This is a genomic window from Mucilaginibacter sp. 21P (assembly GCF_019331605.1).
Classification (GTDB): Bacteria; Bacteroidota; Bacteroidia; order Sphingobacteriales; family Sphingobacteriaceae; genus Mucilaginibacter; species Mucilaginibacter achroorhodeus.
In genome coordinates, this window is record NZ_CP063061.1 from 1,095,298 (window position 1) to 1,152,968 (window position 57,671).

General features: G+C 44.2%; 48 protein-coding genes and 1 tRNA gene (2 of these 49 only partly in view). 26 read left to right on the forward strand and 23 right to left on the reverse strand.

The features are described 5' to 3' along the window. A protein-coding gene (locus INP83_RS04790; protein ID WP_219126502.1) for a hypothetical protein crosses the window boundary here: on the reverse strand, nt 1-359 show its 5' portion. Its footprint begins 85 nt before the window's first position; the window shows 359 of its 444 coding nt (coding positions 1-359); its start codon is at nt 357-359; its stop codon lies beyond the left edge, outside the window. Nucleotides 360-857: 498 nt separating this feature from the next. Further along, nucleotides 858-931: transfer RNA gene (locus tag INP83_RS04795), tRNA-Met, on the reverse strand. Between the two features lie 157 nt (nt 932-1,088). Between INP83_RS04795 and INP83_RS04800 the strand changes: the two genes are divergently transcribed. From INP83_RS04800 to INP83_RS04810, 3 genes are all read left to right on the forward strand, one after another. After that, nucleotides 1,089-1,469 carry an START-like domain-containing protein gene (locus INP83_RS04800; protein WP_146269270.1) on the forward strand — a complete coding sequence of 127 codons (381 nt, stop codon included), beginning with the start codon at nt 1,089-1,091 and terminating at the stop codon, nt 1,467-1,469. 86 nt (nt 1,470-1,555) lie between these two features. After that, nucleotides 1,556-2,983 carry an LptF/LptG family permease gene (locus INP83_RS04805; protein WP_219126503.1) on the forward strand — a complete coding sequence of 476 codons (1,428 nt, stop codon included), beginning with the start codon at nt 1,556-1,558 and terminating at the stop codon, nt 2,981-2,983. Between the two features lie 90 nt (nt 2,984-3,073). Next, entirely contained in the window at nt 3,074-4,279 is a 1,206-nt protein-coding gene (locus INP83_RS04810; RefSeq protein WP_186458679.1) for a bifunctional 3,4-dihydroxy-2-butanone-4-phosphate synthase/GTP cyclohydrolase II, read from the forward strand. Here the strand turns inward: INP83_RS04810 and INP83_RS04815 are convergent, their stop codons facing one another. Continuing rightward, the gene (locus tag INP83_RS04815) at nt 4,280-8,848 is read right to left on the reverse strand and encodes a translocation/assembly module TamB domain-containing protein (RefSeq protein WP_219126504.1); all 4,569 of its coding nucleotides are present in this window, start codon (nt 8,846-8,848) and stop codon (nt 4,280-4,282) included. Nucleotides 8,849-8,953: 105 nt separating this feature from the next. On the opposite strand from INP83_RS04815, the gene tsaD reads away from it, so the two are divergent. Both tsaD and INP83_RS04825 read left to right on the forward strand, forming a co-directional pair. Continuing rightward, nucleotides 8,954-9,955: a tRNA (adenosine(37)-N6)-threonylcarbamoyltransferase complex transferase subunit TsaD gene (gene tsaD / locus INP83_RS04820; RefSeq protein WP_219126505.1), complete on the forward strand. Its 1,002-nt coding sequence runs from the start codon at nt 8,954-8,956 to the stop codon at nt 9,953-9,955. Nucleotides 9,956-10,082: 127 nt separating this feature from the next. Beyond that, complete coding sequence (locus INP83_RS04825; RefSeq protein WP_219126506.1) at nt 10,083-10,253, forward strand: hypothetical protein; 171 nt, start codon at nt 10,083-10,085, stop codon at nt 10,251-10,253. 114 nt (nt 10,254-10,367) lie between these two features. On the opposite strand, the gene INP83_RS04830 is transcribed toward INP83_RS04825, so the two are convergent. Then, nucleotides 10,368-11,552 carry a heparan-alpha-glucosaminide N-acetyltransferase domain-containing protein gene (locus INP83_RS04830; protein ID WP_219126507.1) on the reverse strand — a complete coding sequence of 395 codons (1,185 nt, stop codon included), beginning with the start codon at nt 11,550-11,552 and terminating at the stop codon, nt 10,368-10,370. 79 nt (nt 11,553-11,631) lie between these two features. Further along, nucleotides 11,632-12,687, reverse strand: coding sequence for a 4-hydroxythreonine-4-phosphate dehydrogenase PdxA (pdxA, locus tag INP83_RS04835; protein WP_219126508.1), 1,056 nt, complete (start codon nt 12,685-12,687; stop codon nt 11,632-11,634). A 183-nt stretch (nt 12,688-12,870) separates the two neighbouring features. On the opposite strand from pdxA, the gene rsmA reads away from it, so the two are divergent. Beyond that, nucleotides 12,871-13,650 carry a 16S rRNA (adenine(1518)-N(6)/adenine(1519)-N(6))-dimethyltransferase RsmA gene (gene rsmA / locus INP83_RS04840; RefSeq protein ID WP_219126509.1) on the forward strand — a complete coding sequence of 260 codons (780 nt, stop codon included), beginning with the start codon at nt 12,871-12,873 and terminating at the stop codon, nt 13,648-13,650. On the opposite strand, the gene INP83_RS04845 is transcribed toward rsmA, so the two are convergent. Further along, nucleotides 13,647-14,228, reverse strand: a complete 582-nt coding sequence (locus tag INP83_RS04845) for a hypothetical protein (protein WP_146269262.1) — start codon at nt 14,226-14,228, stop codon at nt 13,647-13,649. The two genes, rsmA and INP83_RS04845, sit on opposite strands and share 4 nt — an antisense overlap. Before the next feature lie 96 nt (nt 14,229-14,324). Between INP83_RS04845 and INP83_RS04850 the strand changes: the two genes are divergently transcribed. The 3 genes from INP83_RS04850 to INP83_RS04860 all read left to right on the forward strand — a co-directional run bounded on the left by INP83_RS04850 (nt 14,325) and on the right by INP83_RS04860 (nt 16,428). Then, complete coding sequence (locus INP83_RS04850; RefSeq protein ID WP_219126510.1) at nt 14,325-15,257, forward strand: 2-hydroxyacid dehydrogenase; 933 nt, start codon at nt 14,325-14,327, stop codon at nt 15,255-15,257. 205 nt (nt 15,258-15,462) lie between these two features. Beyond that, nucleotides 15,463-15,936: a transcription elongation factor GreA gene (greA, locus tag INP83_RS04855; protein WP_219126511.1), complete on the forward strand. Its 474-nt coding sequence runs from the start codon at nt 15,463-15,465 to the stop codon at nt 15,934-15,936. Between the two features lie 78 nt (nt 15,937-16,014). Beyond that, nucleotides 16,015-16,428, forward strand: a complete 414-nt coding sequence (locus INP83_RS04860; protein ID WP_219126512.1) for an HIT family protein — start codon at nt 16,015-16,017, stop codon at nt 16,426-16,428. A gap of 90 nt (nt 16,429-16,518) precedes the next feature. Here the strand turns inward: INP83_RS04860 and INP83_RS04865 are convergent, their stop codons facing one another. Next, entirely contained in the window at nt 16,519-17,454 is a 936-nt protein-coding gene (locus tag INP83_RS04865; protein ID WP_219126513.1) for a hydrogen peroxide-inducible genes activator, read from the reverse strand. A gap of 304 nt (nt 17,455-17,758) precedes the next feature. Beyond that, nucleotides 17,759-19,297: a Do family serine endopeptidase gene (locus tag INP83_RS04870; RefSeq protein ID WP_219126514.1), complete on the reverse strand. Its 1,539-nt coding sequence runs from the start codon at nt 19,295-19,297 to the stop codon at nt 17,759-17,761. Nucleotides 19,298-19,485: 188 nt separating this feature from the next. On the opposite strand from INP83_RS04870, the gene dapF reads away from it, so the two are divergent. The 4 genes from dapF to INP83_RS04890 all read left to right on the forward strand — a co-directional run bounded on the left by dapF (nt 19,486) and on the right by INP83_RS04890 (nt 25,007). Continuing rightward, a complete protein-coding gene (dapF, locus tag INP83_RS04875; protein WP_219126515.1) occupies nt 19,486-20,271 on the forward strand; it encodes a diaminopimelate epimerase in 786 nt (261 codons plus the stop codon). Between the two features lie 43 nt (nt 20,272-20,314). Next, nucleotides 20,315-20,989 carry an NAD-dependent epimerase/dehydratase family protein gene (locus INP83_RS04880; RefSeq protein ID WP_219126516.1) on the forward strand — a complete coding sequence of 225 codons (675 nt, stop codon included), beginning with the start codon at nt 20,315-20,317 and terminating at the stop codon, nt 20,987-20,989. Between the two features lie 298 nt (nt 20,990-21,287). After that, nucleotides 21,288-24,182 carry a DEAD/DEAH box helicase gene (locus tag INP83_RS04885; protein WP_219126517.1) on the forward strand — a complete coding sequence of 965 codons (2,895 nt, stop codon included), beginning with the start codon at nt 21,288-21,290 and terminating at the stop codon, nt 24,180-24,182. A 255-nt stretch (nt 24,183-24,437) separates the two neighbouring features. Next, nucleotides 24,438-25,007, forward strand: a complete 570-nt coding sequence (locus tag INP83_RS04890; RefSeq protein WP_219126518.1) for an RNA polymerase sigma factor — start codon at nt 24,438-24,440, stop codon at nt 25,005-25,007. 242 nt (nt 25,008-25,249) lie between these two features. Here the strand turns inward: INP83_RS04890 and INP83_RS04895 are convergent, their stop codons facing one another. Beyond that, entirely contained in the window at nt 25,250-27,538 is a 2,289-nt protein-coding gene (locus tag INP83_RS04895) for a GH92 family glycosyl hydrolase (RefSeq protein ID WP_219126519.1), read from the reverse strand. Nucleotides 27,539-27,735: 197 nt separating this feature from the next. Between INP83_RS04895 and INP83_RS04900 the strand changes: the two genes are divergently transcribed. The 4 genes from INP83_RS04900 to INP83_RS04915 all read left to right on the forward strand — a co-directional run bounded on the left by INP83_RS04900 (nt 27,736) and on the right by INP83_RS04915 (nt 30,323). Next, nucleotides 27,736-28,314, forward strand: coding sequence for a LemA family protein (locus INP83_RS04900; RefSeq protein ID WP_146269251.1), 579 nt, complete (start codon nt 27,736-27,738; stop codon nt 28,312-28,314). A gap of 102 nt (nt 28,315-28,416) precedes the next feature. Then, nucleotides 28,417-28,851, forward strand: coding sequence for a TPM domain-containing protein (locus tag INP83_RS04905; protein ID WP_146269250.1), 435 nt, complete (start codon nt 28,417-28,419; stop codon nt 28,849-28,851). A 10-nt stretch (nt 28,852-28,861) separates the two neighbouring features. Next, nucleotides 28,862-29,674: a YgcG family protein gene (locus INP83_RS04910; RefSeq protein ID WP_219126520.1), complete on the forward strand. Its 813-nt coding sequence runs from the start codon at nt 28,862-28,864 to the stop codon at nt 29,672-29,674. Nucleotides 29,675-29,771: 97 nt separating this feature from the next. Then, nucleotides 29,772-30,323, forward strand: coding sequence for an NUDIX hydrolase (locus tag INP83_RS04915; protein ID WP_219126521.1), 552 nt, complete (start codon nt 29,772-29,774; stop codon nt 30,321-30,323). Between the two features lie 64 nt (nt 30,324-30,387). On the opposite strand, the gene INP83_RS04920 is transcribed toward INP83_RS04915, so the two are convergent. The 4 genes from INP83_RS04920 to INP83_RS04935 all read right to left on the reverse strand — a co-directional run bounded on the left by INP83_RS04920 (nt 30,388) and on the right by INP83_RS04935 (nt 32,091). Next, the gene (locus tag INP83_RS04920; protein WP_219126522.1) at nt 30,388-30,645 is read right to left on the reverse strand and encodes a hypothetical protein; all 258 of its coding nucleotides are present in this window, start codon (nt 30,643-30,645) and stop codon (nt 30,388-30,390) included. A gap of 45 nt (nt 30,646-30,690) precedes the next feature. Further along, nucleotides 30,691-31,077, reverse strand: coding sequence for a hypothetical protein (locus INP83_RS04925; protein WP_219126523.1), 387 nt, complete (start codon nt 31,075-31,077; stop codon nt 30,691-30,693). Nucleotides 31,078-31,093: 16 nt separating this feature from the next. After that, nucleotides 31,094-31,657, reverse strand: coding sequence for a thioredoxin family protein (locus INP83_RS04930; protein WP_219126524.1), 564 nt, complete (start codon nt 31,655-31,657; stop codon nt 31,094-31,096). Between the two features lie 107 nt (nt 31,658-31,764). Further along, nucleotides 31,765-32,091: a nucleotide pyrophosphohydrolase gene (locus tag INP83_RS04935; RefSeq protein WP_219126525.1), complete on the reverse strand. Its 327-nt coding sequence runs from the start codon at nt 32,089-32,091 to the stop codon at nt 31,765-31,767. 137 nt (nt 32,092-32,228) lie between these two features. Here INP83_RS04935 and pdeM point away from each other — a divergent pair, with 137 nt between their 5' ends. From pdeM to INP83_RS04950, 3 genes are all read left to right on the forward strand, one after another. Then, the gene (gene pdeM, locus INP83_RS04940; RefSeq protein WP_219126526.1) at nt 32,229-32,894 is read left to right on the forward strand and encodes a ligase-associated DNA damage response endonuclease PdeM; all 666 of its coding nucleotides are present in this window, start codon (nt 32,229-32,231) and stop codon (nt 32,892-32,894) included. 69 nt (nt 32,895-32,963) lie between these two features. Beyond that, nucleotides 32,964-33,395 (forward strand): CBS domain-containing protein, encoded by a 432-nt coding sequence (locus INP83_RS04945; RefSeq protein ID WP_146269243.1) that lies wholly within the window; start codon nt 32,964-32,966, stop codon nt 33,393-33,395. A 70-nt stretch (nt 33,396-33,465) separates the two neighbouring features. After that, on the forward strand, nt 33,466-35,424 hold the full coding sequence (locus INP83_RS04950; RefSeq protein ID WP_219126527.1) for a beta-galactosidase trimerization domain-containing protein: 1,959 nt from the start codon (nt 33,466-33,468) through the stop codon (nt 35,422-35,424). Here the strand turns inward: INP83_RS04950 and INP83_RS04955 are convergent. Next, on the reverse strand, nt 35,421-35,819 hold the full coding sequence (locus INP83_RS04955) for an iron chaperone (protein WP_219126528.1): 399 nt from the start codon (nt 35,817-35,819) through the stop codon (nt 35,421-35,423). The genes INP83_RS04950 and INP83_RS04955 overlap by 4 nt on opposite strands. A gap of 166 nt (nt 35,820-35,985) precedes the next feature. Here INP83_RS04955 and INP83_RS04960 point away from each other — a divergent pair, with 166 nt between their 5' ends. Next, nucleotides 35,986-38,205 (forward strand): ATP-binding protein, encoded by a 2,220-nt coding sequence (locus tag INP83_RS04960; RefSeq protein WP_219126529.1) that lies wholly within the window; start codon nt 35,986-35,988, stop codon nt 38,203-38,205. Here the strand turns inward: INP83_RS04960 and INP83_RS04965 are convergent. Then, nucleotides 38,202-38,774, reverse strand: coding sequence for a biliverdin-producing heme oxygenase (locus tag INP83_RS04965; protein ID WP_219126530.1), 573 nt, complete (start codon nt 38,772-38,774; stop codon nt 38,202-38,204). The two genes, INP83_RS04960 and INP83_RS04965, sit on opposite strands and share 4 nt — an antisense overlap. 141 nt (nt 38,775-38,915) lie before the next feature. On the opposite strand from INP83_RS04965, the gene INP83_RS04970 reads away from it, so the two are divergent. From INP83_RS04970 to INP83_RS04985, 4 genes are all read left to right on the forward strand, one after another. Further along, on the forward strand, nt 38,916-41,246 hold the full coding sequence (locus tag INP83_RS04970; RefSeq protein ID WP_219126531.1) for a glycoside hydrolase family 3 N-terminal domain-containing protein: 2,331 nt from the start codon (nt 38,916-38,918) through the stop codon (nt 41,244-41,246). A gap of 70 nt (nt 41,247-41,316) precedes the next feature. Continuing rightward, nucleotides 41,317-42,852, forward strand: coding sequence for a carboxylesterase/lipase family protein (locus INP83_RS04975; protein ID WP_219126532.1), 1,536 nt, complete (start codon nt 41,317-41,319; stop codon nt 42,850-42,852). 112 nt (nt 42,853-42,964) lie between these two features. Further along, nucleotides 42,965-44,515, forward strand: a complete 1,551-nt coding sequence (locus INP83_RS04980; protein ID WP_219126533.1) for an NAD(P)/FAD-dependent oxidoreductase — start codon at nt 42,965-42,967, stop codon at nt 44,513-44,515. Nucleotides 44,516-44,560: 45 nt separating this feature from the next. Next, nucleotides 44,561-47,734 (forward strand): ATP-dependent DNA helicase, encoded by a 3,174-nt coding sequence (locus tag INP83_RS04985; RefSeq protein ID WP_219126534.1) that lies wholly within the window; start codon nt 44,561-44,563, stop codon nt 47,732-47,734. 271 nt (nt 47,735-48,005) lie between these two features. Here INP83_RS04985 and pgl read toward each other — a convergent pair whose 3' ends face one another. From pgl to INP83_RS05025, 8 genes are all read right to left on the reverse strand, one after another. Further along, complete coding sequence (gene pgl, locus INP83_RS04990; RefSeq protein WP_219126535.1) at nt 48,006-48,725, reverse strand: 6-phosphogluconolactonase; 720 nt, start codon at nt 48,723-48,725, stop codon at nt 48,006-48,008. Between the two features lie 90 nt (nt 48,726-48,815). Then, entirely contained in the window at nt 48,816-50,333 is a 1,518-nt protein-coding gene (gene zwf / locus INP83_RS04995) for a glucose-6-phosphate dehydrogenase (protein WP_219126536.1), read from the reverse strand. 86 nt (nt 50,334-50,419) lie between these two features. Beyond that, nucleotides 50,420-51,844 (reverse strand): NADP-dependent phosphogluconate dehydrogenase, encoded by a 1,425-nt coding sequence (gndA, locus tag INP83_RS05000; RefSeq protein WP_219126537.1) that lies wholly within the window; start codon nt 51,842-51,844, stop codon nt 50,420-50,422. Next, nucleotides 51,828-52,472 (reverse strand): HAD family hydrolase, encoded by a 645-nt coding sequence (locus INP83_RS05005; protein WP_219126538.1) that lies wholly within the window; start codon nt 52,470-52,472, stop codon nt 51,828-51,830. Before INP83_RS05005 ends, gndA begins: the two co-directional genes overlap by 17 nt. A 4-nt stretch (nt 52,473-52,476) precedes the next feature. Continuing rightward, nucleotides 52,477-53,571 (reverse strand): transaldolase, encoded by a 1,095-nt coding sequence (gene tal, locus INP83_RS05010; RefSeq protein ID WP_219126539.1) that lies wholly within the window; start codon nt 53,569-53,571, stop codon nt 52,477-52,479. A 143-nt stretch (nt 53,572-53,714) separates the two neighbouring features. Then, complete coding sequence (gene rpiA / locus INP83_RS05015) at nt 53,715-54,404, reverse strand: ribose 5-phosphate isomerase A (protein ID WP_219126540.1); 690 nt, start codon at nt 54,402-54,404, stop codon at nt 53,715-53,717. A 149-nt stretch (nt 54,405-54,553) separates the two neighbouring features. Continuing rightward, entirely contained in the window at nt 54,554-56,563 is a 2,010-nt protein-coding gene (tkt, locus tag INP83_RS05020; RefSeq protein WP_219126541.1) for a transketolase, read from the reverse strand. 26 nt (nt 56,564-56,589) lie between these two features. After that, entirely contained in the window at nt 56,590-57,345 is a 756-nt protein-coding gene (locus INP83_RS05025; RefSeq protein WP_219126542.1) for an ROK family protein, read from the reverse strand. Nucleotides 57,346-57,588: 243 nt separating this feature from the next. On the opposite strand from INP83_RS05025, the gene INP83_RS05030 reads away from it, so the two are divergent. Then, nucleotides 57,589-57,671, forward strand: partial view of a hypothetical protein gene (locus tag INP83_RS05030; protein WP_219126543.1) — the start only. 202 nt of this gene lie beyond the right edge of the window; only the first 83 of its 285 coding nucleotides appear in the window; the start codon lies at nt 57,589-57,591; its stop codon lies off the right edge, out of view.

The window sequence follows — 57,671 nt, forward strand, 5'->3', positions numbered from 1 at the left end:
AATTTTTTTGATTGTTTTGATAGCCAAAATGCTTGATGTTCCTTCGTTAAATCTTTAAGATATCTTAAATAAACAACTGCCAAACGTTGCTGATTTTTTGTAAAACCTAAACCGAATGTTTTTAAAAAGATTTCATCTTCTTCACTGACCAATGGTTTTTCGTTTTCATCATAATGACAATGTATTGAGCCGGAGTAGTCTTGCCAATCAAATCTATAGCGTGGATCAAGATAATATCTCTCCAAGACATCAATGTCGAAGAATAAAGGCGACATTTGTGGGTTGCCTAAAGCTAAAAGCTTATCAAATGGATATTCTGAATACGCAGATAAGTCTCTTTCTCGACTTAAAAGCGACATGGATGGATATAAACAAATTGGAAAGTCAGTGTCTGGCGAGAACAATAGTGACGTCGCCAAATTTCATTTTATTAAGTTTTATATTCCTGGAATTATCCAGTATATAAACTTGCATATCAATCGGGTAATGTCGGTTATAAATTATATGTGGGTTTGTACTTGATTGTATAGATACTTCTTCCAATTCTATCAGTGGAATAAGAACATCTATCAAATCAGAAGTTGTTTTCCCGCAAGAGTCTGCTAAATCCCATAGTGTAATTCCATTGAAATCATTTGAGTTAACAAAGAAGTCAAAAATTTTTTTTGTTACATCTTTTGAAGTGACGTTCATGAATCTTACGATGATTGTATCTTATGTATTTACTATCTTTTAATATTGCCGATAGGGATTACGGCGTTCGTTATTTGGCTTTATACAATGGCCGCTGAGTATGAACACTGTGTGGCCAAAAAACAAAAGCAGTTACATTTTACTGTAACTGCCTCATCTTCAAGTAGCGGGGAGCAGGATCGAACTGCCGACCTTAGGGTTATGAATCCTACGCTCTAACCATCTGAGCTACCCCGCCGTATTTAAAATAAATGCTAAATTGACTTTAGCTTGCTTTTATAGTCTTACCCTTAGAGGGTGGCTAAAAAAGGTTTGCAAATATAGCAGATTTTAGTTTTCTTTAGAAAAAAAGTTAACTTTTAACCCCCTGATTAATTTGTAACAGTTTTACCCCTATGTCTGAGAAGAAGAAGTTTAATCTTGAATATGAGATAAAATCCTCACCAAGAATACTATATAGTTTCCTTAATGAAGCAAACGGCCTTACCCAATGGTTTGCTGACGATGTATCTGTACGCGATCAGGTGTATACTTTTACCTGGGATGATGAAACCCAGCGCGCTAAGTTGATAACTATTAAAGAAAACAAACTTGTACGTTTTAAATGGCTTGATGATGAGCCGCAATGCTACCTGGAAATGGAAATTGTACAGGACGAACTTACCAACGATGTTGCCCTTGCCATTACTGATTTTGCTACTGATGAAACCGTTGATGACCGCAAGCTGATATGGGATAACCAGATAGATTATCTTATCAGTACGTTGGGCGCTTAACCCTTAAATTTCTGTATTTTTGCCCGTTACCTGCCATGCAATTATTTGCGTGATCGGGCGTTTTCTGCATATCCGGGAATTGTTTAATGAAGAAAATACATCTTTTACTGCTCAAGTCGTTCATCAGGCCGTTCATTGTAACGCTGCTTATAGTGATGTTTGTGCTGTTGATGTTGTTCCTTTTCAAATATATCGACGATCTGATAGGGAAAGGGTTTGCCTGGTATATCATCCTTGAGCTGATGATGTATAACTCGGCAACCAATGTGGCCATGGCTTTACCACTATCGGTATTACTTTCATCCATCATGACGTATGGTGCCCTGGGCGAGAACTATGAGCTGGTGGCTATTAAATCGGCGGGGGTATCACTGCGCAGGGCAATGTACCCCATGCTTGTTGTTATAGTAGTAATAAGCATAGCTGCTTTTGCTTTCTCTGATTATATGCTGCCGGTTGCTAACCTCAAATACTATTCGCTGCTTTATGACGCCCGCAAACAAAAATCGGCCGATCTGATACCGGAAAATATCTTTAGTAACCGTTTTCCTGGTTATACCATCCGCGTTAAGCACAAAGACCCTGATGGACAAACACTGCATGATATCATGATCTATGAGGCCGGCGGCGGCAATGCTGCCGGTAGCCAAACCGTAACCTTTGCCAAAACAGGCCTGATGTACCGCACAAAGGATGATCTTTACCTGGTTCTTAAACTCAAAGATGGCATCCGCTACCAGGAGGCTGCAGGTGATAAGGGCGGTATGCCCCGCCAGCAATTAACACGTTTCAGATTTGAAGAAACTGAGCAGAAGTTTGATCTCTCCGGCCTTAAGATGACGCGTACTAACGAGAGCGAATTCAGGCAGGCCTCACAAATGATGAATCTGCGCCAGCTTGACCATTTTGTTGATTCGGCTAAAAGGAATATCGATAGCACGCGATTCCAAAATTACAGGCTTTTGAGCGCTTACCTGCGTTATTATATGGTGCCCAAAAAGTCGGATAAGGTTAAGAAAACTATTTCTGCAGATAGTATAGTGCTTAAAGATCAATCTGCAAAGGTGAACGCCATAAACAATGCGTTAAGCGAGGTACACCAGATACAGGATGCCCTGCGCAACCGCGTAGACCAGCACGAAGAGGCCAATAGGAACGTGCGACGATACATCCTCGAATACCAAAAGAAATTTACGCTGAGTGCGGCGTGTATCGTGTTATTTCTGATAGGTGCGCCGTTGGGGGCAATTATCAGGAAAGGTGGTTTGGGGCTTCCGGTGGTGGTATCAATCATCTTTTTCCTTATCTATTACATTATTGGCACTATCGGCGAAAAATCTGCTAAGGAAGGGGAATGGTCGCCGGTTACCGGTGCATGGATAGGTATCGTGATCCTGCTACCAATCGGGTTGTTTCTCACCTACAAGGCAGCTACCGACTCCAGCTTATTTGATATTGAGATATACCGGCGTTTTATTGGCCGTATAAGGTTTTGGAAGCGCAACCGCGACTGATATTCTTTTACACAATCCCGACGCTATTGGTTTAAATATAACCTACCTTTGTTTTGCTAATGCAGCAATGCTGCATTTAATATTGATACAATGCTTAACACCATACCTGAAGCTATTGAGGCTATTAAAGCCGGTAAAACTATAATTGTTGTTGATGACGAAGACCGCGAGAACGAAGGCGACTTTTTAACCGCGGCGCGTAACGCAACACCAGAGACCATCAACTTTATGGTTAAACATGGCCGAGGCCTTGTTTGTGCACCTATTACCAAAGACCGCGCTCGTGAGCTTGACCTGGAGCCAATGGTTAGCAATAACACTACATCGCACGAAACTAACTTTACCGTTTCTGTTGACCTGCTGGGCCATGGCTGTACAACAGGTATTTCAGCGTCTGACCGCTCTAAGACCACCTTGGCACTTATTGATCCGGCAACAAAGCCATCAGACCTTGGCCGCCCCGGGCATATCTTTCCGTTGATAGCTAAAGATGGCGGTGTATTGCGTAGATCAGGCCATACCGAGGCCGCTATTGACCTTGCTGTTTTGGCCGGTATGGAGCCTGCAGGCGTTATCTGCGAGATAATGCGCGAGGATGGTGAAATGGCCCGCCTGCCAGAGTTGCTTGAAATGGCGAAAGAACTTGATCTCAAAATAGTATCGATCAAAGATCTCATCGCATACCGCTTAAATACCGAATCGATGGTACATAAGGAAGTATCTGTAAAGATGCCTACCGAGTGGGGCGACTTTGATATGGTTGCTTATACCCAAATTGATACAGGTGAAAACCATTTGGCCCTTATTAAAGGTGAATGGGAGCCCGGCGAACCAATAATGGTGCGCGTACACAGCTCATGCGTCACCGGCGATATCTTTGGCTCATGCCGTTGCGATTGCGGCCCTCAGCTGCATAAGGCAATGGAAATGATCAGCAAAGAGGGTAAGGGCGTTATCGTGTATATGAACCAGGAGGGCCGGGGTATCGGGCTTGTCAATAAATTAAAAGCTTACCATTTGCAGGAGAATGGCCTGGATACTGTTGAAGCCAACATCAAATTGGGCTTTAAAATGGATCAGCGCGATTACGGCATCGGTGCGCAAATTTTACGCAGCCTGGGCATATCAAAAATGCGCCTGCTTACCAATAACCCTAAGAAACGCGCAGGCTTAATTGGTTACGGACTTGAAGTTATCGAGAACATCCCAATTGAGATAGCTGCCAATCCACATAACGAAGCTTACCTGCGTACCAAGCGTGATAAAATGGACCACGCTATCATGCGCGATCATTAATTATTGATCATCATTACCGTCGCTGTCTTCGCCGCTGTTATCATCTGATGGTTTGGTGGTAGGCGTTGGCGTGTCAATTGTAGTTTTTGGTATTGGTGACGGTGTAACCGGTTGCCTGTTGCGGCGGCTCTGCCTGAATATATTTCGGAAGAACTCTCCAAACGTATCAAAATCGCGCTGGTAAATTAAACCTACGCCGTTTACATATTGCGGTAAAAGCTGATCGTTAAGGGTATTAAGCGTGGTGTTGTTTAGCGCTCGGTAAGAATATTTTGCACGCAGGTTACCATCTTTGCGTATCAGGTATTGTATCTCAAAGTCTTTTGTTAACTGCCTGAAATCGGTATTAAAGAAACTTTGCCTTGCATTGAAAAGATCGTTAGAGCCCGAAGTTGAATAAAGGTTACCGTTTAACAACACCCTATCGTTCCACAGCCTGAAGGTTGCACTCGCATCTGTTAACGAACGGATGTTTAAGTCAAAATTTTTGATGTTTGATTGGGAGATAAAGCTGTTGAGTTTATTAAACGCAAACTCGCTTACCGCTTGTTGCGCAGTACCCACTACCTGGTCGCTCAGGTTACTGCCCGTACCCGATGCAAAGCTGCGGCGTACAATAACGCTTAGCGCCTGCTGGCTGCGGTTGGCATTATCAGACAGGTAAGTGGCAAGGTCATCCTTTATCGATGGGTCTACAGGGAAGGTAAAGTCAAAGTCGATATTTGGCTGCAAGAGCGTTTTGGTCAATATTAACTCCGCCTGTACCAATACCTGTTTGTTACCGTAAGGCGGTGTTAAACCAGCCGCAGAATAAAGCGGACCAATTGCAGTACGCACCTCATAAATGGCCCTTAGGTTGATCTCCGCGTTTGATGGATTACCCGTCCAGTGGATGGTACCCCCCTGGTTTACCGTAAAGTTTTTGCTGATGAAATCCTTGGCTGTAAATTCAAACTTACCGGTTGTTATCAGGAAGTCGCCAAACATCTCAAAGTCGCCAAGGCTGTTGATGTTCAGTTTGAGGTTACGCGCCTGGCCTGATCCTTCTAACACGCCATAATCTGTTGAAATACGTACTACTGTGCTTTCATCAACGGTAAGGTCAAAGTTCAGTGTCACGCCATTGAAAGGGTTCACCTTTTCCACATTTTTCTGCAACGTATCGTTATGATTAACGTAGCGGATAAAATCGTACTGACTGGCCGTCATGGATGTATTGAGCGGAATGTTAAATACCGTACCCGCCTGCGTACTGGCCTTAATATCGATCTTCATGTTATCGATAGGCCCTGTGAACTTGAAAGTGCCGCTGCCGAATGCAGTACCATAATACAAGTGGTTATCCTTAAAAGTGGTGTTTAATGCCTGCAGGTTATTTGCCTCCAAAGTAACATCAAGCGTAGGGTTTGATATGTTGTTCAGGTCAACTTTACCGTTTACCTCTCCTTTGCCACCACGGGTATCTTTAAGCACCAGCTTGTCGATGGTTATCAAACTGTTGCTAACAGTTACTTTATCATTAATAATGTAAGGCGTTTTTAAATAGTTAACCGTAAGGCCGGTGTTGTTGAACCTTATATCTCCGTTAAGTTGCGGCTTAGATGGCGCCCCCGTCATTTTTACATCGGCAGAGAGCGTCCCTTTAATATCCGTAACCAGGTTTTTGATGAACGGCTCAAAAATGATGGCCTCGGTATGGTCCATGTTGATATCAAAATCAAGCTGGTCTTCTGCACCTTTCTGGCCAATCAGGTAGGCGCCATCAATATTCATGGTTTTTTTGCCGCCATTTGTGATGTCGAGTTTCACGTTGGCGCGACTATTAGCATTGTCCAGATCAGATGCGATCTTCACATCACCCACCAATGTCTTATTCATCGTAAGCGAATCAATACCCAACTTGGCGTCTACACCGGGCTGTTTGGTTAACCAGCTTAGCAGCACATCGCCGTTAAGTGCGCCCTTTAACAACACGCCCGATGGTTTTGTAAGCTGGTTTAGTGTAGCCATGCTAAACTGCTCAAAGGTTACCTTCAGCTTATCTGCAGGGTTATCAGATATGAAACCGTTTATCAAAACTTTTTGCGGGCCGTTTGAGAGCTCAAAGTTCTCTACCTTGGTTTTGCCGTCAAGCAGGCGTATGCGCACTTGTTCCTGTATCTTCCAGTTCTGGCGTTCCAGTATCACATCAGAAGGCAGCAGCTTCAGCTTGGCGGTGGTGTCGCGCCCAAACTCAACCAAGCCGTAAAGGTCTAACTGGTTGGTAGCATTTTTATCAGAAAGCTTAACGTTGAAATTAAGGCTGTCTTTTTTAAGGAAGTTTGTTACCGTAATGTTCTTGATGTAAAGGCTGTCTGTAAGATCTATCCTGTTTAACGAAAGGTTGAGGCCAAGGAAATCATCCGTTGTACTTTCATCAATAATAAAATCATGGAAAACTATTTTGCCGAGTTTGATGGTTTTGATGTAACCGTTAAGCGTGGCTGTTTTATCATTAGAGTTAAACTTACCCACAAATGAGCCCTGGTCTGGTATTTTCAGGCTCGGCATAAACATGGCCGTAACCGGGTCCATGTTTTTTAGGTTAAGCGTAAAATCAAAGTTTTGCGGCTTAGGCGGCGTTATATCCGTTTTTAATGATGGGATATATTTTTTTGCGATGGTTTTATAGTACGATGGAAGCGTTGCCAAGTCATAACTTCCTTTAATGCTGCCATCAGCCACGTCAGATCTTAACGAGATAACACGCTCTGCACCCTTCCCGGTCGCCGAAAGGTTTACGGTATCGATCACGTAACTATTGCGTGGATCGTCCATTCTTATCTTGGTAAGCAGAATGCTGCCGTCAAGATTATCCAGGTTATTGCCCGAGAAATTAGTATTAAGACTGGTGGTGAAAGTAATGGTGTCTTTTAATAGCTTAAGCTGGTGCAGGCGGGCATTGGTTACATTGCCAGCAATATTGTAAACAGGCAGCTTAGGGTTTAGGTTGATGTTACCGGTGAGGTCAAACTTAATGTTACGGTCGTTTATACTTACCTTACCGTTTGCTACTTTATTTCTGAACGTACCGCTTGTTACCAGGTTGTTGTAGGTGTAACCTTTAAATTGCAAATAGGCAACTTTAGCATCGCCGCGTATGTTAAGATTTTTAATGGCATCGCCGCTACCTATGATGTTACCCGTAAATGAGGTACGGCCAAGGGTTTTATCATCTAACAAGGCGCCGGCATCAAAATTGGTAGCCATTAGTTTTCCGCTGTAGCTTGGTATGCCGGCCTTGCTAATTTTAAGATTAATGTCAGGGTCTAAGCGGCCAAGTTTGGTTTTAAATGTTCCAAACGCTACAAAATCATTCTGCAAACCGGTAAACCTGCCGGTAAAGTTCACATTGCCAAACTTGCCTACAATATCCGGCACTTTGGCTGTAGGCTTACCTGTAAAGTGACTGTACAAGTAATCAAGGTCTTTCTTGTTGGTGGCAATCTGGTCAAAACGTAATTGCAGGAAAGTATTCTCCCAATCTGGCAGGCCGGTAAGATGAAAATCGCCTTTTATAAAGGTAGCCTGTGCGGCGGTGACAGTTAAACCGGTTGCCCTGATGTTATTTACCAGGCCACGCACGCGGCCATCAACGCCTAACTCAAATGTGGTATTCACTTTTGCCAGGGCATCAGTAAAATAGCTGATATCCTTTGATGACAGGTGCGATGAGTGAAATTCGGCATCCATATTCACCTTGTTCTCAAAATCCTCCATATCGGTAAACGATTTAAACCGCATCCTGAAATAGTTTTTCAGGTTTGAATTTGGCGTTTGGATAAAAAGGTTTTGCAACAATATCAGGTTGGTATCTATAGTAGCATTGGCGTTAAAGTTTTTAACATAAAAACCACTTTTCTCCTTCAACGTCATGCCGGTTACACGTGCCTTAAATAAGTGATTTATAAGGTCCATGTTATGGATGGTAGTGCTAAAGTGGTTTACGTCGACATCGTTAAAATTCACCCCTTTTACGAACTCGTTACGGAGGTAATTTTTGTATCTGAAATGAAAATTGTAAACAGCTATTTTATCGAAATTAAGCGTCCAGGGCTGGCTTTTTTTCTTGGTTGTATCGCCTGAGTTAAAGTAATCGATAATAAACTTTAGATTGGTGGTGCTGTCCTTTAGTTTTTTTAAATAAAACGAACCATTATCAAGCTGTATCGATTCAAAGTGCAGCTTTTTTCGTTTAATGCTGTTGAAGATCGAAAAACCCTTTAACTCAACTGAAAGCTTCGGCGTGCTCAATAAAGTATCGCGCTGTTTATCCAGAATGTACAAACCCTCTAATACAACCGAAGAAAAGGGCTTAATATAAAGGCTCTTTATATCAACGGTAGTGTTAAGCTCTTTTGAAAGGTACTTTGTTGCTTTTTTTGCCGCCCACGTTTGCACCGGCTTATACTGGAAAGAGATAAGCACAATGCTGACAAGCAGCAGGATGATGAGCACAATGCTTAACGCTATTTTGAGTACTTTTTTAATAACTTTGCGCTTAATTAAAAATTCAAAAGTAAAATTCAAAAAAGCCTTAACTGTTTTACTTTTTGAATTTATTTATCACTCTGTTCAAAAGCCACCAGCCAATTTTTTTTTGACTTTTAACTTTTGACTTTTAACTTGATAACAGTGCCTGCAATTTTAGCCATAGAATCCTCTTGCGATGAAACCTCAGCTTCGGTTTGTGTTGATGGTGCAATACTAAGTAATGTTATTGCAAATCAGACCATTCACGAAGCTTATGGAGGTGTAGTCCCCGAGCTTGCCTCAAGGGTACATCAGCAAAATATAGTTCCTGCGGTGCAGCAAGCGTTATTTAACGCAAAAGTAAGCAAAAATGATATTGATGCAGTAGCTTTTACTCGCGGACCGGGTCTTTTAGGTTCGCTTTTGGTTGGCGTATCGTTTGCCAAGGCCTTTGCACTTGCAAGGCAGATACCGCTAATAGAGGTAAATCATATGCAGGCCCACATCCTGGCGCATTTTATTGCCGAGAAAAAGCCATCTTTCCCTTTCATTTGTTTAACCGTATCCGGCGGCCATACCCAAATAGTTTTGGTGAAAGACTATTTTGATATGGAGGTAATAGGCCAAACGCTTGATGATGCTGCCGGTGAAGCTATGGACAAAACAAGTAAAATACTCGGGTTGCCTTATCCGGGCGGGCCGCTTATTGATAAAAATGCGCGCAGCGGAAATCCGGATGCCTACAAGTTCCCGGAGCCGCAGATACCTGGATTTGATTTTAGCTTTAGCGGACTGAAGACTTCTATCCTGTATTTTATCAGGGATAACGTAGCCGCAAACCCGAATTTCATACGGGAGAACATGAACGATATTTGTGCCTCTGTTGAAAGACGAATAGCTACCATACTGATCAATAAACTAAAAAAAGCAGCCGATGAATATGGTATAAAGGATGTAGCTTTAGCGGGCGGTGTATCGGCAAACACCGGCTTGCGTAACCTGCTTACCGAAACCGGTGAGAAGAACGGATGGAACGTTTTTATACCTAAGTTTGAATATTGTACCGATAACGCAGCCATGATTGCTATTGCCGGTTACCATAAATATTTAAAAGGCGAATTTATTGGGCAGGATGTTGCCCCGCTGGCAAGGATGCCATTTTAACTTAATGACTGAATTATTGAAGGAGTGATTTGGTGAATAGCCTCTATTCGTTTCTTCATTTACTTAATCACAATTCGATAATTCACTAATTCAATAACTCACTCATTCACTCATTCACTCATTATACATGAACGCACCATCTCTAATTTTCTGGATCATATTTGTAGTGCCGCTGGTTGCCTTTTTAATATGGGTAATGCGCCAGGACAAACGCAAAGGCAAGGCCGGCCTGGTAGTTTTAATTATCACAGTGGTGGTTTGCATTGCCTACATGTACTGGAAAACCGGTGGTAAATAATTTTTTTGCCTGAAAAGAAGCTTGGATAAGTCCTGACAAGATCCTGTCAGCGTTCACGGTGTTCACGAGTGTTCACCGGCGTTCATGCCGTGAACGTGAACACTTGCATTTACTTTATATTTTCAGCCTTACATTTATTTTCTGCAGCAGCCCTGTGAGCCATACTATCACAAAGGAGAACAGTAGGCAGCGTATTAGCCCACCTGTACCCTGGTCGAGATATTGCGGATAACCAAGGTCTGTCATCTGGTATAATGGGTAAAACAGATAGGGCAGCAGGTATGCCGTAAAAGTACTGGTACCGGCAGGTTCTATTATTTTAAACCAATGGTACTTGTGCCTGAAATCTACAATGTAAATGAAGATGGCGTATACTACCAGGCTTATCCCGGTGCATATCAACACCCAAGATGGGGTGTCCCGAGCCTTTGAAATACCGCCACTAAAATAGCGTACAATAAAGCCCAGGTTAAAGAGGATAATTGCCATCATGATCATGGCTCCCCACAACATTTTTATCTCCTTGTTTTTGTTAAGGCGCATGTATAGTACTGATACAAACACGCCGGCCATGGTAAAGGCCTGCATGGCGCCGTTCCCGGCTATCCACATATACTTTTGAATGCCGCTCAAAAAATCAAGCATGCCAAAGTGGAAATCGATATTGAAGAACATAAAGAAAAGCCATGCCGCAGCCTGTATCCACAGGTAGCCATTACTGTAGTAGTAGATAAGCCCGCATACCAGGTACGACCAGCCTATCAACCCCAATATTCCCCACCAGGTAAGATGCAGCCAGGGATGTGCGGGATCGGTACTGCGGTAGATGATACACATGGCTATGAGCAAGGCCCAGCCAAACCCCTGAAACATGAATCTCCGTATTTTGGAAGTGGTTTTGTTATAATCTAAAAAAATGAAAAAGAAACTGAATGTAGCCAGGCTGTCCCAAACAGGCTTGGGCAGGATGGTAGCACTTTCATTATAAGTTTCGCTATTGGCATGGAAAAAGCCGATGAATATCAAAGCCAATGAACGGGTGATAATGCGATAGGGTACGTGCGCTTCCTGGTTATGCAGGCGTTTTGCAAAGGCATACGGAATGGATAACCCTACAATAAACAGGAAGGCAGGAAAAATGGTATCGGCAAGTCCTAAAGCGTCTTCGCTTATCGCAGCATGTTTAAGCCATTCTGGGGTATTGGGCACTCCGTCAAGATCGTTAACAAAGATCATCAGGAACATGGTAACCGCACGAAACGCATCAATAGACCTGATGCGGTTTATTAAATTACTCATTAAACAGGCAAATGTATTTCAGAGATAAATGTTTTAAATAAACGATAACAAATTTAAAACAGTATCTGCTTAGGTACTATTAATCCCGGTCGCGGCTTAGTTTACTAAACAACAGTGGGTTTTCATTTAGCTCGGCAGTTTCGCGCCTATGCTTAATTATATGTAAAGCTGTAAATAAAGCCTCACGGAATGATACTTCTGATGCCAGGTTCTTGCCGGCGATATCATAAGCCGTCCCATGATCCGGCGAGGTGCGTACAAAACTTAAACCAGCGGTGTAATTAACGCCGGTTTCAAAAGCTATCTGCTTAAATGGTATCAAGCCCTGGTCGTGATACATAGCTAACACAGCATCAAATTGCAAATAGGTTCCATTGGCAAAAAAGCCGTCGGCAGAGTAGGGGCCAAAGGCCAGTACATCATGGGTACGCGCTTCTTCAATAGCAGGGATGATGATCTCTTGTTCTTCAGAACCTATCAGGCCGTTGTCGCCGGCGTGAGGGTTAAGGCCCAAAACGGCAATTTTCGGCTTACGGATCCAGAAATCATTTTTTAAGCTTGTGTTCATCAACTGCAGTTTCTTTACAATTTTATCTGCAGTAATAGTTTGTGCAATTTTAGCAACTGGTATATGGCCGGTAACTACGCCAACACGTAACGAGTCGCTTACCAAAAACATCAGCGATTCATCTTTGCTGTCGCGATGCTGTAAATATTCCGTATGGCCGGCAAACGCAAAATCTTCGTTCTGGATGTTGTCCTTATTTATTGGGGCGGTAACCAGGCCATCGATGTGGCCGCTTAACAGATCATCAGTAGCGCGTTGTAAAGAAGCAAATGCATATTTTCCGCCTTCGGCTGTGGATTGTCCCATATCAATACGCACATCCTCTTCCCAACAATTGATCATGTTGGGTTTACGATTATGCGCTTCCTGGGCATTATCAACTACAGTAAAATTAAAGTCGTTAAGATGGGTGGCTTTGCGGTGAAACGATGCAACTTTGGTATGACCGTAAACTACCGGTGTGCAGTAATCATAAATACGTGAGTCGGACAGGGTTTTGATGATGATCTCAAGCCCGATGCCGTTTATATCTCCTATGCTGATGCCAATTTTAGGTTTGTCGCTCATTTTTGTATCGTCCCGTTTACTTCTCCAAAGTTATGCGGCAGGTTAGGCCGATGTTTGAGAAATGCTATTTGCTTTGGTTTTTAGGTCCTTAGCTTTTGCTTAAAGTGCAAATTAAAAGATTTTCAAGTTATTATTCCTGATAAAAGCACAATATGCCGTAATTTGTATGATTAATTTAGGCAAATGAGCTTAGTACGGGCAAAAAAACATCTTGGGCAGCACTTCTTAACCGATAAAAATATCGCTTCAAAAATTGTTGAGAGCTTACGGCCAGATAACGGTTACAAGCAGGTGCTTGAGGTTGGCCCAGGCATGGGCATTCTGTCCGACTTCCTCCTGCAAAAACCGGATTACGAAGTTTTCCTGATCGATATCGACACCGAGTCATATAATTTCTTACAAAAAAAATACCCGCAATTGGGCAGCAAGCTTATCAATGCCGATTTCCTTGAACTTGATTTTAAAGCATCATTTGATGAAAAAACGGCGGTAATAGGAAATTTTCCCTATAACATCTCTTCGCAGATACTTTTCAAGATATTGGATAACCGCGACCAGGTAATTGAGGTTGTGGGCATGTTCCAGAAAGAAGTTGCCGAACGTTGTAACGCCAAAGCAGGCAGTAAGGAATATGGCATCCTGAGCGTTTTTCTGCAGGCTTATTATAAGGTAGAGTACCTGTTCACCGTAAAAGCAGGTGTATTTAATCCACCGCCTAAAGTATTATCTGCCGTAATTCGATTAACGCGAAATCAAACCGCTGCCTTAAATTGCGATGAAAAGCTTTTCTGGCAGGTGGTAAAGGCCGGCTTCAACCAGCGTCGGAAAACATTGCGTAATGCATTGTCATCACTCATCAATAAAGAAAAGCTGGCCGACAATACAACGCTTGATCTTCGGGCGGAGCGGTTAACGGTGGATGATTTTGTGAAGTTGACCAACGAGATAGCGGCAAATCGCTAATCTATCTTGATGATCATCTTCGGATCAGGATACTGCTCTTTTACTTTATTGGCCATACGCTTTACAAACAGATAGTTGGCTGTACCACCAATGGCTGCACCAATAACAGGCACCAGGCGTTCTGCTGTGCGTACACCAAAGGCAAGCAATATTTTCTCGGCCACGTTTTCCATCATTGTTTTGCTTACGGCTACGCCTGTTTCAATCTTGAATGAAGTAGCAACTAAAGACATAAATTCGTCAAACCCTATTTTATAGCTGCCGCGATTAGCGTACATCACGGCCATGGTAACCCTGAATTGCTGGGTTATCAGGTTTACAAAATCGATCGGCATTCCTATCAGCATCGTAAAAAAACCGCCGGTACCTGCAACCGCACCCGATCCTGCTGCCATTAAGGCACATTGATTGATAAATTTATCAAGCCCCATCGTATCTACGCCTCTTTTAACGCTCAGCTGGTCAATACGGTCAAATATGCTTCTGAAACCGCCTTCAGATAGCTTTTCTGAGAAGTGTTTAATTTGCTTGCGGGTATTTTTAAAAGGTATAATGCTCATGGTGAGCAATATTGCCATTTACGTGCCAGTTTTTAGCTTTACACCAGTCATCTCTAAAGCGGTAGCAGGTAAGTTTGTAAGCACTTTTGTACTTTTACCGCAAAACATAAAGCTTTGAAAAATCACATCCTTATTGTAGACGATCTGCACCCCGCTTTTATGGAGCAGGCGCGGGCCCTGGGCTATACCATAGATTACCGGCCTGACATGAAACTTGAAGGTGCCGCTGAGATCATCAATAATTACGATGGGTTGGTTATCAGATCTAAGTTTCAGGTGGATAAAGCATTTTTAGACCTGGCTACTAACCTGCGCTTTATTTGCCGGGCGGGTGCGGGTATGGATAATATTGATGAAGACTACGCCATTTCTAAAGGCCTTATCCTGATCAATGCACCCGAGGGCAACCGCGATGCTGTTGGTGAGCACGCAATGGGTATGTTGCTATCATTAATGAATAACTTTAACCGCGCTGATGCCGAGGTAAGGGATGGCAAATGGCTGCGCGAAGAAAATCGCGGCTATGAACTTAAAGGCCGTACAGTTGGTATCATCGGCTATGGCAATATGGGGCAGGCTTTTGCTAAACGCCTGTCGGGCTTTGATGTTGAGGTAATTGCCTTTGATAAGTACAAGACCGGCTTTAGCGACAGGTATGCACGTGAGGTTAGCATGGAACAGATTGTAAAGCACAGCGATGTGCTAAGCCTGCACGTACCACTTACGCGCGAAACCAACGGAATGGTTGATGACGAGTATTTTTTCCACTTCAGGAAACCGATATTCTTTTTAAATCTTGCCCGGGGTAAGGTAGTTAAAACGCAGGCAGTGCTTAATGCCATAAAACAGGGCAAAGTGCTTGGTGCGGGGTTGGATGTGCTTGAAGTAGAGAAATTTCCTGCATTAGCCGAGCAGCCATGGTTTGATGAATTGCGCGCAAATGGTAAGCTACTGCTTAGCCCCCATGTTGGCGGATGGACCTTTGAAAGCTACCGAAAGATAAGCGAAGTAATGGCGCAGAAGTTAGGCGAGATAGGCTTAGCCTGATCGGCAGAAACAGAAATTTCGGCCTAAATAATTTGGATTGTAAAATTTAAAAACGTTATCTTCGTTTTAATACCAAACAAGATCATGGAGACGCTGTCCCGTGGTCTTGTTTGTTTTTATGGCCGAGCGCTCTTCTATCCGGAAAGTAGAGGGGCGGTTTTTTTTGGCCCGAAACGAACATTTATAGACTTAATTATACTGTTTTATGGCAGATGTTTCATACTATACCAAAGAGGGTTTAGAAAATTTAAAAGAAGAATTACAGCAATTAAAAACTACCGGTCGTGCTAACATAGCTAAGGCTATTGCCGAAGCGCGTGATAAAGGCGACTTATCTGAGAATGCCGAGTACGATGCTGCCAAAGAAGCACAAGGCTTGCACGAAACTAAAATTGCAAAGCTTGAAGAAACGTTATCAAACGCACGTTTGTTAGACGAGTCGAAACTGGATACTTCTAAGGTGTTGGCGCTTTCTATTGTTAAGATAAAAAATATTAAGAATGGCGCTACCATGAGCTACCAGTTGGTATCAGAAAGCGAAGCTGATCTTAAAGCCGGTAAAATTTCGGTAACGTCTCCAATCGCGAAGGGTTTATTAGGTAAATCTGTAGGCGAAAAAACGGAGATCCAGGTGCCTGCCGGTAAAATGGAATTTGAGATACTGGAGATCTCAAGATAATTATTGAATTACAGAATTATTGGATTATTGATTAACCTAAATCAGTAATTCAATAATTCAATAAATCAGCCACTCATCATGTCTACCATCTTTTCAAAAATTATTGCAGGCGAAATTCCGGCGCATAAGGTTGCCGAAACAAATGAGTTTTTAGCCTTTTTAGATATCAGCCCGTTAGCAGAAGGGCATGTGCTTGTTATCCCCAAAAAAGAAGTCGATTATATTTTTGATATAGATGACGAGACCTATTTGGGCTTGCAAATGTTCGCCAAAATTGTGGCCAAGGGCATAAAGAAAGCAATTCCATGCAAAAAAGTAGGTGTTGCTGTTATAGGCCTCGAGGTACCTCATGCACATATACATTTGATACCGATGAACCGCGTGGATGATATGAACTTTGCGCGCCCAAAATTATCACCAACCCAAGAGGAGCTTGCTGCAACGGCAGAGAAAATTACAGAAGCGCTGAAGGAAGTAACGCATCGCGATTAAAGGTTTCGTTATTAGGATTGCGTGAGGTGCCTACCAGTGATTCTGAGATAAATTCAGGATGACGGATGTGGTGAAACTCATGTCCCGGAATTATATTTCCACAATTTCCTTCTTCTTTTTAGTGCGAAGACGTTTAGGTACAAACTCCAATATCTCATTCTTAAGGGCCTCGATCATCCGCCGCTTTAAGTAGTTGCGGTGCATTACAATACTTACTTCGCGGGCAGGCTCGGGACTTTTGAAATAGCGTACGCGGTCGCGTTGTTTGTCGGTCATCTCGGCAAGTGCAAGCTCCGGTAAAATGGTGGCGCCGTTGTTCATGTCAACCATCCGCTTAAGCGTTTCTACGCTGCCGGTGTTATATTCAAAATGCTGAAAGCCCTTTGTAGCTTTGCGGCGCTGGCAAATATTTAATACCTGCTCGCGCATGCAGTGGCCCTCGTTCAGTACCCATATTTCCTCCATGTCAATATCGTCAGGAGTGATGGTTTTCTTTTTGAACAGCTTGCTGCTTTTTGATGCATAGGCAACAAAGTTTTCATAAAATACGGGTATCTCTGTAAGCGTGCTTTCGTTAAGCGGAGTTGATAGCAGCCCACAATCAAGCGTTCCCAATTTTAACTGCTGGATGATCTGTTCCGTGGTTTGCTCCCAAACAATGAGTTTCACCTGCGGATATTTTTCAATAAAGCTGTTTAAAATTTTAGGCAGGATGTAAGGTGAAATGGTGGGGATAATGCCAACCTTTAACTCGCCCGAGAGTTCTTTTTGCCTGTCGGTAACTATTTCTTTTATCTTCTCGCTTTCGGCGATCAGTACGCGAGCCTGTGCTATAATTTCTTCGCCTATTTCGGTAGGTATAACGGGCTGTTTGCTACGGTCGAATATTTTTACGCCCAGTGTATCCTCAAGCTTTTGCACCTGCATGCTCAGCGTGGGCTGCGTTACATAGCATTTATTGGCTGCAGCAACAAAACTACGGTAGGTATCAACGGCAACTATGTATTCAAGCTGTGTTATGGTCATATCAACAGGTTCTATACAAATATAGAAACAGCATTGATTTTTTCTATCAGATTTAAACAAAAAGCCGCTTGGCGCGGCTTTACATTATTTCTTCTTTTTTCCTTTTGCTTTAATGCAATTTGGTACTTGTCTGCCTTTTTTCTTCTTCATGCCTGCCATCTTATATCCGGCCCAGCATGGTCCTTTTTTACCTTTTGCTGCCATAGTTGTATGTTTTAGTTAAACACTTAATGCAACTACCGTTCCATAAAATACCAAAGCCCGACTTTGCAGGTCGGGCTTTGGTATTTCAAAATTATGCGGATTATTGAACCTGGAACATGTTATTAAAGCTACCGCCATCTGGATAGTAACCGCTGATCACCAATCTGTCGTTTTTAAGGTTGGTGATCGCCTTGTCAATATCATCTATGCTATTGATCGGCTGCCTGTTAATTGATGTGATGATAGAACCCACAGGGATCTCGGTATCATCAAACATACCACCACGGCGCACTTGGGTAACTAACACACCAGAATTAACACGAAACTTAGCTTTTTGCTGAGCATTCAACGGTTGGAAGCTTGCGCCCAGTTTGTTGAACAATTCTGCAGCTGATTTAGATACTGCAGCAGTTTTGTTTGCAGGCGCATCTGCTTTAAGCGTTACAGTAAAGTTTTTCTCGGCACCGTTGCGTAACACAGTAAGGTTGATTTTATCGCCAGGCTGTAAGCGTGCAACACGCTCTTGCAGGTCTGATGATTCGTAAACAGTATTACCTTCAACCTTGGTGATAATATCACCCTGTTTAATACCGGCTTGCTCTGCACCACCACCGGCTACCAAGCTGTTAACATATAAACCGTTTGTTTTATCGCTGTTAACTTGTTTCGCAGCATCCGGATCGCTCAGATCAGCGAAGCCAATACCTACGTAACCACGTTTAACTGAACCGTATTTTTTAATATCATTCAACACCTTTTTAGCCAGGTTAATAGGGATAGCAAAACCATAACCCTCGTATGAACCGGTATGTGATGCAATAGCGGCATTTATACCGATGAGTTCGCCATTTGTGTTTACCAACGCACCACCGCTGTTGCCAGGATTAATGGCAGCATCAGTTTGAATGAACGACTCAATGCCTTTTTTTAGCGTAGGCGTTTCTTGCTGGCGTACCGGATACGGACTGTCTTCATCATCCTCGCGGCCAATAATACCAATACTGCGGCCTTTAGCGCTCACAATACCGGCTGTAACGGTTGAGGTTAATTTGAATGGATTACCAACAGCCAACACCCATTCGCCAACTTTAACTGCATCAGAGTTGCCCAGTTTTACAATAGGCATGTTAGTGGCGTTAATTTTAATTAAGGCAAGGTCGGTATTAGGGTCGGTACCAATTACTTTGGCCTCAAAGCTTCGGTGATCGTTAGTTACGATCTGTATTTTCTCAGCTTTAGCCACCACATGGTTGTTGGTAACAATGTAACCATCAGGCGAGATGATCACACCGGAACCAGATGCCATTTGCGGGCCTTGCGGGCGCATACGGCCGCCGCCAAACATTTGCCCAAACATTTGCTCAAAAGGATCACCGCTGCCACCATCAGATGATTTGCTTGCGTATGTGGTACGGATGTACACAACTGCCGGCGTAGCTTCAGAAGCCGCCTGTGTAAAATCAGGCAGGCCTGCAGATGATACCATCGTACTTTTTTCAGGATTGCTCGCAAAATAAACTTTTTGCTTATCCTCAATACTCATGTTTTGGTCGTACTTATTCTCAACAAACTTATACGCCCCCAAAGCAAGAGCCCCGCCTGCAAAGGCAGTTAATAATGTTAAACCAAACTTTCTCATATTATTATTCACTTTCTTAAATACTACGTTCTGTGACCTTACAGGTTCAAATTTAATACCATATAGACGAATTTATGAACAATAAGGTATGTGTAATAATGTTAAATATTGTTAAATACACATAAACTCTCTGCTATATTTGTTTGTGGTTAATTTTTCAAATCAATATCTATCATTTAAGCTTAACAGTGAAATTAAATTTTTTTAAATACCAGGGTGCAGGCAATGATTTTGTGCTGATCGACAATCGTGATAATGGTGTGCAAAATATTGATAAAGAGCAAGTTGCATTACTGTGCGACAGGCGTTTCGGTATTGGTGGTGATGGGTTGATGCTACTGGAGAACGAGCCTGGCTTCGACTTTAAAATGGTTTACTATAATGCCGATGGAAACGAGGGTAGTATGTGTGGTAACGGTGGCCGTTGCATTGTAGCTTTTGCGAAGCATTTGGGTGTTATTACAGACACGACAAAATTTCTTGCTACGGATGGGGTGCATCATGCCAAAATTTCAGATAACGGCGAATGGGTCAGCCTGCAAATGATAGATGTTGACGAGATAAATAAAGACGGAGAAGCATTTGTATTGAATACCGGCTCACCGCATTATGTAAAAACAGCTGCAGATCTTGCTGTTAAGGATGTTTACAACGAAGGGCGTGCTATCCGCAATAATACCACGTACAAACAAGACGGCATCAACGTAAATTTTGTTGAGCCTGAAGGTGATGGCTTTTTCGTGCGCACATTTGAGCGGGGCGTAGAAAACGAAACCTACGCCTGCGGAACCGGCGTAACCGCTGTTGCGCTGGCAATGGCCAAAAAGAATGGTCGATTTGGTACTATCAACACACCTATAAGAGTGTTGGGCGGAAACATTAATATACGCTTCGATCACGACGGCGAGCGATTCAGCAATATATTTTTAGAGGGTCCCGCCAAGTTGGTTTTTGAGGGAGAGATAGAAATTTAATTTTCTTTAAAATCTTTTTGTTTCCCGGTCGTCTTGCTGGTATATGCCAGATACAGTAAAATTAAGCGTGATACTAACAGGAGCCACCGGGCTTGTGGGTGAAGGGGTTTTGTTAGAGTGCCTTGCCCATCCATCAGTAGAAAAGGTTTTGATGGTGAACCGTAAGCACTTTGATCTGCAGCATCCCAAACTGCAGGAACTGATAGTGCCTGATTTTATGGATCTCCACGAAGTGGAAGATATCCTGAAAGGTTACAACACCTGCCTGTTCTGTGCCGGAATTAGTTCCAACGGACTGAACGAGCAGCAGTATAGCCACATCACTTACGATATCACCATGAACTTTGCTGAAGCCCTGCTTAGCGAAAATCCCGACATGGTGTTCAATTTCGTATCAGGCGCACATACCGATAGTACGGAGAAAGGCCGCATGATGTGGGCCCGTGTAAAAGGCAAAACGGAGAACGCCCTGCTTAAGCTCCCATTTAAAAGTGTTTATACCTTTCGCCCGGGCTTTATGAAACCTACAGACGGGCAGAAAAATGTGAAAGGTTACTACAAGATCATTTCTTCGCTATACCCGTTACTCAAATTTCTTTTCCCAAGCGCAGTACTTACTATGAAAGATGTAAGCAAAGCCATGATCAATGCTGCCATCCGCGGGTATTATAAACATGTGTTAGAGGTAAAGGACATAAAAACGCTGGCGGCGTTGTAGCTTAAATAAACCTGTCATTCTGAGCGATAGGGAAAATCTGATTGTGTAGCTGTTCTTTTCAATAATAGATGCTTCACACACGTTCAGCACGACAGCTATTATGTTATATGGTGATGAACCCAACGCGTACATCCGCTAAACGATTATGAGTTACTGCCATTCCTAACAAGGCATTGATTATACCATCGAAACGTTGTTAACAATTTTTCGCTTAAAAATTTTTGAGTGCAGATTTTTTAATTTACGTTTGAATTTTTTCTTGTCGTAGCTTCCATTAATTTTTTACCGGAAAAACTGAATGCTACGCGTAGACAGCACAAAGCCCTGCCAGATTATTTATGCCATTGCCCGGCACGATTACCTTTCTTATGTGATCGAGCCGCATGTGGTGCAGCTAAACCCAAACGGCGAGTTTTCGTTTACGCATCAACGCCTTTTCTCAAATACCGCCGAAGAATTTGCTTCATGCATTGACGATACCGACCGCAAGCTGATAAAAATACTGGAGGATATTGAGCAAGGCAACATCATTAAAAGATTCCATAAAAAGCCAATACGCCCGTTTGAGTTCTTCGGAAAAATATTCAACGATCAGCTTTTTGATATCATTCGGCCCAAAATAGAGAAGAAGATCGTAGAGGCGCTAAGCTTGTTAGGGAATAAGGAGATCTACCTGATGAGTAAAGAAGGCTATCCTGCCGGGCGCAAGCTGCATATAGCTGCCGAACCTGCTTCGGTGCTGTTCCATTTTAGGCGCAGCGATGATGAGATACGCTACTTCCCAACCATAAAGTACCAGGGCATGCGCATCGAATTTATGTTTAAGGATGCCGAGATCATCTGTAACCACCCGGCATGGATGCTGCTGGATGATACCCTTTATTACTTCGACAAGGATATTGAAGGGAAAAAGTTACAGCCGTTTTTAAATAAACGATACATCTCCATCCCAAAATCATCAGAACATTCCTACTTCGAAAAATTTGTTGCGCCGCTGATTGAAAAGCACAATGTTTATGCGGAAGGTTTTACTATCAATACCGAAAAATACGATGCTATTGCTTGTGTAAAGCCTATTTATGTAGAAGGTGGTACCTCGCAATTGCAGTTGTACTTTAAATATGCAGGCTATATTTTCCCTTATGGGGATGGCAGGCATGTGTCCGTAAGAATGGAAAAGACCGGCGATGACTATCTTTTTCATCGGATCAAACGCTCAGTAACATGGGAGAAAGGTAAGTTACAACTGCTGGAGAACATGGGTCTGCAAACAACCTCTTCGTTATTCCAGAACCTGGAGGTGGCTTCAAACGACGAGGAGTCTGATCGGTCTTTCCCGATCTTTGAATGGCTCAACCAACACCATGATGAACTAATTGAGAAGGGTTTTGAAATAGAGCAGCCCGATGGTCAAAAGCGTTACGTTTTTGGTAATACTAAAATTGACCTGGAGGTAAGCGAAAATAACGATTGGTTTGATATTAATGCCGTAGTGTTTTTTGGGCCGTATCGCATTCCGTTCATTCAATTAAAAAATCATATCCTTAATCGCAAAAAAGAATTTTTGTTGCCAAGTGGCGAGATAGCCGTGATCCCCGAGAGTTGGTTTGCGCAGTTTGGTAATTTGCTGCATTTTAGCGAGGGGGGTGAAGAATTAAAACTGCGACGCCACCACTTGGGGTTGATCAATGATATTTCGGGTGGCGAAATGGCGGAAGTGGCCATGAACCGCAAGCTTCAAAAGCTTACTGATTTTGAAGAGACCGAAGACGTACCAATGCCGGTAAACTTTGCCGGCAGCCTGCGCCCTTACCAAAAAGCGGGGTATAACTGGTTCCATTTTTTAAAGAATTTTCATTTTGGCGGATGCCTGGCCGATGATATGGGTTTGGGTAAAACCATACAGACCCTTGCGCTGCTGCAAAAACATAAAGAAGATACCGAGGCGGAAGGTGGAAAAAGTACATCGCTTATTATAATGCCTACTTCGCTTATTTACAATTGGCTTAACGAAGCTAAGAAGTTTGCACCACAGCTGCGTATCATGGTGCACACGGGCGCTTTCAGATATAAATCGGCAGAGGTGTTTGCCAATTACGATCTGGTGATAACTACCTACGGTATTAGCCGGATAGACATTGAAATGTTTAAGGCCTACTTTTTTGAGTATGTGATATTGGATGAAAGCCAGAATATCAAAAATGCCTCGTCAAAATCTTTCCAGGCGGTTAGGCAGTTAAAATCGCGCTTTAAGCTGATACTGAGCGGGACACCGGTAGAGAACACGGTGAACGACCTTTGGACACAGATGTCATTCATTAATCCCGGTTTGTTGGGCTCTCAACAGTTTTTCCAGAACGAATTTGTAACGCCGATAGAAAAAAAGAAGGACGAGGAGAAAGCCCGCAAGTTGCAGGCTATCATCAAACCATTTGTACTTCGCCGTACAAAAGAGCAGGTAGCTACCGAACTGCCGCCGAAAACCGAGAACCTGTTCTATTGCCAGATGAGTGAAGAGCAGGCCAGTGTATACGACAAAGTAAAATCAGAGTACCGTAACGAATTATTGCGCAGCCTTGAGGATGGTACTTTTGCAAAAACGCAGATACAGGTATTGCAGGGACTGATCAAACTTCGGCAGATAGCCAACCACCCCTCCATGATAGATGCGGAATATGAAGGCGACAGCGGTAAGTTTGAGAACGTAACCCACACCCTTGCCAATGTGCTGGATGGTGGGCATAAGGTGCTTATATTCTCCCAGTTTGTAAAACAGTTAACCATTTACCGCGAGTATTTTGAGCGTGAGGGTATACCATATGTGTACCTTGATGGGGGCACGCAAAACCGCGGCGATGTTGTGCAAAAATTTCAGCAGGATAAGAAAACGCAGATCTTTCTCATCTCTATCAAAGCTGGTGGGGTGGGCCTCAACCTTACAGAAGCCGACTACGTGTTTATCCTGGATCCATGGTGGAACCCCGCCGTGGAGCAGCAAGCTATTGACCGTACACACCGCATAGGCCAAACCAAAAACGTATTTATCTATAAATTTATCACCAAAGATACCGTGGAAGAAAAGATTCTTGCCCTGCAACAACGCAAACTCAGCGTGGCGCGCTCGTTGATCACCACCGAGGAAAGCTTTATCAAATCGCTTTCGGCAGATGATATTAAGGAGATATTGGGATAAGCCGGATCATAATCCCTTTTTGTTTTAGTAATAAGTTAGTTATTCGCTATTAGGCTATTTCGCGAGATATGCCTGATTGTTGAATTAGGGTGCCTTTTATAAAATCATTAACTCGCATTTGAGTGCTACAACCGTACGACAACTGTTCGATAACGAACGGTTTTATAATCGATTTAATTTATAAATATTTGATTGTCAGTTAATTGTAAAATCGGTTGAGTTTTGGCATATGTGGTATCAATAAACATTACCACCATGACAACTTCAGTTGACAACCGCTTACAAACACTTTGGGAAGGATGCTTAAGCAACGATCGTAAGCAACAAGAAATGCTTTACAAGTTATTAGCACCCCGAATGCTTGCCGTTTGTATGCGTTATGCCCAGGATAAAGACGAAGCGCAGGATATCTTACAAGAAGGCTTTATCAAGATGTTTAAAAACATGGGTAATTACCGTGGCGAAGGTAGCTTAGAAGGGTGGATCCGCCGCATCATGGTGCATAGTGCAATCTCTCGTTATCGTAAAGCCAAAAGCGTAATGCTGGTTGATGATTTTTCAGAGCAAAACATACCTGTTAGTGTTAGCGATAATGGCAATAACCTGGAGACCAACGAGCTGATGAACATGGTACAGGAGCTGCCGGATACTTATCGTTCTGTATTTAACCTATACGCCATTGAAGGTTACTCTCACCAGGAGATTGGCAGCAAACTGGGCATGACAGAGCTTTTATCACGCACCACGCTTTACCGTGCACGCACTATTCTTAAAGAAAAACTAATGAAATTATCCCTTAGAGAACGTCACTGTTTGGCAGGGTAATGCTTCATTCAGCCCGCTCCAAAGGAGAGGGATTAAAAAGTACGACCGACCTACGCCTCACATCGGCAAATAATTTATTGATCTTGAATATGCCATAGCTGTCAAAAGGTCAATAAATCAAAAAAGGTGAGCAACTTTCGCCGCCCACCTTTCATGTTATCGTTTTGATATTCTTCAATCAAAATTCAGTGTTCGATATTCATCGATCTTCATCGAACACGTAACCGCCAACCACTCATCTCTTACTTGTGCTTACTGCTCATGTAAAACACCATGTCGCCGCCGGCCATTATCTGGTCGTGGGTAATGTTTAGGCCGTTAAGCGGTTTACCGTTGAGGGTTATCTTTTGCACGTAAACATTTTTATCACCCTGGTTTTTAACCGTGATGTTGAAGGTTTTGCCGTTGCCAACCTGTACCACTGCGCTGTTTACCGATGGGCTGCCGATAGCATAATCAACAGAACCCGGTGCCATTGGGTAGAAACCGATAGAGCTGAAAATGTACCATGCGCTCATTTGGCCGGTATCATCGTTACCACCCAAACCATCCGGAGTTGGTTTGTACATGCGTGGTAATATCATTCGGATACGCTCCTGGGTTTTCCATGGTTTATCCGTCCAGTTATAGAAGTATGCAACATGGTGTGATGGTTCGTTGCCATGCACATAGTTACCGATGATACCGTCGCGGGTAATGTCTTCTGTTTCTGCAAAGTATTTATCCGGCAGGTTCATGGTAAATAACGAATCCAGGTAGCGCACAAAGCGTTGGTTGCCACCCATCAGTTTGATCAACCCCTTCGGATCTTGCGGAGCAAATAAGGTGTAGTTCCATGAGTTACCCTCTATGAAACCCTCGTTTATGGTACTCAACGGGTCAAACTTAGCCCGGAAGGTACCATCAGCCTTTTTAGGACGCATGAAACCAACGGTTGGGTCGTAAACATTCTTGTAGTTTTCAGAACGTTTGATGAACTCATTATAAATATCGGTCTTGCCTAATTTTTTGGCCATTTGCGCGATAGCCCAATCATCATAAGCATACTCCAGCGTGTTTGATACCGATGTGCCGCTTCTTTCATCGGGTACATAACCTTTATCTATATATTCACCAATGCCTTCGTAACTGCGTTTGCGAGCGGTGGCTACGCAAGCCTCTAAAGCTTTGTTGGCATCAAACGGAGCATTACCCTTTACCACAGCATCTGCCAAAACAGCTACACTGTGATAACCGCTCATACACCAGTTTTCGTTAGCAGAGTTGCTCCAAACCGGAAGCATGCCTTCCGGACTTTGGTCAAAATGCACCAGCATAGATCTTACCATATCCGCATTGCGTTGTGGCTGTATAATGTTAAACAGCGGGTGTAAAGCGCGGTAGGTATCCCACAAAGAGAATGTGGTATAGTTGGTAAAGCCGTCAGCTTTGTGCACATTTTGATCGAGCCCTTTATACTGGCCATCCACATCCATGTAAACGGTGGGGTTGATCATGGTATGGTACATAGAAGTGTAGAAGTTTTGCTTCTTCTCTGTATTACCGGTAATGGTTATCTTCTCCAGTTCTTTCTCCCACTGTGCCTGTCCGTCGTTTTTTACTTTATCAAAATCCCAACCGGGTATCTCAGCCTGCATGTTAGCCAACGCACCGTCCATGCTAACCGGTGATAAGGCAAATTTGATTTTGATCTTCTCACCTTCTTCGGTTTTAAAATCGAAGTAGGCACGGATCTGCTTGCCGGCTATCTCCGGGAAGTTTTTGCTTTGATTGAACTTGCCCCAGAAACCACCATAAACTTCGCGCTGGTCATATTTTTTAAAACCATGCTGGATGAACGGTTTAGAGAACTTCATGGCAAAGTACAGGTTGCGTGTACGCGCCCAGCCATTTGTTGACCGGTAACCAATTACGGTGCTATCATTTATCAGTCTGACGTAAGTCCATACGTTTTTGCCGGGATAGTTGTAGATACCCGCCATCAGATCAAGTATGATATGCGCTTTGTCAGATTTAGGGAAAGTATATTGATGAAAGCCTACGCGCGTGCTGGTGGTCATTTCAGCCGTGATATTTGATGCATCCAACTTTACTTTGTAGTAGTTAGCTGCACTAACCTCGTTGGCATGTGAAAAAGCCGAACGGTAACCACTGCCCGGTTTATCGGCCAGGCCGGGATTTAGTTTTAGCTCACCTGTTGTAGGCATGATCAGGAAATCGCCAAGATCAGAGTGGCCTGTACCGCTAAAATGTGTATGACTAAAGCCTACAATGGTTTTATCTTCATACTGATATCCTGCGCAATATTCGTAAACCTTGGGGTTGTACTTGCCGTTAAGGTCATAACTTGCAGTATCTGTCTCAGGGCTTAGTTGCACCATCCCGAAAGGTACTGTAGCACCGGGATAGGTATGGCCCATGCGTTGGGTGCCGATAATAGGCTTTACATATTGTACCAGGTTTTCGTGTGCTTTTTGGGCAGAGGCCTGCATGCCCCAGCAAAGTAGCAGAGCGCCAAATAATTTTCTCATTTATTGTTTGGTATGTCGTTAAAACAGTTCAATAGAAAGAGCAAATATAAAATCGATAGGTTGGTAATTGATATTTAATTAAATTTAAACAGCCAATTATTGCCATTATGGCGTAAATGTTACAGAATGTAACATCGGTATGCGATTTGTATCTAAATTGAAAAACACATAATACCCAAAACTAAAACACACACAACATGAAAAACTGGATCATTGCCATCGTAATTTTGGTAGTAATTGCCATGATAGGCGGTTGCAGCTACAACGGCATGGTAAAAAGCGACGAGGAAGTTAAAGGCAAATGGGGGCAGGTAGAAACACAATATCAACGCCGCAGCGACCTTATCCCTAACCTGGTATCAACTGTAAAAGGTGAAGCTAATTTTGAGAAAAGTACTATTACAGCTGTAACTGAGGCGCGCGCAAAAGCAACCTCAATACAAGTAGACCCAACAAAGCTTACTCCTGAAGCTATACAGCAATATCAACAAGCACAAGGCCAATTAAGTACCGCTTTAGGCCGTTTATTAGTAGCTTCAGAAAACTATCCCAACTTAAAAGCTAACGAGGCTTTCAGGAATTTACAGGTACAATTAGAAGGAACGGAAAACCGTATCTCTGTTGCCCGCCGGGATTTTAATGATGCTGTGCAAGCATACAACAGCAAAGTACGTGCGTTCCCTACCAACATAATGGCAGGTATATTTGGTTTCCCTGCAAAAGGGTATTTCCAGGCCGAGGCAGGTTCAGATAAAGCGCCTAAGGTACAGTTCTAATTAATGGTTTAAGGATCGAATGGGTGAGTGATAGAATTGAATTTACTCATTCGATCTCTTATATTCACTCATTCAGTCCCTCACAATTCACTCATTTACCCCATGGCCGTATTTACTGATGATGAACAGCAGCGCATACAAAAAGCTGTAGCCAATGCCGAGCGGCAAACCTCGGGCGAGATACGCGTTTGCATAGAGAAAACCTGCAGTGATGAGGTGCTTGACCGCGCCGCCAAATACTTTGCCCAACTGGAGATGCAAAAAACGCGACTACGAAACGGTGTATTGATATACGTTGCCACGGTAGACCGTAAATTCGCCATTATCGGAGATGCCGGGATCAACAAGGTTGTCCCTGTCGATTTTTGGGATACTACTAAAGAAGAAATGCTGAGCCAGTTTAAATTTGGTAACCTGGTTGAGGGAATTATTACCGGCGTTACCAAGGCGGGCGAACAACTTAAGCAATACTTCCCACACCAGGCCGGCGACAAAAATGAACTATCTGATGACATTGCCTTCATGGATGGCAACTAAGATCATATCGATGCTAAAAAAACTTTTTCTATCCGTTGGATTGCTGCTTTTAGTAGCAATAACGTTCGCACAGGATATACCGCAGCGTTCCAATACACTGATCACAGATTACACCAATACTCTATCGGAGAGCGATAAGCAAACGCTCGAGCGTAAACTGGTCGCTTACAACGATTCTACTTCTACCCAGATAGCGGTTGTTATGATGCAGTCGACCGGTGAATACGATATTAATCAGTATGCTACTGATCTTTTGCGCAAGTGGGGTATCGGTTCCAAAGAAAAAAACAACGGCGTGTTGGTTCTGGTAGCTTTGAAGGACCGTAAGATGGCTATCGCAACCGGTTACGGCGCCGAAGGCTCGCTTCCGGATATTACCACACAGGAGATTATCCAAAATGATATGAAGCCACGTTTTAGGGAGAATGACTATTACGGTGGGCTTAACGCAGCTACAGATGATATCATCAAAGCCATGCGGGGCGAATATAAATCAGACAAAAAGCCCGGCGGTAAAGATGGCGGCGGCTCAGTTTTGGCTATCATCATCATTGTGGTGGTTGTCCTTATCATCATCTTCCGCAGCCGCGGCGGCGGCGGTGGCGGCGGAAGGCGCATCATAGGTGGCCGCGGTGGTGCCGATCCTTTCTGGTGGTTCCTGGCAGGCAATATGCTCGGCAACAGCGGCCGTAGCAGCGGCAGCGACTGGGGCGGCTTCTCCGGTGGCGGTGGCGGCTGGGGCGGCGGTGATAGTGGCGGCGGCAGCTTTGGTGGGTTTGGCGGCGGAAGCGGCGGCGGCGGCGGTAGCAGCGGCAGCTGGTAGTTTTTGAGATAAAGAGAAAGGCGAAAGCCTTACTGTAAATACATTTAATAGACGCATATCATGCGTCTATTTTTGTTTGGCAACCTATATTTGCACCATGACTGAACTTACCTGGAAAACCTGCTCTTCCACCTATATACACAAAGGCCCATGGGCTACACTACGTACTGATAGATGCGAAATGCCTGATGGCCGCGTTGTAGAAGACTACTATGTGTTGGAATATCCTAACTGGGTAAACGCAGTAGCTATAACAAATGAGGGAAAAGTTTTGATGGTCCGCCAGTACCGCCATGCGGCAAACATAGTATCATTGGAGATACCCGGTGGCGTGATAGACGAAGGTGAAGAACCCTTGGAGGCTATGCGCCGCGAGTTGCTTGAAGAAACAGGCTACCGCTTTGATGACATCGAGTTATTGAACACCGTTTATGCAAATCCATCAACAGCTAACAACAAAACTTTTTGCTACCTGGCAAAGGGCGGCATAAAGGTACAGGAGCAGGACCTGGATGAGCACGAGCACATTGTGGTTGAAGAGTACACCATTGCGGAAGTGAAACAACTACTGGCCGATAATAAAATAGCCCAGGCATTACATTGCACCGGGCTGTTTTATGCGTTAATGAAACTGGGCGAATTACACTAAGTGTTCACGTTCACGCCATGAACGCTTGTGAACGCCGTGAACACTGACCCGTCCTGAAAATAGTTTACAGATCTCCTTTTTGCATTTTTTCTTGGGTATCTTTTAACCCATAAGCTTTATCGCCAAGTTTGGCAACACCGTCATTTACAACCGCCAGGGCTTGTGATTTTTCGCCGAGCTTATAAAGTAACCTTGCATAAACATCAATGTACCAGTTGTTACTTGCGTCATTGCCTGTTGCAAAGGGTTTCGCCCACTGTATAGCTTCCGAATAGCATGCTTTATCGTTGGCAAAAAGCATTACATCGTTAGCATAAGTCATTATTTGATAATGGTTGTTTGCGTATTGTTTGTTGTACGTTGCAGCCTATGCGGTGTAATTTGTCCAGTTGCTCAGATCACGATAATACTGTAGCTTGGCCTTTAACAGCAATTCGTCAGCACATGATGGATAAGCGTTTTTGAGTTTTGTGTATACATCGTTCCAGTTGATGTTTTTATTTACCTCGCCGGTGTAGGTGATCATTCCCCCTCTTTCAACTTTTTTACCGTTGATCCGTTCCATTGGCAATACAATCTCATCAAAAACTATTCTTCCGAACATCATCCCGCTCAATCCCGGATTGTTAACGAGTTGGTCAAATGCTTCTCCATTATCCACTAATATTTTAAAGCCAGGATCGGCAGATGCTTTAGTAGCAAACATGATGAATTCTGCATTCTCTTTAGTGAGAAGATCTTTTTGAGTAGACAAGTATTGATTTAGAACCTCAGGCGCCTGGCCATCCCAGCTTTGTAGCAAAGCTAAGCCGAACGTATGCAAAAAAATCAGGGTTACGGTTACCCTCAGCATAGCGTTTCCTTAAATTGACCAGTTGATTTTTAGGATCTAATCCGTTTTGCAATTTGGTTAAAAAGCTTTTTGCATCCGGCGAGCCTCCGACTATGCTATTTATGAGTTGCCCGTCAGGGCTATAAATAAGATAAGTTGGATATGCGGCTACTTCAGCATCCTTGCCAATTTGTTTTACATCCTTATACCACCGTTTGGTAATGCCATCGTCTGTCTTTGTTTGATCAAACTGCAGGGCAACGCTTATAAACTTATCATTTAGAAAAGAAGCAACTTCCGGCTTGGGCAACACCTCTTTTGCCATTACTTTACAGGGAATGCAGGAGGTGGTGTAACAGTCTATAAATATGTATTTGTTTTCCTTTCTGGCTCTTTCCTTTACCTGTGCCCAGGTAAGGTTATTTTGAAAATTTACGCCCTTTTCCTGCGCGTAGGAGAATGCTGTTGCTAAGCAAAGGCTGATTGTGACAAGCAATTTCATAGGTTATACATTTGGTTTATTGTAAGTTATAGATGTTTTGTGATATAAAAAAATAAACTTGAGCCCAAATCAAAACCTCATATTGTGACAGCTATATTCCGAATAAATCATTTTAACTTATCATTGTTCTTGTGGCGTTCAGCATCACGGATACTTTTCTTCTCCATGTTTTTCTCCAGCGCATCAGTAAGGTCGATACCTGTTTGGTTTGCCAGGCATATCAGCACAAAAAGCACATCGGCCATTTCATCGGCAAGGTTAACATCCGTATCCGACTTTTTAAACGATTGCTCGCCATACTGCCGGGCGATAATACGCGCCACCTCGCCAATCTCTTCCATTAAAATGGCCGTGTTGGTCAATTCATTAAAATAACGTATTCCTGTTGTTTTGATCCAGTTATCTACAAGATGCTGCGCGTGCTTGATTTCCATAAAGCAATATTACAAAAAAGCCCCACCCAAACCCTCCCCGAAAGGGAGGGCTTAAAGATATTCCTTTTGGCACCCTCTCCTTCGGAGAGGGCCGGGGAGAGGCTTCTTCATCCAAAACCCTTATCTTTGCCTTTGATATGACGATAAGTGCGGGTACTCCTTTCCAATTTTTAGATCAGGATCTTTTATTGCTGCCACAAAAAGCTATTTACTGGAAACAGGAAAATGCCTTGATTGCGGCTGATGTACATTTCGGAAAGGTGGGGCACTTCCGCAAGGCTGGTATTGCCATCCCCCGCAATATGGAGCAGGACGACCTGGCCGCACTATCTGATCTGATCTATGAATTTCAACCCGAAAAGATCTACTTCCTTGGCGATCTATTCCATAGCGATATGAATAACGACTGGGATTGGTTTGTACTTTGGCGCAGCCAGTTCCCTAAGGTGGAGATCATCCTGATAAAAGGCAACCACGATATCATAAGCGATAAGCATTACACTGATTTGGGAATCATCCTTCATAAACAATTGCAGATAGGGCCTTTTCTAATGCTGCATCATCCGCTTGCAGATGCAACGCAACAGGCGCCGGGCGGTTATGTGCTTTGCGGCCATATCCATCCCGGGGTAAACCTGGTTGGCCGCGGCAGGCAAAGCGTTACACTGCCTTGCTTCGCCTTTGGTAAAAACCAGGCCATATTACCATCTTTCGGCAAGTTTACCGGCCGGGTGGCCATAATAAGCCATAAAGCAGACAGGATATTTGGCGTGCTTAAAGATAAGGTGATCGCCATCGGATAATAATTTCTACCTAACTGCTTGTTTTTCTACAAGTTATTTGTAACTTAAGGTTCCAACAACCTAGGTTATATGAAAAAAGTTAAGCACATCCTTGCCCGCAAGGGAAGCAATGTTATCGCAGTTGCCGCAGCCACCACCGTATTGGACGTTTTAAAGCTAATGGCCGATAAAAACATCGGCTCGGTAGTGGTAACAGAGAATGGCGGGTATGCCGGCCTGGTTACCGAACGTGATTATGCCCGTAAGATCATATTAATGGGTAAACACTCTGATGATACCACAGCAGGCGAGATCATGAGCAATGGCCTGCCGCACATTACGCCGGATTCTTCTATTGACGATTGCATGCTCATCATGAGCGAACGCAACATCCGTTACCTGCCGGTGTTTGATCGCGAGCAAAACCTTTGCGGTATTGTATCCATCAATGATGTGGTGTATGAGACTATCCACTCGCAAAAAGAAACGATAGAGCAATTGCACAGCTATATCCACACCTAAAGGCTGCTTTTGCAAACCATTAGCGATATGGCAGGTTAATTTATAAGCGTGTTAATCCCGCTTGTACGTAATGAGCCATACAACCAAACAAGAAGCCACTCCTATACTATTTGGTGCCGAAGTTTTTATTGAGCCCGGCCAAAAGCCTGAGGAGATAGACCTTTGGTTTCGCAGATTGAGCGATGCCGGTATGCTGGTAACGCGCATACGCCTGTTTGAAAATTACATGCACCAACCCGATGGCACATGGGATTACACCTTGTTTGACGAGGCTTATAAAGCTGCAGATAAATATGGCGTAAAGGTTTATGGTAACCTGTTCCCGCGTACCGCCTTTACTGACCTGGGCGGATTAAAATTTCCGAAAGATGCAGAGCACCTTATATCCATCTCTAAATATATAGAACATGTGGTGGGTCACTTTAAACATTTCTCATCATGTTATGGCTGGGTGCCGGTGAATGAGCCAGGGGTGGGCTCTTTTCCTCAAGAAGAATTTGCCACCGATAAATACAAAGAGTGGCGCGAAGCACAACAGCAAAACGAGTACAACAGCGGCGGATATGACCGGTTTGATTTTGCCAACGAGCGTTTTCACCTTTACTACAATACCTGGTTTTTGCAATGGCTTACCGATGAGATACACAAGCACCATCCCGGTAGTGTGATCCATGTAAACAATCACGCCATCTTTAAAAACGTAGCCGAATATGATTTCCCGGCCTGGAGGGATTTCCTTACCAGTCTTGGCGGCTCGGCGCATGCAAGCTGGCACTTTGGCTACTTTAACCGGCAAAAGTACGCATTGGCGGTAAACGCCAATTGCGAGATCATCCGGTCAGGGGCGGGGGAAATACCCTGGTTTATGACGGAACTGCAGGGAGGTAACAATACATACAGTGGTTTCCTGGCGCTGTGCCCAACCAAATTTGAGATAGCCCAGTGGTTATGGACGGCCATTGGTGCAGAAAGCCGTGGGGCTATATTCTGGTGCCTAAACCCACGCTCATCAGGCATAGAGGCTGGTGAATGGGCTATGCTCAACTATCACAATGAACCATCAGACAGGTTTATAGCCGCGCAAGAGGTGATAAAAGTGGTGGAAAGCAGTCGCGGCTTTTTTGATAATGCCAAAGAAGTTGAATCCGGCGTGAATATCCTTTACACCCGCGAATCGCTTTGGATAGAGAAAACCTTACAAATGGGCGGCAAAAGCTATGAAGGGCGGGATGAAGGCGGCGTTATGAAATCGGCTATCGCTTATTTTGAGGCGTTGAGTGAAGCTGGCATTCAAACTAACTTTAAGGAGATAAGCGAGTTCGACTTTAATAGGGATAGCTATAAAGGCACAGCGATAATACTGGCGCATCAGATATCCATCCCATCAAAATACTGGCCGCTGCTTACAGCTTTTGTAACCAAAGGCGGCAAACTAATTGCCGATGGCCTAACCGGCTATTATGATGAAAATGCCGTAGCAACCATGCGACTTGGTTTCCCTTTGCGAGAAGTTTTTGGGGCTGACGTATTGGAGTATAAAGCTATTGATAACATAGAAGAATTTACAATGGCTGATGCTTTTCTGCCTGCCTTGCAATGGGTGGGGCAGTTAAAACCAACAACAGCAACACCACTGGCTGAAAGTGATGGCGAAGTTTACGCTACCGTTAACCAAAAGGGGCAAGGCTCAGCATGGTGGCTGCCAACCCTCACCGGCTTGGGCTGCCGCGTTTATGAAGATTACAACCAGTTAAATCAGTTTTTGAAACATGCACTTGATATAAAGGCGCTTAACCTGCCATTTATGTTCAACGAGCCGCAGCCCGGTGTAATGATGAAAGTACTTAACAATGGCAAAGAATACGTAACTATCATCGTCAACAAAAGCGAAAATAGGTGCGAGTTTGCACTGTTAAATAACAAACCAAGCTTGCAGCCCATGGTCTTGTTTGCTAATTGCGGCGGTAAGGCAGGCGGTAATCACATCAGTATAGAAGCAGAAGAAACAATGGTGATCAAGTGGCTTTAATCGCTATTCTTCTTCGCCTTCTTTTTAGCCTGCTTCGCTTCAAAAAGTTCATGATCTTCTTTGATGCGGAATTGTGTAATGCGGGCGACCAGATCCAAAGGCAATGGCTTATCAAACGGAAAACGGATAGTTCCTTTAGATGTATCAAAACTATCTAAATCAGCAGCGAATACCTCTATGGCTTTAGCGCCGGGATAAAAGCCAATATGCTTGCTTTGCGCAGCAAAATAAACCAGCACGCTATGCTGTTTGTAAGCCGGCATACCATAACTTATAGTTTCCTGCGCTTGAGGGGCAGCCTGCTTAATGGTTTCTCGCATCGTGTTCAAAAGTTGCTGGATATCTTCTCCAAAGCTTTTAATGTATGCATCTGTTGACGCTGGTTTCTGCATCATTACGCTGTTATTATGGTGTTGATCTGGGTCTACGCTTCCCTAATTTAAAACAAAAATCCGTCAAATGCGTAAAATACGTATATGTCAAAAAAATTGCAGACTACTTGTTTCGGTCAATAATTTTTTCATATTTGTTTAAAATTTTACTCAGAAAACAAACCGCCCTGTGACTATTGATCTAACCAACTGCGATAGAGAACCTATACACATTCCGGGAAGTATCCAATCTCATGGTTTTTTGATCGCTATTGACCGTAGCGGTGAGATCACTTATCATAGTGAAAATATTAAGAGTTTCCTGCCGGATCTGCCGCCCAATTTATTAGGGCAGAACATTGCATCTATACAGCCTTTGATAGGTAAGAATGAACCGCCTGACTTCATTCTTCAGCTGATAACTTTTGGCAAAACAAACGGCTTTGAACAAACGAACCCTTTCAATACCGACATACGCGGCAACGCTTTTCACCTGATCATATCTGAAAGTGGAGACAACTACCTGTTGGAATTTGAACCGGCACGCTCTGATAACAGCACTGATGTACAACGCACTATAGGGCGTTCCATCTCCGAAATGCTGGCCGATAAAAACCTGCAAAACCTGCTTAACAACAGCGCGGCACAGGTAAGAAACGTGATCGGTTACGACAGGGTAATGGTTTACCGTTTTGCAGATGACGGGCATGGGGAAGTAATTTCAGAATCAAAGAATGATGACCTGGAATCATGGCTGGGCTTGCATTACCCGGCATCTGACATTCCTAAACAAGCGCGTGAGCTGTACAAAAAAAACCTCACCCGCATTATTGTTGATGTTAATGAATTGCCAAGCGCTATTCTTACTTCGGCAGATAATACCGCTGCTTCATTAGATCTTACTAACTCGCAGCTTAGGGCGGTGTCGCCCATCCATATCCAATATTTAAAAAACATGGGTGTGGCCTCAAGCTTCAGTATATCTTTACTTTACAAGCAAGAACTTTGGGGGCTTATTGCCTGCCATAACTATACACCTCGTTTTATTGATTTCCGCTCGCGCGAATCAGCTAAGCTCATTGGTCAGATACTGTCATCAGCCCTTGAATTTAGGCAGGATGAAGAGAACCAGATGGTAACGGAGCGCTACAAAAGCGCCGTTGACCAGCTAAGCCGTTTGATGCTTAAGGACGATAGTATTGAATTTGCCTTAACGGCTAACAACGTTACATTACTTGATGCTACAGATGCAAGCGGTGCGGTACTAATGCTGGAAGGCAACCTGATCAAATTAGGGCAAACACCTAATGACGAGCAACTTAAAGGATTGATAGGCTGGGTAAAGGCAAACATCATAGATTCGTTGTTTTACACCACTAAACTACCGGGCGTTTATCCGCCGGCAAACGAATTTAAAGATGTTGCATCAGGCGTAATGGTCTATACGCTGTCGCGAGAGTTAGACGAGTATGTGATATGGTTTAAGCCTGAGCAACTTAAAACGATAAAATGGGCTGGTAATCCGGATAAACCGGTTGAAGTTGACGCCAACGGGAATCGTACCCTATCGCCACGCAATTCATTTGAAGAATGGTCTGAAACGGTTTCTGCTACGTCCGTACCGTGGAGTAATGAAGAGGTTAAATCTGTAATACGTTTACGCAGCGAACTGGCTTATGCGCTTAACCAAAAGGCGGGCGCTATACGTTTGCTTAACGAGCGCTTAAAACAGGCTTACGAAGAGCTGGATACTTTTAGCTATACCATATCGCACGATCTTAAAAATCCGCTCACGGCTGTTAAAAGTTACGCGCAGATACTGCTTCGCGATAAAACCCTTACACCACAAGCTACAAGGGCCCTGGAGCGAATAAATGCAGGTGCCGATAAGATGAATAATATGATAGCAGAAGTGCTTGATTATTCGCGTATAGGTCGTTCAGATCTGGTTTTTAGTGAAATAGATGCAAAAAGCATGATAGAAGACCACGTAAGGGAGCTTGCAACCGTTTATGAGGTAGCCCCGTCTGTGGTGACCATTAAAAATGCCCCACCCATAACCGGCGACCCGGTAATGATATCGCAGGTGTTTGCCAATGTGATCAGTAATGCTATCAAATACTCCAAAAAATCAGAAAAACAAAAGGTTGTTATTGATGCGACGGAGAACGAACGTGAAATAATTTACGCTATTACTGATAATGGCCTCGGTATCGATATCAAGCATTTGCCGCGCATATTTGAGCTGTTTAACCGTATGGATAACGTAGGCGATATTGAAGGTACAGGTGTTGGTCTGGCTATAGTAAAGCGTATTGTAGAAAAACACCGCGGCAAAATTTGGGCAGATAGCGAGCTTGGAGAAGGAAGCACGTTTTACATAGCCTTCAACAAAAAGGCGAACGACTAAGCGGCCGCCTGCTGCTTGTCAAACCAATCGCCAAACTTTGAGAAGGTTTCATTAGCTGCTGCTATTACAACGGCCTCCTGTTCGGGGTTTTCTGCCTGAGCGTCCATTTTTTCTTTAAAAATGTTCCACATCTCCTCAGTGCGGTCGCCGTAGCCCGAGAAAAAGCTTAAACCGTTACCGTTAAGGCCTAATTGCTGTTCCATCATTTTGCTGATGATCTTTCCGCCTAAGGTAGAACCCTCAATTACATATAGTGCCCCTAAGGCTTCCAAATGGCTTTCAATACGTGGCAGATCATTGCCCTCAGCCTTCGCAGGCACCAGTCCGCCTAAAGCTTCAATATCGTTGGCAATAAATGCAATCTTCCTGCGCTCATCATTATCCGGCAACAGGTTTGAGTCGACATGCTGTTCAATACTTTTTTCCAATCCGCCAAAATAGCCATAGAACATCTTTAACAGATTAATATATCCATCCTTGCTTCGGATAGATCTGAGATTACCAACTAATACCTTTTCTAATATCTGGTGGTTTTGTTTAGTTTCTTCTTTCAGCTTTTCTGATAGCATGTTATTCAAAATTGATAGCAGGTAAAAATAATGAATACTTGCAAGTATCAAATATAATATTTAGCATTGTGTACAACAGACACAATATAAAGGTCTGATAACCAATAAATCCATACCGCTTACCATAAGCTGCTATTCTTTATGAGAAAAAATTACCTGCTGCTGCTCGCATTGCTGCCTGCCATTGCTTCTGCGCAAAATAAATGGTCGGAAACTAAACGTGGCGATATCGCTGTCGTATCAAACCCCAGGGGCCAAACGCTGGGCTATTCCACCACTTCGGGCATTAAAATTATTACGGTTGATGGGTTGGCCTTTAAAGACCTGAATAAGAATGGTAAGCTGGATAAGTACGAAGACTGGCGCCTGCCGGTTGATGAGCGCGCCAAAGACCTTGCAAGTAAACTTAGCGTAGAGCAAATAGCGGGGTTAATGCTTTACAGCCGCCACCAAATGATACCAACCATTCCGGTTGGCCCGTTTGCCGGCACATACAACGGCAAACCTTTCAGTGAAAGCGGCGCAAACCCTTTTGACCTCTCGGATCAGCAACGCAAGTTCTTAAAAGAAGATAACGTGCGCCACGTGCTGATAACATCGGTACAAAGCCCCGAGGTTGCTGCCAAATGGAGCAATAACGTACAGGCTTTTGTAGAAGGCATTGGTTTTGGTATACCTGCCAATAACAGCTCAGATCCGCGTAACGGAACAATTGCCACAGCAGAATATAATGGTGGCGCAGGTGGGGCAATCTCCATGTGGCCGGGCTCTTTAGGCCTTGCTGCAACGTTTGACCCTACCGTTACCCAAAACTTTGGCCACATTGCGGCACAGGAGTACCGCGCTTTGGGTATTGCCACTGCCTTGTCGCCGCAAGTGGATATGGCCAGCGACCCGCGATGGAACCGCGTTAGCGGAACCTTTGGTGAGAACCCTTGGCTGGCTGCCGATATGGCCCGGGCATACATTGATGGTTTCCAAACCTCGATAGGTGACAAAGAGATTAAGGGTGGATGGGGCTATAATAGTGTTAATGCCATGGTTAAGCACTGGCCGGGCGGCGGTGCAGGTGAAGGAGGCCGCGATGCACATTATGGCTTTGGCAAGTATGCAGTTTATCCGGGCAATAACTTTAAGCAGCACATGATACCCTTTACAGAAGGCGCATTTAAACTTGCTGGTAAAACAGGCATGGCAGCTGCGGTAATGCCTTATTATACCATCAGCTTTAACCAGGATACCAAAAACCACGAGAACGTGGCTAACAACTATAATAAGTACATCATTACCGATCTGTTGCGCAACAAATACCATTACGATGGCGTAGTTTGTACCGACTGGCTGGTTACCGGTGATGAAACGGTGATCAATAGCTTTTTGTCAGGTAAATCATGGGGTATGGAAAAGGCGAGTTTAGCCGAACGCCACTATAAAATATTAATGGCCGGTGTTGACCAGTTTGGCGGCAACAATGATATGGCACCTGTACTTGATGCCTACAAAATGGGCGTTAAGGAGCACGGCGAAAAATGGATGCGCGAGCGATTTGAGCAATCAGCAGTGCGTTTGCTTCGCGGCAGCTTCAGAACCGGTCTGTTTGAAAATCCATACCTTGACCCTGAACAAACCAAACAAACTGTTGGCAAGCCCGAGTTTATGGATTCAGGTTACCAGGCCCAGCTTAAATCAATTGTGATGCTGAAGAACAAAGGCGGTGTGTTGCCTCTACAAACCGGCAAAACTGTTTATGTACCAAAGAAATTTACACCTGCAGGCAAAAACTTCCTGGGGATGCCATACCCTGAAAAACTGGAATACCCGGTTAACATGGATATCGTGAAGAAATACTTCAAGGTGACCGAAAACCCTGATGAGGCAGACTATGCTTTGGTATTTGTTGCCAGCCCTATTGGCCATGGCGGATACAACGAAGATGATGCAAAAAACGGCGGCAACGGCTACCTGCCTATCTCTTTACAATATGGCAAGTATACAGCAGATAACGCAAGGGCAACCAGCATTGCCGGCGGCGATCCCTTAGAAAAAACAACTAATCGCAGTTATAAGGGTAAATCGGAAATATCAACCAACGTTACCGACCTGGCTATGGTTAACGATACCCATGCAAAAATGAAAGGCAAACCGGTTATCGTATCTGTAAATATGAACAACCCGATGGTTTTTGGTGAGTTTGAGAAAAATGCCAGTGCCATCATTGTAGACTTTGGTGTGCAAGGCCAGGCGAGCCTGGATATCCTTACCGGAAAAGCTGAGCCATCTGCCCTGTTACCGTTGCAAATGCCGCTGGATATGCAAACCGTTGAAGCTCAGTTTGAGGACGTGCCATTGGATATGAAATGCTACAAAGACTCTGAAGGCCACCTTTACGATTTTGGTTATGGCTTAAACTGGAAAGGCGTTATCAAAGATTCACGCACAGCTAAGTATACAAAAGCCGGTGTAAAGCCGTAAATTGATCTCCACATCCCGCAGAGGCGCTTTAACAGCACTTGCGCCTTTGCGGGAAATCTAAATAATAATCATGAAACGTCTGCTCATCCTGCTTACAGCTTTGCTACCGGCCTTAAGCGCCGCGGCGCAATCGTTAGATGTGGTCAAAACCGATGCGGGCAAAATATCCGGGGCAACCAATGCTGATAAAAGCATTCTCATTTATAAAGGTATTCCGTTTGCAGCACCGCCCGTTGGCAATTTGCGCTGGAAAGCGCCTCAACCGGTAAAGCCATGGCAGGGTGTTAAGGCCTGTACAGATTTTGCCAAAAGCCCTATACAAGCTAAACCCAACGAGTTTGGCGTTTACACCAGGGAGTTTTTGATAAAAGATGAGCCTTTGAGTGAGGATTGCCTTTATCTGAATGTTTGGACTGGCGCTAAGTCACCTGCAGAGAAACGCGCTGTTTTTGTGTGGATCTATGGTGGTGGCTTTGTAAGTGGGGGAACCAATGCACCTATTTATGATGGCGAGGCATTGGCCAAAAAAGGAATCATTGTAGTAAGCATCCCTTACCGTGTGGGGATATTAGGTTTCTTTGCCCACCCCGAGCTAACCAAAGAATCACCCAATCATGCTTCGGGCAATTACGGCCTGATGGATCTTATAGCTGCCTTAAAATGGGTTAAGCGAAACATAGCAGCATTTGGTGGCGATCCGGAGAAAGTTACCATTGCCGGCCAATCTGCGGGGTCGATGAATGTAAACAGCCTGGTGGCATCACCCCTTGCCAAAGGTTTGTTCAGGAATGCCATTGCCGAGAGTGGCGCCAGTTTTATACCCGGACCATTCAGTGGCGTTACGTTGAAAGAAGCAGAGCAGGCAGGCATACAAACTGCAGAGAAGTTAGGCGCAAAATCATTATCAGATCTGCGCAAACTATCAACCAGCAAATTGTTAAAGCAATTTGGTGGCAGGCCTATTATTGACGGCTATGTGTTACCGCAAAGCATTGCCGAAATTTTTGCTGCAGGCAAGGAAAATGCTGTAAACGTGCTTACCGGCTGGAATGAGGACGATGCATTTATAGGCCAGTTAAAGAATGCAGAAACATATCAAACAGATGCTAAGAAACAATATGGCGCTGATGTCGACGAATTTTTAAAACTGTTCCCCGGTACTACCGATGCGCAGGCTGAGCGTTCGCAGATCAACCTCTCCCGCGATATGACGTTCGGGATCCAGAATTATACCTGGGCCAATGTACAGGCCAAAAAGGGTCGGAAGATCTATCTGTACCGGTTTACGCGCAGAATGCCTGCCACCCCGGCGTTTGAAAAGTATGGCGCTTTCCACACGGCCGAAGTACCCTATATTTTTAATAACCTCAAATTTGTCAATCGCCCGTTTGAAGCAGTGGATAAAAAACTGGCCGATGATGCATCATCCTACTGGGTAAACTTTGTAAAAACAGGGAACCCCAACGGTGGCAATCTTCCAAAATGGCCGGTTTACACCATCGAAGACAAGCAGACCATGTACCTCGGCGAACAGCCTGCTGCTAAGCCATTAGCAGATGCGGCAGCCTTGGATTTTTTGATTAAGCGTGCGCTGGAGAAAAAATAAGTGCACAACAGGACGCCTACGGCCGACCTCATTTTAACAAATTGGGGACATGAGTCCAGCTAAACCATTTTCCTTATCTTTGCATTATCCGGGATAAAAACCCGGCGTTATAATGATAAAAGAAGCAGAAATTGTATGCCCGCCCGGGCAGCAGGATGATGAGAATGTTTTAAAAACGCTTGCGTCCGCAGCTCTAAATATCCCGCATAAACGAATAACCGGTGTAAGAGTAGTAAAGCGCTCTATTGATGCCCGTGGCCGCAAGGTGGTTTACCGCATGCAGGTGCAGGTTTTTGTTGATGAACCCTTTAAGGTTGAGCATTATACTCATCAATATCAAAACGTTGCTGACGCCAAACGCGTCATCATCGTAGGTGCCGGCCCGGCGGGGCTGTTCGCTGCCTTGCAGGCCATTGATAACGGTATGAAACCTATTGTACTGGAACGCGGCAAGGATGTTAAGCAACGCCGCCGAGATCTGGCAAACATCAATAAACAGGGCCTGGTTAACCCCGAATCCAACTATTGCTTTGGCGAAGGCGGTGCAGGTACCTACTCTGATGGTAAACTCTACACCCGCTCAACCAAGCGCGGCGATGTAAAGGGCGTATTGGAAACCTTTGTGGCCCACGGCGCTACCGAAGATATTTTGGTTGATGCCCGCCCACATATTGGCACCAATAAATTACCGCAGATCATCACCGCCATGCGTGAGAGTATTGAAAATGCCGGTGGTGAAGTAGTATTTGACGCCAAAGTAGCTTCATTAATTGTGGAGTTTGGCAAGATAAAAGGTGTGCAGTTAGCTAACGGCGAAAAGCTTTTAGCTGATGCGGTGATCCTGGCAACCGGCCACTCAGCGCGAGATATGTTCGAAATGCTGCATCAACAGGATATCCTGATAGAAGCCAAACCTTTTGCTTTGGGTGTCCGTATCGAGCATCCGCAGGAGATCATAGACCGTGCTCAGTACCATTGCGAGTTCCGCGGGCCGGACTTGCCGCCATCTTATTATAGCCTGGTAGAGCAGGTAGATGCTCGCGGGGTGTTCTCATTCTGCATGTGTCCTGGCGGTATCATTGCTCCATGTTCTACAGATGTAGATGAGATAGTAGTAAATGGGTGGAGCCCATCCAAGCGCAACAACCCTTACGCCAATAGCGGTACGGTGGTGCAGATAACTATGGAAGATATTAAAGGTGACATGAACGACCCTTTCCGCATGCTGAAATTTCAGCAGGAAGTGGAACGTATAGCCTTTAAAGCCGGCGGTGGTAACCTGGTTGCACCGGCCCAGCGTATGGTTGATTACGTAGAAGGCCGCTTGTCGCAAGACCTGCCCGATAACTCCTACCTGCCCGGCTGCAAAAGCATCGAACTGAAAGAAGTTTTACCCGGTTGGATTGGCGATCGCCTGCGTAAAGCCCTACCTGCATTTGGGCGCAAAATGAAAGGTTACTATACTAACGAGGCGATATTAGTTGGCGTAGAATCGCGTACATCATCACCGGTAAAAATACCGCGCGACAGGGAAACTTACCAGCATCCACAGGTAGCCGGTTTGTTCCCTTGCGGCGAGGGGGCTGGTTATGCAGGCGGTATCATTTCTGCTGCCATAGATGGTGTTAATTGCGCCGATGGCGCCGCAAAATATTTAGGTTAACAAGCCATTGAGGCAACCACGCCGAAACTTATATTTACTAAAACTATGCAATCTCCACTCAATAAATATAACGAAAAGTTTAAGGCAGCGCTGGCGGGTTTAAATCCTGAGCAGTTGGCCGCCGTAAATAAAATGGATGGCCCCGTGCTGGTAGTGGCCGGGCCGGGTACGGGTAAAACGCAGATCCTTGCGGCTCGTATCGGTAAAATATTGACCGATACCGATGCCCAGCCCAATGAGATATTATGTTTAACCTACACCGATGCGGGTGCGGTTGCCATGCGCAAACGCTTATTCGAGTTTATAGGGCCGGATGCATACCGCATTAACATATATACATTCCACGCTTTTTGTAACGAGATCATCCAGGAGAACCTGGAGTATTTTGGTAAGCTGAATCTGGAAGCATTGTCTGATCTGGAATCGGCCATGCTGTTTCGCGAGTTGGTAGATGAGTTTGGAAACGATCATTTACTAAAACGCTTTACGGGCGATATTTACTTTGACGCACCGCGACTTAAAAAGCTGTTCTCTACCATGAAGACCGAGAACTGGTCGGAAGAGTTGGTGATAAAAGCGGTACAGGATTACCTGGCCGATCTGCCAAACCGTGAGGAGTTTATTTACAAACGCGCCAATCCAAAAGCGGGTATCAAAATAGGCGACCCAAAGCAAAAGGATATCGATAAGGTAACTGAGACAATGCAGAAACTATTGGCTGCCGTTGCCGAATACCGTAACTACGATGCCAAGATGAAAAGCCGCGGCAGATATGATTATGACGATATGATCATGTGGGTGCTCAAGGCTTTCCGCGAGAATGACGAGATACTGCGCCGTTACCAGGAACGCTACCAGTATTTATTGATAGATGAGTTTCAGGACACCAGTGGTTCGCAGAACGAGTTACTCAAATTCCTGCTAAATTATTGGGACACTCCCAATGTGTTTGTAGTGGGCGATGACGATCAATCGATATTCAAATTCCAGGGAGCGAACATGAAGAACATCCTGGATTTTGCCGGTGATTATGTGGATACCCTGCATACCGTGGTATTGAAGCATAATTATCGCTCCAATCAGCATATCCTGGATATTTCCCGCGCGCTTATTAACAATAACCGAGAAAGATTAACAGCGCAGCTTAAGCTTGATAAGAACCTACAAGCCTCGCACCCCCGTTTTAGCAGTGAGGTAGTTACACCATCCATAAAAGAATATGAGAACCCTAATCAGGAACTGGTTGATGTGGCCATGCATATTAAAGGTTTGGTGGCGAAAGGAACAGAACCAGGCGAAATAGCAGTGATCTATCGTAACCACAGCCAGGTTGATGACCTGCTGCATTTCCTGGAAACACAGGGCATCGCCGTAAATACCAAACGCAAGATAGATGTGTTGACTATGCCTTTCGGCGAAAAGATCATCAACATACTGCGTTATCTGGCTATGGAACTTGATTCGCCTTACAGTGGTGATGAATTGCTGTTCGAGATATTGCATTATGATTTCTTTGACATACCGCCGATAGAGATAGCCAAGGCCAGCATTGCCGTATCAAAGGAGAACTTTGCAACGGCAAGTAACAATCAGCCCAAAACCTCACTGCGCCGCTACATCCACGAGATGAAGATACCGGCGCAAACCGATCTGTTCAGCAAGCCGGTGGGCACCAACATGAAGTTCCTGATCAATGATATTGATGAATTACTGACCGGTGCCGTAAGTGTTACGCTGCAGCAGTTGTTTCAGTCGGTGATCTCTAAAATGGGTATCCTTAAATACATTATGCAGCAGCATGATAAGGGCACTTATATGCAGGTATTGACCAGTTTCTTTGATTTTTTAAAGGATGAAAGCCGCAAGAACCCCGAGATAAAACTGGCAGAGCTGATCACCACCATCGACCTGATGCGTAAAAACGGCATCCGCATGGAGCTGAACAAAGTGATATTTTCAGAAAACGGTATCAATTTTTTGACAGCACACGGCTCTAAAGGTTTGGAGTTTGAGCACGTATTCTTTATCGGTTGTGATAAAAAGACCTGGGATGCTAAAGGCCGTAACAACGGTTTCAGCTATCCGGATACTTTAACGCAGTCGGCATCAGAAGATATTGCTTTGAAGGAAGAATCGCGCAGGTTGTTCTATGTAGCATTGACAAGAGCAAAACAATGCCTGAATGTGTCGTACGCTGCTAAAGATAAGAACGGGAAAGACCAGGAGCCATCGCAGTTTGTTGGTGAGATATTGGCCGATACACATTTGCAGGTGAGCTATCCTAAAGTGAGCAGTGATGATATGATAGAATTTATTGCCACGCAATTTAACGAGGCCGACAAACCGGTTGTTGAATTGCTGGACAGGAACTACATCAATCAACTCCTGCAAAATTACACGCTATCGGTGACGCATCTGAATAATTACCTGGATTGCCCGCTGAGGTTTTATTTCCAGTGTTTGATACGCGTGCCTTCGGGTAAAAGTCCGTCGGCAACGTTTGGGCAGGCGGTGCACTGGGCATTAAATAAGGCTTTCCGGCGGTTAAAGGATTTTGGTGATGAGTTTATGCCAACTGAAGAATTTATGAAAGAGTTTCGCTGGTACATGTACCGTAACCGGGATTCGTTCACTAAAGAAGAATTTAAACTGCGCGTGGCCTACGGCGAAAAGATATTGCCGCCATACTACGAGCAAAATATAGTCACCTGGAACAAAGTGACCCGTACTGAGCATAGCATTAAGAACATTGAGGTGCAGGGCGTACCGATTAAAGGAAACCTGGATAAGATAGAATTTAACGGCAAACAGGTAACCGTGGTAGATTACAAAACCGGCCGCGTGCGCAACGCTAAACCCAAACTGGAGCGCCCAACCAATGATGAGCCCAACGGAGGCGACTATTGGCGCCAGGCGGTGTTCTATAAGATATTGGTAGATAACGACCGCACCAATGATTGGGAAGTGGTGGATACCATCTTCGATTTCGTAGAGCCCGAGAAGGAAAACGAATACTACAAAGCCAAGGTAGTGATAACACCGGAGGATATTGAGGAAGTGACCAATCAGATCACCTCAACCTATCAGAAGATCATGAGCCACGAGTTCAGCACCGGCTGCGGCAAAAAAGAGTGCGACTGGTGCCACTTTGTTAAAAGCAATTTTAAACAACCGGAAGGGTTACTGGAAGTTGCTGAAGGGGATGATGTGGTGGAGTAGAAGCATCGGTGTAAACACCAATAACGGATAAATATTTTTGTCATGCTGAGGAACGAAGCATTTATAAACTGTACAAAGCACGCAGTTAAATTCTTCGCTGTTGCTCAGAATGACAAATAGGAATATAAAACGATGTCATTGCGAGCGAGCGTGGCAATCTCAGCGGACAAGCACGCGGATATACCTATGAGATTGCCGCGTCGCTGTCGCTCCTCGCAATGACATGGGGGTATAAAACAAAAAAGCCTTTCGATTTCGGAAGGCTTTTTATTTATCTCTTCTCCAACGCACTCGCTGCAGGTTCATCCAGAAACCATTGGACATCGGTGCTTTTGATCAATTGCGCCGGGTATTCTTCAATGTTGGTATCATCCTCAAGGATGTGTTTAACCGCTTCAGCTTTGCCCTGGCCGTAAACCAGGAAGGCAATATGCTCTGCATTGTTTATCAATGGTGCGGTGAACGTGATGCGGTTCATCTTTACCTCATCAATGTACAATGCCTGTACTGATGCACTTTCATCATGCAACACGCTGGTATGCGGGAACAAAGATGCAGTATGCGAGTTATCGCCTAAGCCAAGTATGATGAGGTCAAATTCGGCTTTTTCGCCATCAAAGAAATCCGCAATTTTTTCGGTGTATTGTTTGGCTGCTTCCTCTGCACCAAGATCCGTCTGCACCGGGAAAACGTTTGCAGGATCAATCCCCAGCGGGTCAAATAAGGTTTGTTTCGCCATCAGATAATTGCTCTGCGAATCGGTTAACGGCACATCGCGCTCATCGCCGAAAAAGAAGAACACTTTGTTCCATTCTATCTTATCGCGGTACTCGCTTGCCAACAGTTCATGCAGCTTTTTAGGCGAACTACCGCCGCTTAAAGCAACCGCAAAACGGCCGTTAGCCTCAATCGCTTCCTTGGCACGATCGGCAAAGTAGGCAGCTAATGCGGCTAAAACTTCGGTATCAGTATTAAAAACATTTAAAGTCATCTCAATTTGAAAATTAGATGATTTGAAAATTTGAAGATTGGCTGATTCATTTTCAAATCGACACATCTTCAAATTTCCAAATCGAATCATTTATTTTTTACCGTTAACCGGCAGGGTGAACCAATTGAAACCATCGCGGGCAATTAGGGCCTCAGCAGATTCAGGACCCCATGAGTCGGCACTGTAGTTAGGGAAGTTGAGGCTCTTTTTGTTCTGCCAAGTGTTCAGGATAGGCATTACCAGTTCCCATGCAGCTTCAACCTGGTCGCCACGCATAAACAGGGTTTGGTCGCCCAGCATGGTATCCAATATCAAAGTTTCATAAGCTTCGGGCGCCTGGTTGGTGTAAGTGCCTTTATAGTCGAACACCATATCAACGGCATTCAGCACCATATCAATACCAGGGCGTTTAGCCTGTACCTGCAAGCGGATGCTCATCTCCGGCTGTATGCTGATGATCAGCCTGTTCTGTTGCCAGCTTTCGGCAGCTTCCGTAGGGAATATCAGGTGCGGTACATCCTTAAACTGTATTGTAATTACCGATGACGACTGGTGCATACGTTTACCTGTGCGCAGGTAGAACGGTACACCTTGCCAGCGCCAGTTATCAATAAAGAACTTGATTGCGGCAAATGTCTCAGTGTTAGATTGAGGATCTACCTTTTGCTCCTCACGGTAGCCCGGTACTTCCTGCCCCTTCATCCAGCCGCTGCCATATTGGCCACGCACTGCCGAATTACGCACATCTTCAGGTGTAAACCTGCGCATAGCGCGTAAAACATCAACCTTGCGGTCGCGCACCTCGTCAGCATTAAAGCTAACAGGTGGTTCCATGGCTATGTGGCAAAGCAACTGCAGCAAGTGGTTTTGGATCATATCGCGCATAGCGCCTGAGCCATCATAATAATCACCACGCTCTTCAACACCCAATTGCTCGGTAACCGAAATTTGCACATGCTCTATGTAATTGCGGTTCCAAAGTGGTTCCATAATAGAGTTGGCAAAGCGGAAAGCCATGATGTTCTGTACTGTCTCCTTACCCAGGTAATGGTCAATTCGGTAGATCTGGCACTCATCAAAAATACCCTTAAGCAATTCATTAAGGTCTTTGGCTGATTCTAAATCATGACCGAAAGGTTTCTCGATAATGATGCGTACGCGGTTCTTATCCTCAGCCAGTTTGGCTTTAGAAATATTTGATGCAATGATAGGGAAGAAGTTTGGCGCCACTGCAAGGTAGAATAACACGTTGGCGGTGGTTTTCCACTCTTTGTTGTGCTTTTCAATACGTTTACCAAACTCTTTATAGGTTTCTGCATCAGTTGCATCAGATACCTGGTAGTATATGTTCGCTGAGAACTCTGCCCATTTTTTTTCATCGGCTTTACCGCTGCGCGAGAACTGGTTAATATCCTTGTGCAGGTTATCGCGGAACTGCTCATCGGTAAGTTTAGTACGGCCGGTACCAATTATTGAAAATTGCGCGGGCATCCAACCATCTAAGAACAGGTTGTAAAGCGCAGGTGCAATTTTACGGGCATTAAGGTCTCCGGTGCCGCCAAAGATGATAAATATGGTAGGATCGGCTTTTGCGTTATTGTTGCTCATTGTTGTGTTTTTTAAGGGTATCAAGTAGTGAGTATCAAGTATCAAGACAAGTAAAGTCTCAATACTTGATACTATTTACTCAGTACTTATTTTTCCGGTGCCCATTGGGTATGGAACGTACCTTCTTTGCCTATAAGCTCATAAGTGTGCGCGCCAAAATAGTCGCGCTGGGCCTGGGTTAGGTTTGATGGTAAACGTTCGGTGCGGAAGGCATCGAAATAGCTTAAAGATGCTGCGTAGCCGGGAGCTGCTATGCCTACTTTAACAGCTGCAGCTACTACCTGGCGTATGGCCGGTATAGTACCTTCAACCAGTCTGGCTACATCCGCATCCAGTAACAGGTGCTTTAAGTTTTTATCCTTGCCGTAGGCATTATAGATATTCTCCAGGAATTTAGAGCGGATGATACAACCACCCCTCCAGATCTTAGCGATCTCATCCAGGTGAAGATCATACTGATACTCTTCAGATGCTCTCGACAGCATGTGCATGCCTTGCGCATAGCTGATGATCATGGTGAAATAGAAAGCGTTTTCCAGAGCTTCTAAAAGCTCTTTATCATCACCCTCAATTTGCTGATGATCATCCTTGCTGTAAATACCTGCGGCTTGTGTGCGTAACTCTTTGTATTTAGACAAGTCGCGCATGGATACGGCAACGTCTACCGTTGGGATAGGTGCCTGCAGATCCATAGCGCTTTGAGAGGTCCACTTACCGGTACCTTTGGCGCGGGCTTCATCTTTAATATCATCAAGCAACAGGTGATCTGTGCCCGGTGCTTTGTATTTGAAAATATCTTTGGTGATATCTAAAAGGAATGATTGCGCACGGCCTTCGTTCCAGTCGGCAAATACTTTACCAATGGCTTCGTTGTCCATTTTAAGACCTTTTTTCATGATCTCGTAGGTCTCTGCCAACAACTCCATTATACCGTACTCAATACCGTTGTGCACCATCTTTACGAAGTGACCGGATGCACCCGGGCCAATGTAGGTAACACAAGGCTCGCCGTTTACCTTTGCGGCAATGGCTTCAAAAATAGGTTTCATTACCGCATAGGCATCTTTATCGCCACCCGGCATCATGCTTGGGCCGCGGCGTGCACCTTCTTCGCCTCCAGACACGCCCATACCGAAGAAATGCAGGCCTTTAGCTTCCAGTTCTTCTACGCGGCGGTTAGTATCGGTAAAGTGCGAGTTACCGCCATCTATTAAAATATCGCCTTTATCAAGCAATGGTGTAAGCTCTTCAATAACGCTGTCAACAGGTTTACCTGCAGGTACCAGCATCATAATGGCACGCGGCGTTTTAAGGTTCTGGATAAATTCCTTTACATCTAAAAAACCCTTAACCTGTAGATCACCACCTTCTTTATTTAGTGAATCTACTTTGCCTGCATCTTTATCATGCCCGGCTACAGCAAAACCGTGGTCTGCCATATTCAGCAGCAAGCTGCGGCCCATAACACCAAGGCCTATCATGCCGAAAGCATATTTATCTGTTGTGCTCATTTTTTGTTGTGTTGAATTCTTTTTTTAAATCTTCAAGTATCTTTTTGGTTGTTTCGAAACCGGTATGCTGGTATGCCCGCATACCCAGTTTACCTGCGGCAATGGCAAACATCTTCCTGTCGTCAAAATAGACACACTCTGATGGTTGCGCCATGGCCACGCCCATTGCCAGTTTAAAAATAGCAGGGTCGGGTTTGCGGATGCCTACTTCACATGAGGAGATAAATGCATCAAACACCTCGTGCAGTTTAAACTTCTTGATGCGGTAATCATTCAGTTCCTTGCCCTCGTTGTTGATGGCCATTATCTTAAAGCCGGATGTTTTTTTCCATTCCTTAAGCCAGCCAAGCATATCCGGCAATTCCTTTGATTGCTCAAACATGAAGTTCTTAAAATCCTCGCGGGTAAATTCACGCGGGTGATTAAAGACAACGGTATCCAGGTAATCATCCAGGTCTACACCGGCGGCCTCGTACACATTAAAGATAAATGTGTGCAGCTCCTTAACCTCGTTATAATCAAGGCCAAATTTTCGTGCAGCTTCCTCGCGCGACTGGTGCCCCCAGCCGTTAGTAAGTAAAACCCCACCAATATCGAAAAACAGGAATTTAACAGATGTTGCTTCCATTAATTTAGTCCTTTTTCTGTTGGTCCTCAATTGCCTTTAAAAGTTTCTCGAAAGGCTTGTTGAACTTATCGATACCTTCATCTTCTAATTTCTGGGTGATCTCATCAAGGTTGATACCTGCAGCTTTTACACGCTGTAAAGTTTCAGTAGCCTGCTCTAAACCAAGCATTAAAGTATCGGCAGCAATACCGTGGTCGCGGAAAGCTTCAATAGTTTCCAAAGGCACGGTATCAACGGTATCAGGGCCAATAAGGGCCTCAACATATTTGGTGTCTTTAAAATCAGGGTTCTTGCTGCTGGTACTTGCCCAAAGCAAACGCTGTGGTTTTGCTCCTTTAGCTTCCAACGCTTTCCAGCGCTCGGTGCTGAATACGCGTTTGTATATTTCGTAGGCTTTTTTAGCAGATGCAATGGCAACTTCGCCTTTAAGGTCGCTCAAGCCCTTTTCTTCCAATAATGGATCGATCATTACATCGATACGGCTTAAGAAGAAGCTGGCCACCGACGAAATGTGCGCAATGTTGTGGCCTGCTGCCAGGTGGTCTTCCAAACCTGCTATGTAAGCCTCGGTAACTTCCTCGTAACGCTGTAAGCCAAACAGCAATGTAACGTTGATATTGATGCCTTTTGCGATTGACTGGCGGATAGCCTGAAGGCCTGGTTTAGTACCGGGGATCTTGATCATCACGTTTTTGCGGTCAACTTTTTTCCAAAGCTCTTCTGCTTGTTTGGCAGTGCCTTCGGTATCTAACGCCAGGAACGGAGATACCTCAAGACTTACGTAACCATCGGCACCCACAACCCCCTCGTTGTAAACTTTATCAAAAAGGTCCGCAGCTGCCTGGATATCTTTAACGGCTAATTCAAAAAACAGATCCTCGGTCTTTTCAGTCGTTTTTCCGAACTCTTTGATATCGGCATCGTAATCTGAACTGCTGGTTATTGCCTTCTCAAATATGGCCGGGTTTGAGGTTACACCTCTAACGCCATCCTCATCAATTAACTTTTGCAGTTTACCTGATGAAATGATCTCGCGGTCGATAAAATCAAGCCAGATGCTCTGACCGAACTCGTGAATTTGCTTTACTTTATTTGCCATGATAAATGTATCTGTATGGTTTTTAATTCGTTAATTATTGTAAGTATAACACTTAGAACAGCCAAATGTGCTGATTAATGTGTTTTATAATGTAATACTAATCTCCTTATTCCGTTTACGCCGTGTCAATTAGCTGTTTAAACTCATGCTTTGATGATCTCTACCGGATAACCGATAAACAATCCGCTTTCTATCACACCGGTAATCGATTTTATATCACGCTCAAGTGTTTTGCTTACGTTATCAAAATGGCAGTCTAAAACCAGGTTATTGTTTTCAGTAATAATGGGGCCATCTTTGCCTTTTGCAGGGCGTAGCACAATGCTGGTAGCTCCCAGTTCTTCCAGTTTTTGCCCTACAGACACTAATGCCTGCGGAAAAACTTCAACCGGTACCGGGAAATGGGTACACAGTTTATCAACCATCTTAGAATCGTCTACAATGATGTAGCTCACCGGGCTTACACTGATCAACAATTTCTCTTTGAACATGGCGCCGCCACGGCCTTTTATAAGCCAATGATTTGGATCAACCTCATCCGCGCCGTCAAATAACCAGGTGGGTGTATGTTCGTAAAGGCTGGTGAGCGGGATACCCAGCTTACTGCAGAACATGGAGATCTCCAGCGAGGTAGGGATAGCTTTGATATTTAATTTTTCGGTCTTGAGGCGTTCTGCAATGGCAAGTAAAGCCATGTAAACGGTAGAACCGGAACCAACACCAAGTATATCGCCATCCTTAACCTTTTGGGCAATCTGGCGCGCTACTTTTTGTTTAGCCTCCGGGTTGATGATCTCAGAAGACCACTGGAGCCGTTCAATTAAACTATCCATACTGGTATCAAGTAGTAAGTATCAGGTAGTAAGACAGAACGCCTTTACTTCATACTTACATCTTTTTTATAAATGATATTAGGTAGAGAGCATCAAGTAGCAAGAAGATGGACAGTACGTCTAAATACTTGCTACTTGATACTATGGTATTAGCTTAAAAGCGCTTTCGCTTTCGCTACAACATTATCAACAGTGAAGCCGAAATGTTTGTAAAGGTCATCAGCCGGTGCCGATTCACCAAAGGTTGTCATGCACAAGGTGTCGCCCTCATCGGTAGTGTATTTGTGCCAGCCTTGTGGCGAAGCCATCTCAACAGCTAAGCGCTTTCTGCTTGCTTTTGGCAATACGCTTTCTTTATATGCTGCATCCTGGGCCTCAAATAGCTCCCATGATGGCATACTTACTACGCGGGTTGAGATACCTTCTGCTTCCAGTTTTTCCTGTGCCTGTAAAACCAATGCAACTTCCGACCCGGTTGCTAATAATAATAAATCAGGGTTGCCGCTTTCTTTAGAAACTACATAAGCGCCTTTCTCAAGATTAGATGCCTTAGCAAATTTATCCTGGTCAAGGATAGGCAATGCCTGGCGGGTGAATACCAATACAGTTGGGCCACCTTTTTTCTCTACGGCAACTTTCCATGCGTAAGAGGTTTCGTTGGCATCAGCCGGACGGATAACCGTTACGTTAGGAATAGCACGCAGAGATGCCAAATGCTCTACGGGTTGGTGGGTAGTACCATCTTCGCCTAAGCCGATACTATCGTGCGTATACACAAATACTGGACTGATTTTCATGATAGCCGCTAAACGGATAGGAGGGCGCATGTAATCTGCAAACTGCAGGAACGTTGCACCAAAAGGTATCAAACCTTTTGTAAGCGACATACCATTCAATGCAGAACCCATGGCGTGCTCGCGGATACCAAAGTGGAAGTTGCGGCCTGCACGGTTTTCTGAAGTGAACGAAAATTCTTCTTTAAGATTAGTTTCTGTTGATGGCGCCAGGTCGGCCGCGCCGCCTAATAGGTTAGGCAGTGCACTTGCAATAGCGTTTAATACCTTACCTGATGCCTGGCGGGTAGCCATTTTAGGGTCAGATGCTTTAAAGGTTGGCAATTTATCAGCCCAGCCTTGAGGAAGATCGCCTTTAAAGGCAGTTTCAAACTCGGCTGCCAATTCAGGATATTTCTCTTTGTATTTAGCAAAAAGTTCATTCCATTTTTCTTCTTTCTTAACGCCGCGCTCACCTTTTTCACGATAGTATTTCAATACCTCATCAGGTACATTGAATGATTTTTCAGGATCAAAGCCAAAAAATTCTTTTACCAGTTTCACTTCATCGGTACCAAGCGGTGAACCGTGTGAGCCTGCAGTGCCAGATTTGTTAGGGCTGCCATAAGCGATCAATGAACGTACACGGATCAAAGAAGGTTTTTGAGACTCTGCCTTAGCGTTTATCAAGGCCAGTTCTAACGCGTGGGTATCATTAACATCATTAACCTCCTGTACATGCCATCCGTAAGCACGGAAACGGGCGCTTACATCCTCGTTAAAAGCAATATCAGTGCTGCCTTCAATAGAGATGTGGTTATCATCGTACAGATAGATCAAATTACCTAACTCCAGGTGACCGGCTAAAGAAGCAGCCTCAGAAGTTACGCCTTCCATCATATCGCCATCGCTTACGATAGAGTAAATATGGTAGTTAAAAAGATCAAACCCCGGTTTGTTATAACGGGCTGCCAGGTGTTTTTGTCCAATTGCAAAACCAACACCGTTTGCAAAGCCCTGGCCAAGAGGGCCTGTAGTTACGTCAACGCCCGGTGCCAAACCATACTCCGGGTGCCCGGCAGTTTTGCTGTTTAACTGACGGAACTGTTTGATGTCATCTAATGAAAGATCGTACCCGGTTAAATACAAGAAGCTGTATTGCAGGATACATGCATGGCCTGCTGAAAGGATAAACCTGTCGCGGTTAACAAAATCAGGGTTATGCGGGTTATAGTTTAAAAACTTGGTCCACAATACATGGCCCATTGGGGCCAAAGCCATTGCCGTACCTGGGTGGCCCGAGTTTGCTTTCTGTACTGCATCTGCCGATAAAATCCTTACGGTGTCTATCGCTAATTTTTCAAGTTTTTCGTTCGGTTTTTCCATTGTTGTAAGTAAAAAAGATAGCGTAATTATTTTGTTGGGGTTGCCATTGCAACGTGTGTAACCGGATGTTTATCCTCCTGCCACAATCTCGCCCCGCCTTTTATTCCGTCGGCATTGGTAACAATTTTCATGTTCTTATCCAGCTTAAAATCAAGCAGGTCTGAATTACCGCCGCCTATATATAAATAGTCGTAATTGAATACAGTTTTTAATATTTGAAAAACTTTGCGAATACGGCGGTTCCATTTTTTCTCACCTATCTCGTCAAGCGCACGGTCGCCAATATATTCGTCATAGTCACGGCCTTTTGAAACCGGGTGATGTGATACCTCCAGGTGAGGCAAAAGGTGCCCATCCATCAGTAAAGCAGTACCAAAGCCTGTACCCAGTGTAATAACCATCTCAAGACCTTTGCCTTTCACAACGCCAAGTCCCTGCATGTCAGCATCATTCACCACCTGCGTATCCTGGCCAAGCTCTTCGGTAAGGCGTTTTCTAAAATCAACATCAGCCCAAAAATCAGTGCCTAAATTAGGTGCTGTTTTAACAATACCGTTGCGCACATAGCCCGGGAAACCCACAGATACGCGATCATAAGGAGGGTAATTTTTTACGAGGGTTTTAATTGCCTTAATGATATTATCGGGGTTGGCCGGTTTGGGGGTGGCAATCTTCTGGTAATCCATTGTAAGGTCGCCCTTGCTGTCTAATATGGTTGCCTTAACGCTTGAACCGCCAATATCTATTGAAAGTATCCTTAATTGGGGAGGTGTTGTTTTCATTTACCCGGTAATATTAAGATGTTATAATGTGGTATTCGCTGTAAATATCACATAATTATATAAAAAACAATACTAAACAGCCATATTATTAAACGCCAAATAAAGCGGAATTGCCTTACAGTTATGTAATCTCTATGTTACTTTATTGATTATTTTTAGTTTAGTATATTAAACGTCATAACGGATGCTATTCTAAGTGTTTTAAAAAATAACTACCTTAGAATTTGTAACCTAAAATATCTGATGAACTTATCGCAAAAGCAATCAATTTTAAATTCTATTGAGTCAATTTTAAGGTTTGATTTTGATCAATTTATAATTGATAA

Coding starts and splice junctions, on each gene's coding strand:
- INP83_RS04800 (WP_146269270.1), top strand. CDS start 1,089: ATGTCTGAGAAGAAGAAGTTTAATCTTGAATATGAGATAAAATCCTCA.
- INP83_RS04900 (WP_146269251.1), top strand. CDS start 27,736: ATGAAAAACTGGATCATTGCCATCGTAATTTTGGTAGTAATTGCCATG.
- INP83_RS04945 (WP_146269243.1), top strand. CDS start 32,964: ATGAAAAAAGTTAAGCACATCCTTGCCCGCAAGGGAAGCAATGTTATC.
- INP83_RS05005 (WP_219126538.1), bottom strand. CDS start 52,472: ATGGAAGCAACATCTGTTAAATTCCTGTTTTTCGATATTGGTGGGGTT.
- INP83_RS04880 (WP_219126516.1), top strand. CDS start 20,315: ATGCCAGATACAGTAAAATTAAGCGTGATACTAACAGGAGCCACCGGG.
- pgl (WP_219126535.1), bottom strand. CDS start 48,725: ATGACTTTAAATGTTTTTAATACTGATACCGAAGTTTTAGCCGCATTA.
- INP83_RS04985 (WP_219126534.1), top strand. CDS start 44,561: ATGCAATCTCCACTCAATAAATATAACGAAAAGTTTAAGGCAGCGCTG.
- INP83_RS04930 (WP_219126524.1), bottom strand. CDS start 31,657: ATGAAATTGCTTGTCACAATCAGCCTTTGCTTAGCAACAGCATTCTCC.
- INP83_RS04950 (WP_219126527.1), top strand. CDS start 33,466: ATGAGCCATACAACCAAACAAGAAGCCACTCCTATACTATTTGGTGCC.
- pdxA (WP_219126508.1), bottom strand. CDS start 12,687: ATGAGCGACAAACCTAAAATTGGCATCAGCATAGGAGATATAAACGGC.
- INP83_RS04830 (WP_219126507.1), bottom strand. CDS start 11,552: ATGAGTAATTTAATAAACCGCATCAGGTCTATTGATGCGTTTCGTGCG.
- INP83_RS04905 (WP_146269250.1), top strand. CDS start 28,417: ATGGCCGTATTTACTGATGATGAACAGCAGCGCATACAAAAAGCTGTA.
- INP83_RS04890 (WP_219126518.1), top strand. CDS start 24,438: ATGACAACTTCAGTTGACAACCGCTTACAAACACTTTGGGAAGGATGC.
- INP83_RS04910 (WP_219126520.1), top strand. CDS start 28,862: ATGCTAAAAAAACTTTTTCTATCCGTTGGATTGCTGCTTTTAGTAGCA.
- INP83_RS04870 (WP_219126514.1), bottom strand. CDS start 19,297: ATGAGAAAGTTTGGTTTAACATTATTAACTGCCTTTGCAGGCGGGGCT.
- greA (WP_219126511.1), top strand. CDS start 15,463: ATGGCAGATGTTTCATACTATACCAAAGAGGGTTTAGAAAATTTAAAA.
- INP83_RS04885 (WP_219126517.1), top strand. CDS start 21,288: ATGCTACGCGTAGACAGCACAAAGCCCTGCCAGATTATTTATGCCATT.
- rsmA (WP_219126509.1), top strand. CDS start 12,871: ATGAGCTTAGTACGGGCAAAAAAACATCTTGGGCAGCACTTCTTAACC.
- INP83_RS04810 (WP_186458679.1), top strand. CDS start 3,074: ATGCTTAACACCATACCTGAAGCTATTGAGGCTATTAAAGCCGGTAAA.
- INP83_RS04860 (WP_219126512.1), top strand. CDS start 16,015: ATGTCTACCATCTTTTCAAAAATTATTGCAGGCGAAATTCCGGCGCAT.
- INP83_RS04955 (WP_219126528.1), bottom strand. CDS start 35,819: ATGATGCAGAAACCAGCGTCAACAGATGCATACATTAAAAGCTTTGGA.
- INP83_RS04975 (WP_219126532.1), top strand. CDS start 41,317: ATGAAACGTCTGCTCATCCTGCTTACAGCTTTGCTACCGGCCTTAAGC.
- INP83_RS04980 (WP_219126533.1), top strand. CDS start 42,965: ATGATAAAAGAAGCAGAAATTGTATGCCCGCCCGGGCAGCAGGATGAT.
- rpiA (WP_219126540.1), bottom strand. CDS start 54,404: ATGGATAGTTTAATTGAACGGCTCCAGTGGTCTTCTGAGATCATCAAC.
- INP83_RS04915 (WP_219126521.1), top strand. CDS start 29,772: ATGACTGAACTTACCTGGAAAACCTGCTCTTCCACCTATATACACAAA.
- INP83_RS04970 (WP_219126531.1), top strand. CDS start 38,916: ATGAGAAAAAATTACCTGCTGCTGCTCGCATTGCTGCCTGCCATTGCT.
- INP83_RS04865 (WP_219126513.1), bottom strand. CDS start 17,454: ATGACCATAACACAGCTTGAATACATAGTTGCCGTTGATACCTACCGT.
- zwf (WP_219126536.1), bottom strand. CDS start 50,333: ATGAGCAACAATAACGCAAAAGCCGATCCTACCATATTTATCATCTTT.
- INP83_RS04825 (WP_219126506.1), top strand. CDS start 10,083: ATGAACGCACCATCTCTAATTTTCTGGATCATATTTGTAGTGCCGCTG.
- INP83_RS04895 (WP_219126519.1), bottom strand. CDS start 27,538: ATGAGAAAATTATTTGGCGCTCTGCTACTTTGCTGGGGCATGCAGGCC.
- INP83_RS04845 (WP_146269262.1), bottom strand. CDS start 14,228: ATGGCAATATTGCTCACCATGAGCATTATACCTTTTAAAAATACCCGC.
- gndA (WP_219126537.1), bottom strand. CDS start 51,844: ATGAGCACAACAGATAAATATGCTTTCGGCATGATAGGCCTTGGTGTT.
- pdeM (WP_219126526.1), top strand. CDS start 32,229: ATGACGATAAGTGCGGGTACTCCTTTCCAATTTTTAGATCAGGATCTT.
- INP83_RS05025 (WP_219126542.1), bottom strand. CDS start 57,345: ATGAAAACAACACCTCCCCAATTAAGGATACTTTCAATAGATATTGGC.
- tal (WP_219126539.1), bottom strand. CDS start 53,571: ATGGCAAATAAAGTAAAGCAAATTCACGAGTTCGGTCAGAGCATCTGG.
- tkt (WP_219126541.1), bottom strand. CDS start 56,563: ATGGAAAAACCGAACGAAAAACTTGAAAAATTAGCGATAGACACCGTA.
- INP83_RS04920 (WP_219126522.1), bottom strand. CDS start 30,645: ATGACTTATGCTAACGATGTAATGCTTTTTGCCAACGATAAAGCATGC.
- INP83_RS04935 (WP_219126525.1), bottom strand. CDS start 32,091: ATGGAAATCAAGCACGCGCAGCATCTTGTAGATAACTGGATCAAAACA.
- INP83_RS04805 (WP_219126503.1), top strand. CDS start 1,556: ATGAAGAAAATACATCTTTTACTGCTCAAGTCGTTCATCAGGCCGTTC.
- INP83_RS04965 (WP_219126530.1), bottom strand. CDS start 38,774: ATGCTATCAGAAAAGCTGAAAGAAGAAACTAAACAAAACCACCAGATA.